The organism is Psychrobacter arcticus 273-4 (assembly GCF_000012305.1).
In the GTDB taxonomy this organism is placed as follows: Bacteria; Pseudomonadota; Gammaproteobacteria; order Pseudomonadales; family Moraxellaceae; genus Psychrobacter; species Psychrobacter arcticus.
Genome location: NC_007204.1, coordinates 922,745 through 980,415, shown reverse-complemented (window position 1 = coordinate 980,415; position 57,671 = coordinate 922,745). Strand labels below are relative to the sequence as shown.

Below are 57,671 nucleotides of genomic sequence, written 5' to 3'. Positions count from 1 at the left end.
CAACCACGTTTGAATGGACAGCCGGTAGCTGGGATTTATCCGATACTCTACTTAATCGCGATATAGCTGGTAGCCATGATAGTGGTACGGGCGGCTTCTTTAAGCATTTGGGCACGCATATTGAAGCAAAATACAATGTCGTTGCTTATGACTTCGGTAGCAAAACCAATATCCTACGTATGCTAGTAGACCGCGGCTGTCATGTAACCGTCGTGCCAGCGCAAACGCCTATCGCAGATGTGCTAGCGATGAATCCAGACGGTATATTCTTATCAAATGGTCCTGGCGACCCTGCTGCTTGTGATTACGCTATCGATGCGGTACGTCATATCATTGAAGAGACAAATATTCCGACCTTTGGTATTTGCTTAGGTCATCAGCTGATTGGTCTTGCCAGCGGTGCAAACACCATAAAAATGAAAACTGGTCATCATGGCGCTAACCATCCCGTCCAAGATTTGGCAACCGGCACCGTCATGATTACCAGTCAGAACCATGGTTTTGCAGTCGATGAAGACACGCTACCAGAGAATGTTAAGTCTACTCATCGCTCATTATTTGATGGTACTAACCAAGGTATCGAGCTGACCAATAAGCCAGTATTTAGCTTCCAAGGTCACCCAGAAGCCAGCCCTGGCCCGCATGATGCCGCGCCATTATTTGATAAGTTTGCAGACATGCTAGCAGCAGCTAAAGCTTAATGTATTAAGCATCAACCATTGTCGATAAATAACAATTTATTATAAAGCTTAAATCACTGACGGTGGTTTAAGCTGATCCACCCAAAATATGATAGTAACTATTCAAATATAGATTTCATAAGATACAGCTTTGCTCAAATACCGTTTTATTCAAATATAAACCAATAAAATATCACCCAAACGAAGGTAGCCCTAACTATGCCAAAACGTACCGACATAAAAAGCATTCTTATCATTGGCGCAGGTCCTATCGTCATCGGGCAAGCGTGCGAGTTTGATTATTCAGGCGCACAGGCGTGTAAAGCGTTAAAAGAAGAAGGCTACCGCGTCATCTTGGTCAATTCAAATCCTGCCACTATCATGACTGACCCTGCTATGGCTGATGCGACTTATATCGAGCCTATTACATGGCAGACGGTTGAGCAAATCATTGCTAAAGAGCGTCCTGATGCTATCTTGCCAACGATGGGCGGACAAACCGCTCTAAACTGTGCGTTAGAATTAGATAAGCATGGCGTATTGACCAAATATAATTGCGAATTGATTGGGGCGACTAAAGATTCAATCGAGATGGCAGAAGACCGCAACTTGTTCGATAAAGCGATGAAGCGTATCGGCCTTGAATGTCCACGCGCTGAAACTGCTGAGACGATGGAAGAAGCCTTTGCAACCCAAGAAAAAATGGGCTATCCCTGTATCATTCGCCCCTCGTTTACTATGGGCGGTTCAGGCGGCGGTATCGCATACAACCGCGACGAATTTATCGAGATTTGTGAGCGTGGTTTTGACTTATCACCAAACCATCAGCTACTTATCGATGAGTCATTGATTGGTTGGAAAGAATATGAGATGGAAGTGGTTCGCGACAAAAACGACAACTGCATCATCATCTGCGCCATCGAAAACTTTGATCCGATGGGTGTACATACGGGCGACTCAATCACGGTTGCGCCAGCACAAACGCTGACCGACAAAGAATATCAAATCATGCGCAATGCTTCATTAGCAGTACTGCGTGAGATTGGCGTGGAAACAGGCGGCTCAAACGTGCAGTTCGGTATCAACCCAGATACCGGTCGTATGGTCGTCATCGAGATGAATCCACGCGTATCACGCTCATCAGCATTAGCATCAAAAGCCACGGGCTTCCCGATTGCAAAAATCGCGGCAAAATTAGCGATTGGTTATACGCTAGATGAATTGCAAAATGACATCACTGGTGGCAAAACGCCAGCAAGCTTCGAACCTGCACTTGATTATGTGGTTACAAAGATACCTCGTTTTAACTTTGAAAAATTCCCACAAGCGGATAACGTGTTATCAACCCAGATGAAATCAGTTGGTGAAGTGATGGCTATCGGCCGTAACTTCCAAGAATCCATGCAAAAAGCACTGCGTGGTATGGAAACCGGCAATGATGGTTTTGATGAGCAAATCGATTTATCAAAAGTCAGCATTGAAAAGGCACGCAGCGAGATTACCAATCGTCTGACCATTCCAACACCTGAACGCATTTATTATATTGCTGATGCTTTCCGTATTGGCATGAGCGTCGATGACGTTTTCAAACTAACCAAAATCGACCCATGGTTCTTGGTACAAATCGAAGATATCGTCAAAACCGAAGCACAAGTTAAAGCGTTAGGTTTTGGTGGTTTAACCGAAAAGAACTTACGCAGCTTTAAGCGTAAAGGCTTATCAGACTTACGTTTGGCGAAGTTGCTTGGCGTCTCACAAAAGCAGCTACGTACCAAGCGTTGGGACCTAAATATCTATCCAGTTTATAAGCGCGTCGATACCTGCGCGGCAGAATTTGCTACCAGTACTGCTTATATGTACTCAACGTATGATAGCGAATGTGAAGCAAATCCAACGAATAACAAAAAAATTATGGTTATCGGTGGCGGTCCTAACCGTATCGGTCAAGGTATCGAGTTTGACTATTGCTGTGTACACGCAGCCCTTGCGATGCGCGAAGACGGTTATGAGACCATCATGGTCAACTGTAACCCTGAAACCGTTTCAACCGATTATGACACCTCTGATCGTCTCTACTTTGAGCCAATCACCTTAGAAGACGTGCTAGAGATCGTTCGTATCGAAAATCCTGATGGCGTGATTGTACAGTTCGGTGGTCAAACGCCATTGAAGCTAGCCCGTGCGCTTGAAGCCGCTGGCGTCAAAATCATTGGCACTAGCCCTGATGCGATTGACCGTGCTGAAGATCGCGAACGCTTTCAACATATGATTCAGCAATTGAACCTTGTTCAACCAACCAATGCCTTAGCCACTAGCTTAGAAGATGGTTTGGTCAAAGCAAAAGACGTTGGCTATCCATTAGTAGTACGTCCATCATATGTACTCGGTGGTCGTGCGATGGAGATTGTCTATAACGAAGATGAACTAAGACATTATCTGCGTACTGCGGTACAAGCGTCAAACGAAGCGCCGGTACTATTAGACCGTTTCTTAGACGACGCTATCGAAGTCGATGTCGATTGTGTTAGCGACGGTACTGACGTGGTGATTGGCGGTATCATGCAGCATATCGAACAAGCTGGCGTACACTCTGGTGACTCAGCCTGTTCATTACCACCTTACTCGCTCTCAAAAGAGTTATGTGATGTGATGCGCGCACAAACCGTCGCCATGGCTAAAGAGCTTGGTGTTGTGGGTTTGATGAACGTACAGTTTGCGGTAAAAGGTGAAACGGTTTACATCCTTGAGGTCAATCCTCGTGCAGCGCGTACGGTGCCGTTTGTCTCTAAATGTATCGGTACTTCTCTAGCGCAAATCGCAGCGCGTTGTATGGCTGGCACCTCGCTAAAAGACCAAGGCTTTACGAAAGAAATCGTTCCTGCATTTTTTGCAGTCAAAGAAGCGGTCTTCCCGTTTGCTAAGTTCCCTGGTGTTGATCCAATCTTGAGCCCTGAGATGAAATCAACTGGTGAAGTGATGGGCGTTGGCAAAACCTTTGGCGAAGCTTTCTATAAAGCCGTCATCGGTAGTAATGAGCGTCTGCCCGGTCTACCAACTGAAGGTGAAACCAAAACGGTCTTTATCTCTGTACGTGATAGTGATAAAGAACAAGTTGCCCCTATCGCTCGTCAGCTGATTGACTTTGGCTTTAATATTGTGGCGACTACTGGTACGCAAAAGGTACTTAGCGACAATGGTATTGAATGTAAACAAATCAACAAAGTCACCGAAGGTCGCCCGCATATCGTTGATGCCTTGAAAAATGGCAACATTGATATGATTATCAACACGACCGAAGGCAAGCAGGCACAAGAGGATTCATTCTCTATCCGTCGTAGTGCACTACAAGGCAAAGTGTTCTACGTCACCACTTTAGGTGCGGCAGATGCGGTCTGTAAATCTTATGCCATTGACCTACCTTTTGAGGTGTATAAATTGCAAGATTTGCATGAGCAAGCAAAGTCTATTGTTTAGCTCTATTGACTTGGCTGAATAATTTCAGTAGATTAAGCATAACCGTTAGGCTTGCCTAAGAGCTTATTTGAGTATGATTTCCTGTTGAACACAGCAAACCATGTTTGAAATACAATTTAAATGATAAACCTAAAAAGCATAGTGGCTAAACTGCGACTATGCTTTTTATTACGTAAGCTTAAACACCCAGATTATTGAATTGATATCAATGAATGATAGCGACCTGACTGGTTACGCCGTCTGAATCATTATTCTTTTTTTATTTTATACCCATTGCAACAACCCTGACACCATCTCCCTATGAGATGGTGCCCGTGTTATTGGTTTAAGGAAAAAACATGCAACGTTACCCCATGACTCCGCAAGGACATGCCGCTCTAGAAGCCGAATTAAAACAGTTAAAAAGTATCGACCGTCCACGTATTACCGCCTCTATCGCTGAAGCGCGCGAACACGGCGATTTAAAAGAAAATGCTGAATATCATGCTGCTCGTGAACAGCAAGGTTTCTGTGAAGCACGTATCCGTGATATCGAAGCCAAACTTGGCGGTGCCCAAATCATCGATCCTGCGACGTTACCAAAAGATGGTCGCGTGATATTCGGCGTGAGCGTGGTTATCGAAAACATGGACACTGAAGAAGAAAAACAATACAAAATCGTTGGTGACGACGAAGCGGATTTTAAAGCAGGTAAAATCTCTGTCAATTCACCGATTGCGCGGGGTTTAATTGGTAAGTCTGAAGGCGATGAAGCCCGTATTGAAACCCCTAAAGGTGTGGTCGAATACGAAATCATGAAAGTCATTTACGATTAGTCTAGCTGGCTTTTATAGTGAGTAAAATAGCGGTCTGCTTAAGAAGCAAATAAAGCAAACCGCACAAATTGCCATTGTTTATAGGAGAGCCGTTACACAACGCTGCTTTTCTACTCAATTTGTTTTAGCGCATAATTGTTGAGTTGAGATTACTGAGCCGGTTACTTGGCGGTTGCTTAAGATAATGACGGATATATCGATGGATGGATAGTTGGCTGTCCATTATCAGTACTGCTACCCTCGTTATTTGACCTGCTCTGTAGAGTCAATTAACGGGGGTTTTCTTATCTAAGCGTTCTTCATTCTTGTTTTACTTACTATAATTTTAAAGGACTTTATTATGACCACCACTATTGATCACTCATCAGTTGTGATGCAAAAAACAGCCACATTCACAGCAGTATCAGCACTTTTGGCAGGTACTGTCATGGCTATGTCTTCTGCCAATGCGGCTACTGAGGTGACAGTTCTACCCTCTACGGGCGGCAGTACCACCGTGGTCGAGCAGTATTCTGATGGTAAAACGGCTGTCATCACCGCCACTCCTAATAGCATTGGCATGCAAGATGGCATGCCGTTTGCGGTGGTGCAGGTTACCAACGTACCCCACTACGTGGTTCGCCAAGGTGCTATTAATACTGTTGTCACTCAAGGTAGTGCGACCGTCACTAGCGTACCTGTGACCAATCATATTACCAATCAAAGCAGTCGTGTTGATGTCATCGCGGTGCCGACCAGTACCGTCACCCAAGTACTACCAACGACTCAAATACTACCAACGACTCAAATACTACCAACGACTCAAATACTGCCTGTTATCACAGCGACTCAGCTGCCAGTAATCAACACGTCAGTGATGAATGCACCCGTGATCACTACCCCTGTGACAACCATTACCTCTATAGATGCTTTACAGCTAAAACCAACTTTTAGTACGCCTGATGTGGTCAACGCTCAAACCAAGGTCATGAAAATCCTTAAAAATAGCGATGGACGTGAGGTTGCAGTACCGGCTAACCATATCGCGCCTGGTGATGTCATTGAGTATCATACCGTTTATACCAATACCACAGCGCAGCCGGTGACTGATATCAATGCCATGGTTTCCTTGCCAAATGGCGTCAGAATAGTGTCATTGAACAGTCCACTGCCAACGCTTGCGACCACTGGTGGCGATAGCTATCAAACCATTCAGCAAGTTGGCAATACAGTCGTCGTTAAAGAAAATTACTCTGGTCTTAAATGGAACTTGGTAAATCTTAGTCCGAATGCCGCACAAACTGTCGTCATACGTGCCAAGGTACAATAAATACAACAATCAACACAACAATCAACACAACAATCAACACAACAATCAACACAACAATCAACACAACAATCAACACAACAATCAACACAACAATCAACACAACAATCAACACAACAATCAACACAACAAACCAGATGAATAGCACTCAAGAAATGACAGGCTAAGTATAGCTTAGCCTAAAATAACTGTACTAATTGATGACACGCCCTAGTTGCTATCATTTAAATGGTCCATAGTTATTCACCACAAATACTAGCCCCTATCTCACCCCATCTTTTTGTTTTGGTGGTTGAGTTTTAGCCGCTTTTCACTGACAATAGCAGCTTGATATCCTCAAATAGTGACCCACGCCATTATGAAAGTTATGCGTTTACTGTCGTCTTTGAAGCATGATGAATCCGAGCGCGGTATTTTTCATCTTGGGCGCGCTTTGGTCAAAAATGAGCATACTTCAATCATTATCTCTAGTGCTAATGAAGACAATGACTTGGTCAGACGCTTAAAGCGTGATGGCAACCATTATCACCAGTTATATATGAACAAAAAATCTTGGCTGTCCTTATTACAGGTCGCTCCGCTGCGACGTCTGATTGAAAAATATGACCCTGATATCATTCATGTACATTCGCGTACACCGGCATGGATACTGCATTTAGCGCTGCGCCGTGCACGGGTAAAACGTCGACCAAAACTGGTCTCGACTATGTATGGTTTTTATCCTATCAATAAATACTCACAAGCCTTGCTTGATGTTCATACCATTATCACCGTGTCTGATAGTGTGACCGATTATCTAAAAAAAGGGCTGCGCCGTGAAAAGCTAGACCCCAGAGTCATTAAGCGTATTTATCGCGGCGTTGATACGCGTCGTTATCCTTATCGGCACAATCCATCAGTATATTGGCTACGCCATACCTTTGCCGAATACCCTGAGCTTGAGAATAAAAAATGGCTGGTATTTCCGACCATCATTGGTAAGGAATATGGTCAAGAATGGCTGATTGATATCTTGGGTAATCTGCAAGAGCAGTTCCCTAATATCCACGCCATTATTATGGATGAAGATTACCGCGCAGGCGATGTCTCGCATGAAGATTTTCGCCAGCGTAGCAATACTTTGGGACTTGCCGATCGCATTACTTATGTCGGCAGTAAACGTAATGATATGCGCGAGTGGTTGTCAGCGGCCAATGTTGTCATGGCACTTGCCAATCAGCCTGAATCTATCGGTATCAATACTTTACAAGCCATTCATTTGGGTACGCCTGTGATCGGTTGGGATCAAGCAGCATTTAGTGAAATCCTGCGCCCACTTTATCCGCAAGGCTTAGTCAGAAAATACAATGCCAATGCATTGTGTAAAGCAGTGCGCAACCAGTTAGAAAGTGTGACTCGCCCTGAGATGACCACCAAATTTACCATGCGTGAGATGATCGATGAGACGTTAGGGGTCTATAAAAATCTGCATGAGCAAGCATTGGCAGAAGAGAAAGCCGCCGCAGATGCTTTAGCGGTAAGAAGACACAAAAAAGTCTTCGGCATTACTACTGAGCCCATCATCCATAAAAAACAGTCAATAAAATAAGATCAGTCAAAGACAAACCTAAAACATCGTATAGCACCAAAGTAACAGAAGAGCCAAACGATGCTTAACTGGCGTCATATCTGCTTTGGCTGCTTTCCTATTATTAATTTTCCTCTTATCAGCTGTGCTAAATTAGTTGACTACTACACTTTTTCGTAAACTTATTTCAGGACGGGACAATGTAAAAAAGCCAGATACGCACGGTATCTGGCTTAGCAAAAAACTATCAATCTATCTTAGGACGGGACAGATTAAATGTCTTACTTCTTAGTTGAATTATCCTTTAACCACAGCTGATTGACAATCTTTAATTCACGTAGCTCTTCTGCCATAATCGATTCACTAATGCCTGGATATTTCACCCTTGCATAACCGTATAACACGATACCTAACATGGTCCAACCAAAGAAAATCCACCATTCGACGGCAGTCAGTGCTGATGGCATACCTGGCATATATAACATTAATAAACCAACACTAAGTACAATCGTTACCATACCGACAAGCTTACCTGCTGGTATCTTAAATGGACGTACCATATCAGGCTCACGGTAGCGTAGTACTAAGAATGAAATAGCGACACAGGTATAAGCAATAACGATACCAAAACCACCGGCATCAACGATCCAAACCAACATTTTACGACCAAACAATGGTGCTAGCGTCGCTAAACCACCAATCAATAAAATCGCATTTGAAGGGGTTTTATATTTTGGATGTAACTTACCTAAAAAGGCTGGCAACATACGCGCTTTGGACATCGCATACAGCAGACGACTACCACCAATTAAGAACGCATTCCAGCTTGATAAAATACCCAGTACACCGCCGATAACCAACAGAATACCCGCCCATTTGCCTTGCCAAGCATTGGTCATGGCATCAGCAGTGGCTAAGGTCGAGCTCTCTGCTTGTACAAGCGGCAAAGTCGTCCCAACACTCCAAGCAATACCCACATACCACATCACCGCAACGACGATAGAGATAATCAAAAACTTACCAATATTAGGACGAGTTAAATCAATCTCTTCTGCCGCTTGTGGAATAACGTCAAAACCCACGAACATAAAGGGCACCATGACAATAACGGCCATCATGCCACCGACACCACCAATGAAGGCTGGCGATTGTATTGCTGTAGAGGTGTCAGGGTTATAAAGTACTGCACCAATAAATAGCAAAGTCCCGACGAATAGAATACCCAGTACTGCGGTTTTTTGGAACCATGCGCTGACTTCCATACCGCGGATATTTAGCCATGTTACAATGACGGAACCTAGCATCCCAACCCCGACCCATGTAGCGTAGACATCCCACCCAGCGATGGTCCAGAGATACCCTTGATTATAATTGGGAATAAAATACTCTACGACTGTCGGTAATGCGACTGCCTCAAAAGCGACCACGGAGAAATAACCAAATAAAATACTCCATGAGCAGATAAAGGAGACGTTTACTCCTAGCGCGCGATGCGTATACGTATGCTCACCACCAGTGATTGGCATTGATGCAGCAAGCTCAGCATAAGTCACACCAATCAGTATCACTGCCAAACCGCCTATAAAGAATGCTAGCATCGCACCCCAAGTACCAGCGGATAAAATCCAACCACCAGCCAAGACGACCCAGCCCCAACCTACCATAGCGCCAAACGCTAAAGCGATAACATCCAGCGTCCCTAACGATTTTTTTAATTCAGACATAACTTGCTCCTTGTCCGTGCTTCATCCGTGTGAATATTTTTTTATTACACTTAGAGTAATACTATATTTTATGTAACAGAGCGTTACCCATCATGTTTATCTTTTCATACTTCTCGGTCAAGAAGCTTGATAGTATTTTTAATATCTCGATAGCGGTGGTTTGACAACGGCGTCTTGACTTGCAAGGCGCCGTTGTCAAACCACCGCTCAAAGCAGGACTAAAAAAATCCTAACCTTAAGCATTCATTACTTTAAATCGTAATGCTTTTAAGCCGTTAAAATACCTTTGATGATATCTAAGCCTTCTTGTAGCACTTCATCTTCGACAGTCAGTGGTACCATCACACGAATGGCATTGCCATACATACCGCAAGACGCTAGTAGCAAACCTTGCTCGAACGATTTTGCTTTTAAGTTAGTAGTCGCCTCAACGTCTGGCTTGCCTTCGTTATCGATTAATTCAAAGGCTAACATGGCGCCTTTATGACGAATATGACCAATACTGCTTAGATTTAAATCTTTTAAAAACGACTCGATTTTATCGCCAATCTCAATACTACGCTCAAGCAGATTCTCTTCTTCAATCACTTCCATCACCGCTAATGCAGCGACACAAGCCAGTGGGTTACCAGAATAAGTACCACCCAAACCGCCTATTTGCGGCGCATCCATGATATCGGCGCGACCGATAACTGCAGAGATAGGATAACCACCTGCCAAACTCTTGGCACTGGTCATCAGATCAGGCTCAACGCCCAATTGCTCACAGGCAAACAACGTACCAGTACGAGCAAAACCACACTGTACCTCATCAAAAATCAGCACAATGCCATACTCATCACAGATATCGCGTAGAGACTTAGCAAACGATGGCGTGACTTGATGGAAACCACCTTCGCCTTGTACTGGCTCAATAATTATTGCCGCCACTTCACTAGGATCGATATCCGCTTGGAAGATCATTTCAAGGCTGTGCAATGCTTGTTCTTCAGTAACATTTAACTCTTCAGCCGGGAACAGCGCATGGAACACAGGACCCGGCATAGGACCAAAGTTCTTTTTATATGGCAATACTTTACCTGTTAAGCTCATGCACATAAGTGTGCGACCATGCCAACCACCAACGAAAGAGATGACGCCCGGGCGACCAGTTTTTGCACGAGCAATTTTGATACAGTTTTCAACCGCTTCTGCACCTGTGGTCAAAAAGAACGCTTTTGTGTCGCCACTGATAGGCGCTTTTTCACAAAGTTTTTCAGCAAGATCCACATAGCATTCATAGTTAATCATTTGCGCCGCAGTATGGGTAAATTTGTCTAGCTGCTCATGGACACGCTGGGTGATTTTTGGATGGCTGTGACCGGTGTTTAGTACTGAGATACCACCGACAAAATCGATATAGCGATTGCCTTCAACATCCCACACTTCTGAATTTTTTGCTTTTTCTGCAAAAATAGGAAAAGCCACACCCAGACCTGTTGGTAGGATGGCTTTACGGCGCGCAAGTAATGATTGATTGGTAGTCATAAGAATGTCCTTTTCTTTCTTTTTACGTAGATGCCAGTGAAGTTATGGCGGTTTATAGAGTAAGGTCTAGTTATAGTGGGGATTCATGGTGCTGAATCCCGTTTCATGCTGTGTGACAATTAAAATAGAACATAGAAATCAAAAGCTTAGCTAACATCAGAACACCAGTATTTGGTCACAACATATTCTTCGATGCCGTATTTTGAGCCTTCACGACCAAAGCCAGATTGTTTGACCCCGCCAAATGGTGCTACTTCTGTTGAGAGCATGCCAGTATTGTGTCCGACCATGCCATACTCAAGACCTTCGGTCACACGCCAAGCACGCGCATAGTCGCTGCTATAAAAATAAGCCGCTAGACCGTAGATAGTGTCGTTGGCGGCGCGAATGACTTCTTCTTCCGATGAGAAGGTAAAGACTGGGGCGATAGGACCAAATATCTCCTCGCTGGCAATGTCCATATCAGCGCTGATATCGGTGATGACGGTCGGATTGTAAGCAAGGGCTGAAGCATTATTCGTACTACCGCCAGCAATCAGGGTAGCGCCTTTATCTAGCGCGTCTTTTAATAGCGCTTGTACTTTTTGTAGGGCTTTTTCATTAATCAATGGACCAACATTGACCCCTTCTTCCATGCCATTACCGACTTTCAACTCAGCGACTTTTTTGATGAAAATACCTAAGAATTCATCTTTAATGCTGTCTTGAACATAGACACGGTTGGCACATACACAGGTTTGACCCGCGTTACGATATTTGGAAGCGATAAGACCATCCGCCGCCTTTTCCAAATCGGCATCATCAAAAACGATAAACGGTGCATTGCCGCCAAGCTCTAATGATAGCTTTTTAATCGTTGGGGCACACTGCGCCATCAAGGTACGACCGACTTCGGTAGAGCCTGTAAACGAGAGTTTATGAATGCGCGCATCGCCCGTTAGGATATCGCCGATAGTTGATGATTTACCGGTCACGACTTGGATAACGCCTGCAGGAATACCCGCTTGCTCAGCCAATGCACCGAGTGCTAAGGCAGAAAATGGCGTTTCGGTCGCAGGTTTGATAATGATGGTACAGCCTGCTGCCAGTGCAGGAGCTGCTTTACGAGTGATCATCGCCGCTGGAAAGTTCCAAGGCGTGATAGCAGCACAAACACCAACTGGCTGTTTTAATACCACATAGCGTAATTGTGAGTTGGTTGCTGGAATGACATCACCATAGACACGCTTGCCTTCTTCTGCAAACCAGCGAATAAAACTATTGGCATAACCAATCTCGCCACGTGATTCAGCCAAAGGCTTGCCCTGCTCAGCGGTCATAATAATAGCCAAATCTTCTTTGTTGGCATCGATAAGATCTGCCCATTTTTGCAGCAGCTGTGCGCGTTCTTGTGGGGTTTTGGCGGCCCAAGTGATTTGCGCTTCATGAGAGTAAGTAACGGCGTCATTGACATCAGCGGTCGTCAAGCTTGGCACCGTACCGATAACATCGCCGTTAAATGGATTGCTTACTTCAATAGTGGCTTCATCATTGGCAGCATACCAACCGTCTTTGATAAGACACTGCTGTTTGATCAAATCTGGGTTAGAGAGATTTAGGGTAGTCTTTAGCATCGTAACACTCCATGTTTGTCACTAGTAGTTGTTTATTATTTATATAGTAAGCCCAGTATAAAAACGATACAGCGGGACTGGAATGAATTTTTTGCAGCCTCTGTCTGCGCAGGCACAGCACGCCAGAAAAATTTATACCAGTGCCGCGTCAAAACATGATGTATCTACTTTATTTGGAATCGACTATAGAGCTATCTAACGTTGGCATAAGCTTGCCTTTTTAAACAGCCATAAAACCAATGAAAAATTGGCATAACCAGTTAATAATAATGATTGATAATATATAGAACGTTCAGTATACTGAACAACTATTCCATATATGAGACATCATTATAAGAACGATGGGATACTCTTTGCAACCGTTATTTTGATAGTTCTCAACCATATTTTTTATTTTTACTTTTTAACTGACTTTTTAATAGGCATCTTATGAGTAACAGCGCCGTTCCTGCTCTAGACAAAACCTTTCAAATTCTGGACTTAATCACGGCAAGCCAGCAGCCCTTGACGGCAGCTCATATTTCAAAAGAATTAAAGCTGCCACGTAGCTCAACGCATAATATTTTGCATAGCCTGCTTAGCAAACATGTTATCTATAAGGATAGCGAAGGACGCTTTCATTTAGGCTCTTACTTGCTGTATTGGGCGGGTAAATACGAGCAGCAGCAAGGGGTGGTACAATTATTTAAAGACCTCATCATGCAATATCCTATACTGTTACAACACACCGTCACCTTATCCAAAATGGATTTGGGCGAAGTGGTTTTTTTGGCTTGTCATGAAGCACCAGCCCCACTTGGCTTTACTTTCCGTGCCGGCGTACGTGTGCCTGCCGTGTTTTCTGCAACCGGCAAAGCCATGCTTTCAACCTTGTCCATGCATAGCATCAAATCGCTGTATGAAGGCATCTTTCCAGAGCCAATGACGCCAAACGGAGTCAGCAACTTTGAGACTTTAGCGGATGAAATTGCTGCTATAGAACAGAGCCGCATCTCACTGGATGATGGGCAATTGCGCGAGGGTATGTACTGCTTAGGGACTTATATTCGCAATGCGTCGGGTAATGCTGTTGCTGGTATGGCGGTCAGCTTTTTACAAGCAGAGTATGAGCCCAAGCGTGCTGAGGTCAGTGCCGTACTGATTGAATTGGCGGAGCAAATTGAACAGCGTTTAGGGTTTATTGATTAGCAATAAACCCTAAACGCTGTTGCCGCTTGAGTGTTGTCAGTTGTTTTGATTGTCTCAGTTATTTTAAAGATCATTGTCACCACTGAATAAAAATTAACATTCGTTTGTTTGACATTGATTGGTTTAAAAGCTGTTTTGTTTAATACCTTTCTGTGTAAAACACTCTGTTTTTTAACTTTTATTTCGAGTACTGAGCATTGCAGATATTGATACTGCACACACTTATATTTAATCAAACAATTCCATCAGCTTTCAGCTTGGCGATCATCTCACTGTCATAGCCTAAATCAGTAAGCGTGCTATCAGTATGCTCGCTCAAGCGTGGCGGTGGTGTGCGATACGTAACAGGCGAGCCTGAGAGTTTAATGGGGCTGCCAAGTGCTTTAACCGGACTGCCTTGTTCGGCAAAACTAACAATCATCTCGCGCGCCAGCACTTGCGGCATAGCCAAGGCTTCTGCAATATTATGAATAGGACCACAAGGAATACCCGCCTCATGCAAGCGCGTAAGCCAATATGCACGTGGATGCTCGGCAAATGCTTTTATGAGCCACTCACAAATTAGCTCACGATGGGCTACCCGTGCTGGATTGGTCGCAAAACGACTGTCGGTATACCACGCTACTGATAGCATCTGGCATAACCTAGCAAATTGCCCGTCATTACCGCAGGCTAAAATGAAATGCTCCTCCCCTGCACCGGCAAACACTTGATAGGGAACAATATTAGGGTGACCATTGCCCAGTCTTGGTGGCACCTCGCCAGATGCCAAGTGATTCATACCGACATTGGCGAGCATTGCCAGCGCACTGTCTAGTAGCGCGACATCGACATGTTGACCAAGTCCGGTATGCTGACGCGCTATTAACGCCGCTTGAATACCTATGGTCAGCTGCAAGCCTGCAAATAAATCTACCACTGCCACGCCAACTTTATGTGGTTCGCCATCAGTAGGTCCGGTGATGCTCATCAGCCCAGATAAGCCTTGAATGATATAGTCATAGCCCGGAAGCGCAGCATCGGGACCTGTTTGCCCAAAGCCAGTTAACGAGGCATAAATCAGACGTGGATTGCTTTGCTTTAAACTCTCATAGTCCAAACCGTATTTTTTCAGACCGCCAACTTTAAAGTTTTCTACCACAATATCGCTTGTTTCAGCGAGCTGCTTAATGATGGTTTGTCCAGCAGGCGTCGTGATATCTACGGTGAGGGATTTTTTATTGCGATTAATGGTGGCGTAATAAGCGGATGTGTCATCGCTGAATTTTGGCGGCGCCCAATGACGCGTCTCATCACCGATATGTGGACGCTCAACTTTGATAACGTCGGCACCAAGGTCGGCGAGTACCTGAGTGCAAGAAGGACCGGCCAATACCCGAGACAAATCCAGCACCTTAATCCCGTGTAATGCGCCTTTTGCGACAGCATCAGTCACGATATTTGCAGTAGCATTGTCAATAACATTTGCTTGCTCAGGCCTTTGTGTCGTTGTGGTGACAGTCATAATAACCCCTTATTGATAACATATTTTTATAGTGATAAGACAGTGCTTAGTCATCATTCATCTAACTCTTTGAAGCTACTGATAAACCAGATATAAATCAGGACTAATAACTGAAAAAACGTACGCTACTGCTTGTTAAGTGCTTCATAAAAAGCGCAACAGTAACGTACGTCTAGGGTCTGAAAACCAGCTAGCACTTATTAGCTAACCACACTTAATAAAATGCCTGAATACCAGTCTGCGCGCGACCTAGAATAAGGGCATGAATATCATGTGTGCCCTCATAAGTATTGACCGCTTCTAAATTCATAACATGACGAATGATATGGAACTCATCAGAGATACCATTACCGCCATGCATATCACGTGCAATACGTGCAATCTCTAGTGCTTTACCACAGTTATTACGCTTAATTAGTGAGATCATTTCAGGAGCGGCGTTATCCTCATCCATCAAACGACCAACACGCAATGCAGCTTGCAGACCTAGTGTGATTTCCGTTTGCATATTGGCAAGCTTTAGCTGTACCAACTGCGTTGCCGCTAGCGGACGGCCAAATTGTTTACGGTCAAGGGTGTACTGACGTGATGCTTTCCAGCAGAATTCAGCGGCGCCCATTGAACCCCAAGCGATACCGTAACGGGCTTTGTTTAAGCAACCAAATGGACCTTTTAGACCACGAATATCTGGGAAAGCATTGGCTTCAGGGACAAACACTTTGTCCATGACAATCTCACCCGTGACAGACGCACGCAATGAGAACTTGCCTTCGATTTTCGGTGCGGACAGTCCTTTCATACCTTTATCTAAGATAAAGCCACGAATATCGCCGGCATCATCTTTTGCCCAAACGACAAACACATCAGAAATCGGACTATTGGTAATCCACATTTTATTACCAGTCAGCTCATAACCACCTGCCACTGCGCGTGCACGCGTTAACATTGATGAGGGATCTGAACCCGAATCTGGCTCTGTCAAACCAAAACAGCCGACATATTCGCCAGTCGCCAGCTTCGGCAGATATTTTTCTTTTTGCTCTTCTGTACCATAGGCATGTATCGGATGCATCACCAAGCTTGACTGCACGCTCATCGCCGAACGATAACCTGAATCCACCGCTTCAACTTCTTTAGCAATCAAGCCATAAGCCACGCTCGACATGCCAGCACAACCATAACCGTCTATCGTCACACCAAGAAGACCCATCTCGCCCATCTGACGCATAATATTGCGATCGAAGTGCTCATTGCGGTTGGCCTGAATGATGCCAGGCATTAGCTCTTTTTGAAAAAACTGACGCGCACTGTCCGTTACCATGCGCTCTTCATCTGTAAGCTGGTCACGTAATAAAAATGGATCTTCCCAATCAAAACGTGGGCTGCTAGAAGTTGCCATGTGCTGCTCCTTGTTGTCAGTCATCCTGACCGACGATTAATGGTTAATATGATACTTTAGCTAAGTTTACTATTGACTTCAATATTCCGCTGTGCGAAACTAAGTTTCATAATATAAACTATTTAAGCAAAATTTTAGCGTCCTGTAAACCCTTATTCATTCAGATGGTCATAAAATGAGAAAAAACTTGTCGGTAGCTGTACCATTATTGGATCGATTAAATAGTGCCCTTACTCAAGGTAAAGAAGATAACGATAGGCAATTTGTCACCGCCCTTGGGCGTGGCTTAGTGATATTGGCAGCTTTTGAGCATGAGGAGGCGCTTAGCCATCAGAAATTATGCCAGATGACAACACTGCCAAAAGCGACGATTACTCGCCTGATTCATACCTTGATGACGCTTGGATTTTTGCGTACCACTGAACATGGACAGTATCAATTGGGCAGTAGTGCGGTGCGATTAAGTGCAACGGCTTGGAGTCGTCACGATATGGTTTCTTCAGCTGAACCATTACTGCGGCAGTTTGCAAGTAGTAATGAGGTGTCGGTGAATTTGGCAACCGAAGTCGAAGGGGAAATGCGCTATCACGCCTGCTGTCGTAGCCCTGCTCGCCTATCGGTCAATTTGCAAGTTGGCTCTGCAGTACCCGTCGCACGCACTGCTATTGGACGTGCCTTTTATGCAGCTAGCTCGCAAGCAAGACAGGCTGTTATTCTTAGCAATTTACAAGAGCTTCTATCTACAGAGGATTATAACCTCGCGCAGTCTGCTCTGTCTGAAGCAACAGAACATTATAGATTACATGGTTATACCATATCGGATGGGGAGTTTTCTACGGACATATTGGCTGTAGCCGTTGGTGTCTATGATGTTGCCACTGGGCAGTATACCTATTCGCTCAATGCCAGTGTCCCAAGTGCCAACTGGAAAAGCGACGACTATGCAGCGATGATAGTACCTAAATTGCAAGCGTTGGCTGAAAAAATCGGCAGTGGTGTTTAGAGTAATTGATTAATCGGATAAGATTTAGCGTAGTTTGCTGATGATACGAGCATTTTGATGAGATTTTATCTGTGCATAACGACATTGATGAAGTGATGCAAGTACAAAGTGATTTGGTAGAAGTGATGCATACTTTGCAGTAAGTGGTTTATATTAAAGGATAAGAAGCGTTAAAATTTAATGTAAACATCAATAATCATAAAAGTATTGGAGTAAACAATAAAACTGAGCCTTTCCCAAACTCTGTGTCACTGCTTATAACCCACCAACCGCAGAAACGGCTGCGCTTTATGATTATGTTTGATGACCGTATCAGCAGGCATTTAATCTAAAGGGCAGTTACACAGAATCTGGGATGGTCTATTTAAAACCAATATAGAGCTACCTCGCCATATAATTGGTCATATCTTCCACGCCATGTAACGTCATCGGATACATCTTATTATCAAACAGTTTTTTAATCTCAACGATGGTTTGAGTATATTGCCAATACGTTGGATTCTCAGGGTTGAGCCAAGCGACTTTATCAAAATGCGCTAGCACTCTTTTTAACCAGACAATACCTGCTTCATTATTCATATACTCAACGCTACCACCAACCGTCATCAGCTCATAAGGCGACATCGACGCATCACCCACAAAGATAACACGATACTCTCGCCCGTATTTATTGAGCAGCTCGAAGGTTGGCATCGGTGCGCTATGACGACGGTTATTATCCTTCCAAACATAATCATACAGACAGTTATGAAAGTAAAAAAACTCTAGGGTTTTAAATTCATTTTTCGCCGCAGAAAACAGCTTTTCTAGTGCCTCGATATGGACATCCATACTACCGCCTACATCAAACAGCATCAGTACTTTGACACGGTTGCGACGCTCCGCTTGCATATGGATATCAAGCATGCCTTTTTTGGCGGTGCGCTTAATAGTCTCATGAATATCAAGCTCATCAGCGCTGCCTGTACGTGCAAATTGGCGTAGATTGCGTAGTGCCATCTGAATCTGGCGCGTTCCTAACTGATTATCATCATCAAGATTTCGATACTTTCGCTGCTCCCAGACTTTGGCAGCGCTGCGTTTACGCGATTCACCGCCGACGCGCACGCCTTCTGGGTGATCACCATAGGCACCAAACGGTGAAGTGCCACCGGTGCCTACCCATTTATTGCCACCTTGATGACGCTCTTTTTGCTCTTTAAGACGCTCTTCAAGTGCTTTCATCAACTCTTCAAGTGAGCCGTATTTTTTCAGTAAGCGGCGCTGCTCATCGGTCAGGTTTTTTGGGTCAAGCTTAAGATCGAGCCACTCTTTAGGAATGTCCGTTAGCTTAGACAATAGCTCATCCATATCAAGACTATCAACGCCTTCAAAGTAATCAGCCATTGCCCGATCAAACTTATCAAAATGGCGCTCATCTTTGACCATACAAAGTCGAATCAGCCGATACATATCCTCACGACTAGCAAAAGTAGACCGTTCTGAATCTTCAGGATGAGGCTGCATCATCAGACCTTGGTCTAGCGCAGCATTGAGGTCAAGCAGCTCACGTGTGCTAACAGGCACACCGTAAGTACGTAAGGTATAGAATAGTTTGATAAACATAAGATACGCATCACTTGTTGGCTGATGTGGTTATGATTTAGGCACTTGGCGTGATTTTTATCCTGACATCACTGTGCTTAACGACGCATTATATTGGCAAAGCGCTGAAGCAGACTCACATCAGCTTCATTTTTAAGCAGCGCACCATATAACGGCGGAATAGACTTCTCACCGCGCAAGTTTTCTTCTAACTCTGCTTGTGCCATGTCATCCGCCAACAATAGCGTCAACCAATCGACCAATTCTGAGGTTGATGGTGGCTTTTTAAGCCCTTGAATATTACGCAGTTTATAAAAGATATCAAGCGCATCATTGACCAGATTTTCTTGAATATTAGGGAAATGCACCTCAATAATTTGGCGCATGGTTTCTTCTTCAGGGAAATCAATATAATGAAAGAAGCAACGACGCAAAAACGCATCCGGCAGCTCTTTTTCATTGTTTGAGGTAATAATTACCACAGGGCGCTGCTCAGCAGTAATGGTTTCACCCGTCTCATAAACATAAAAAGACATCTTATCAAGCTCATGCAACAAGTCATTTGGAAACTCGATATCCGCTTTATCGATCTCGTCAATCAATAGCACACTACGCTCTTTACTGGTAAAGGCATCCCACAATTTACCCGGCTTGATATAGTTGCCAATCTCATAAACCTTGTCGTCACCCATTTGCGAATCACGCAGACGCGATACCGCATCATACTCGTATAAACCCTGCTCCGCCTTAGTGGTCGACTTAATATGCCACGTAATCAGCGGCATACCTAAACTCTCGGCAACTTCCTCCGCCAGCAAGGTCTTGCCCGTACCCGGCTCGCCTTTGATAAGCAGCGGCTTTTGTAGCATCATCGCTGCATTGACTGCCAATTGTAAATCGTCGGTAGCAATATAGCTTTGCGTGCCCGTAAATTTGATTTTTTTATCGGTCATAATAAAATCTCAGTTATTGTTATCGTTAAAAGGTTTTAAGAGCGTTAATAAATCTTCATTTAGATTAGCACAGCCATGTTGATTGCCAAAATATAGTCGGTGAAAAGTAATATCGATACAACACCCACTACTGGTGCAAATTTTTCTTGCTTGCTGTGCCTACGCAGACAGAGGCTGCAAAAAATTTACACCAGTAGTACTGTAGCGACTTTAAAGTATTTCAACTATACTCATGCGTTCGCAGATATTTATTACGTAAAAAAAGACACGCATGGTGTCTTTTATAATCATGAAAAAAATGCGTGAATCAAAAATCAATGGTATGCACTAGAAAGCAAAGACCTTGAAAGGTTACAACGTTAAAGTAATAGCATTCAGGCTAATCATTATTCTTAGATACAGTCGTATCTTTTTTTAGATTAATTGGTGAATTAATGTCTTCAACTGGCACTACTTCATCAGATTCTGTCGCCAAATAATTGCCAGAAGCTAGTTGCATATTTGCTTGGGCATATTGTGCGGTACGACTACGAGCCTTGTCTAAGCTTGACTCAAATGCACCGCGAATAAGCTGCCAAACAAAACCAACGAATAAACCGACAAATAAAACCACCATGATGGGCAGCATATTGGCAATTGCGCCAGTGGTATCCTTCATCATAATCGCATAGATCACACTGATGCTAGCAGGTGCAATCACGCTTGGATCGTCCAATGCTGTGCCTGGCGCTAACAATACAGCAAACAATATCATCCAACTCATGCCGCCTAGTGGACGTGGTAGTATCCGCGCGACCAGTAGCCAAAGTACCAACACGATAATGACACCACCTAGATAGGCATACATTGGCAAGTCTGCTACCGGTACATCTTTTACCAGCTGCCCCCACCAAATAGCAATCTCACCGAGAATATCGCTGATGGCCTCTAATGGTAAGCTATGTAAGATATTTTTTAACCAGTCCATGCGTGTTTTATTACCTGCGTTCGTAAATAGTGCGCGATAGTGATTGTATTAACAAATTTAATGAGCTGCTAGTTTATCACGACTACTGGCCAAAATGCATGACAGCGAATGTCTCATCTCCTTGTATCTGCCCTTTTTAAGAAAGCAAATTAAGAAAGCAAATGTGATAAGACCAGTTTCAGGCTATTCTTCGTGGAACCTCTTTTTATAACTATTACGTATTATAAATACTGTCTTGGGATTCTCGGGCATGCAACTCTGCTTGGCGGCGCATGACATCTTGCGGTGGTAACTGCACAAAATATCCTTGCGACGCTAGCTTTGCCAGCACTTCTTCTTTGTCCACCCTAGCAAGTGCGGGCGTTGTAGCCAAATCTAGATGCATGACGAACTTGCTACGACCTAAGCCTGCACGAAAGTCTTTGGGCAACACACCCAGCCAATCCTTAATCTCATCCGTATCATTCGGATAATCAGGACGGGCAATATAGATGTACATATCATCATGTTTAAGGAATTTATAAATATCGCAATGCATAAAAACAACCTATCAGAAACTATCGTCATAGATTAGCATATTTCAGGCAATTATCAGTAGTGGCTTTACGTTCAGATATAGTAAAGTATCTTAAACACTCTCGCCAGTTGGCTTGAGAGAAAGTAAGGAGCACTTGATACAAATATCTTGCATCCTTTGTACTATAAGGCATGAAGCTCACCGATAAATTTTATATCTTTAAATTTTTATCATTAATGTGTCCGTCTTATCTGCTATTAATATAGTGCAATTTTATAGAAACATCATCATTTTATCTTGCTGTTTTTTACGGCATTACCCTCATAAAAAATCGTTATAGCTAAGATTATTCACTTTAATCCATCTGATGGGTTGTAAAAAAGATGAGAACCTTTCATAATAAAAGCGTTTTTCAGGAGAGAGTCTTTAGCCTAAAGTTAGTGATACTCATATTAATGAGCTGACAGCCGCTATATGACCACCGAAGGCGCATCCACCCTGCTAATCGCTCAGGTAAAAGGACTGAAAAACACATGTCACCATGGTTTATTTGTATCGCGCTGCTAAGCGTATTGCGCTCTAAACCTTAGGCATAACAAATCTGGAGAGCGGTAAGGACGGACGACGCCTTATCCACCGAAGGGGAGAAAACGCGATATTATAGGCTTGTTAAAAAAGACAATAATATCGTGTTGAAAATCTCAGGTTACAGGACAGATAGGGCTTTTACCCAAATCGACGTTTAGCGTTTGTTTGGTGCATTGCTTTATATTTTTTCTGTACCACCCTTGGTTGCAATACTTGCACCCTGCAATATTGCTTCTCGCTACTATGATCATGCGCATCAGCTGGTTACTTTTATTAAGTACCTTTGATGTACATTTAAGGATTTGTTATGACCGATACTCAAAATACCAACAGCCAAGCCCCTCAACGCACGCCCCTTTATCAGTCTCATGTCGATAGTGATGGAAAGCTGGTGGACTTTTCTGGCTGGGAGCTGCCGATTCATTATGGCTCACAAATCGAAGAGCATGAAGCGGTGCGTACCGACGCCGGTATGTTTGATGTCTCTCACATGGTTATTGTCGATATTAAAGGCTTGGATGCCAAAGCATGGCTACAAAAACTATTGGCTAATGACGTCGATAAACTCAAAACAATTGGTAAAGCTCTTTATTCACCTATGTTGAATGAAGAAGGCGGCATTATCGATGACTTAATCGTTTATTTATCGAATAGCGAAGAAACTGAATACCGTATCGTATCAAATGCCGGAACGCGTGATAAAGATATGGCACAGTTTGAAAAAGTAGCGAAAGACTTTGATGTTACCTTAACTGAGCGTACAGACCTTGCTATGCTTGCCGTTCAAGGACCTAATGCCGTTGAAAAATTGGCAAAAATTAAACCCAGTTGGGCTGATACCTTAGCGGCGCTAAAACCTTTTGTCGGTGCTGACTTAACCGATATCGAAGGCAAAGATTGGTTCGTCGCTCGTACTGGCTACACTGGTGAAGATGGCGTTGAAGTCATTATGCATGGCGATGATGCGCCGGCGTTCTTTGAGCAATTAAAAGCCAATGGCATAAAGCCTGCCGGTCTTGGCGCTCGTGATACCTTGCGTATGGAAGCGGGTATGAACCTTTATGGTCATGACATGAATGAAGATGTCAGCCCTTATGAATGCAACATGGGCTGGACATTGGCGCTAAAAGACGAGCGTGACTTTGTTGGTCGCAAAGCTATGGTCAGCAAACGCAAGCAGTCAAAAGATGACAATACCGCTATGAAGCAAGTGGGCTTATTGCTAACCACACGTGGTGTGTTACGTGAAGGTATGAGCGTCACCATCAATCAAGGCACCGACAATGAGCAAACTGGTATCATTACCAGTGGCACATTCTCCCCTAGTCTAAAAAATTCAATCGCTATCGCTCGTGTTCCTGACAGCGTGTCAGCTGAAGACAATGTACAAGTAGATTTGCGCGGTAAAGGCAAATTCGTCGATGTGCGCGTACTTAAGCTACCTTTTGTCCGCAATGGCAAGCAGCAGTTTGACTCATAGGCTTTATAAATTCTATTATTAGCTTCCTTTTTTATTAATTAACCTCTATCACCTAGGAGAGAGACCATGAGTAATATCCCAGCAGAACTAAAATACATTGCCAGCCATGAGTGGTTACGCTTAGAAGACGACGGTACTATCACTGTTGGTATCACTGACCATGCTCAAGACCTATTAGGTGACGTGGTATTTGTTGAATTGCCAGACGTGGGTGACATCATCGCTGTTGATGACGAAATCTCAGTGGTTGAATCAGTAAAAGCAGCTTCTGACGTTTATGCGCCTATCTCAGGTGAAGTCGTTGCCATCAACGAAGCGCTAGAAGATGACCCGGAAATCATCAACTCTGACCCATATGGCGAAGGTTGGTTCTTCAGAATGAAGCCTGACAATATCGCTGACTACGAAGCACTTCTGACTGCTGATGAGTACGAAAACGAGCTGTAATATCAGTCTTACGCTCTCTTAAAAGCAGCATTTGATTTAAATATTGCTTTTAATATTTTCATTGATAAGATCATTAATTATTAACAGAATCAATCCGACGGATACTGGCAAGCGCTGGTATCTGTGCTCTTTATTTTTAAGACAATAATGGCAAGACAATAATGGCAAGACAATATTTTCAAGACAATCAGCACTCAATTTATGACGCCCAACTGCTATCTGATTTATTCGTATTAATCACTTGTCCGACGCTATTGAAGATATGCAATCGATAATGCCTGAAGCTGATTACTCATTCCTCAGCATGGACCCTACTATGAATGCTAATACTGGCAATAAAGACAGTCTTGCGACGCCTAGTCACACCCCGCAGCTGCAAGCGTTTTGTGACGTGGTAGAGTCACGCCGTTCAGTACGCCGATTTACAGATGCGCCGATACCTGACGATGTGTTAGCAGACTGTCTGCGTTTGGCGATGCTTGCACCAAACTCAAGCAATCTTCAGCCATGGGAGTTTTATGTGATTGATGATGCTGACAAGCGCAAGCGCGCGGTCAAAAACTGCATGAATCAAAACGCAGCAAAAACCTCAGCGCGCTTAATCGCTGTCGTTGCTCGTACTGACGTTTGGCATGACCACGCCAAAAAAATCCTACGTGAATACCCTGATATGCCGGTGCCAAAAAAAGTCAAAGACTACTACAACAAAGTCGTTGCCTTAGATTTTTTGCGTGGACCTGCTAACGTAGTATCAGTAGCTAAGTGGAGCGCCATTCAAGTAGTTAGACGAATAAAAGGTCCTATTAAGTCGCCTTACTATACCTTTGAAGATACCAAAAACTGGGCAACCAATAACACCGCCTTAGCGGCTGGAAACCTGATGCTTGCACTGCGTGCGCATGGCTTTGATAGCTGTCCGATGGGCGGTTTCGATGAGCCTGCGATGAAGCGCTTATTAAAGCTGAGTAATCATCATCATATCGTTATGATGATTGGTGCTGGCGAGCGTGCTGATAATGGTGTCTACAATACCCAGTTCCGCTTTGAGCAAGATCAATTTGTACATTACGTATAACCTGTTAAATCCCTATTTTCATTATAGCCACCTCCTTTATTACTCTTTTTACCAAGGATTGTCATGACTATCTCTCAAAACCCAACGCTTGATACATTTAAAGGCTTATTCAACGAAGCTGAATTTGTTTATCGTCATCTTGGCTCCAATGATGCCAAACAAGCTGACTTGCTCAGTGCCATTGGATATAAAGACATGGCAACGTTTATCAACGATACCGTGCCCGAACCAGTACGCCTGCATAAAGAATTAGATTTGCCAGTGGCAATGAGTGAGCACGCCGCACTTGCTAAATTGCGTACGATGGCTGACGACATCACGGTTAATAAAAGCTATATCGGTCAAGGGTATTCGCCTGTGCGTATGCCTGCAGTCATTCAGCGTAATGTGCTTGAAAATCCAGGTTGGTATACTGCTTACACGCCTTATCAAGCGGAAATCGCTCAAGGTCGCCTAGAAGCGCTGCTAAACTTCCAACAAGTTTGTATTGATCTGACTGGTCTTGAACTTGCTGGTGCTTCATTGCTAGATGAAGCAACGGCTGCTGCTGAAGCCATGGCAATGTCGAAGCGTGTGAGCAAAAGCAAATCTATGCAGTTTTTCGTTGATGACCGCGTGTATTCACAAACGCTAGACGTTATCAATACCCGTGCTAAATACTTTGGTTGGGAAGTGGTTGTTGGTGATTTTGAACTAGCTAAATCAGGCGACTATTTTGGTGCATTGTTCCAATATGTCGGTGTTGAAGGCGATGTCAAAGACCTAACCGACGTTATCGCTGCCGTTAAGAAAAACAAAACTTATGTAAATGTCGTCAGTGACATCATGAGCTTGGTGTTATTAAAATCACCAGCTGATATGGGTGCGGACGTGGCTTTAGGTAGCACGCAGCGCTTTGGTATTCCAATGGGTTTTGGTGGTCCACATGCCGCCTACTTTGCGTTCTCTGATAAAGCCAAACGCTCAGCGCCTGGTCGTATCATCGGAGTCTCAAAAGACTCACAAGGCAATACTGCACTACGTATGGCACTGCAAACCCGTGAGCAGCATATCCGCCGCGAAAAAGCCAACTCAAACATCTGTACCTCACAAGTACTATTGGCAAACCTAGCCGGTATGTATGCCGTTTATCATGGTCCAGGTGGCGTGAAGCGTATCGCTACTCGTATTCATGCATTTGCTACTGCCTTTGCTGATGTCATCAAAAATGCCAACGACAGCAATTTGAACGTGGTACATGACCAATTCTTTGACAGCGTCGTCATTGATTGCGGCTCAGAAAAACTTGCTACCCAAATCTTTGAAAATGCTGACAATGTTGGTTATAACTTATGGCGTCTTGGTGACAGCAAATTAAGCGTAGCGTTTAGTGAAACCAGTGATCAGGAAGACTTTAAGATCCTCACTCAACTGTTCGTTACTAAAGCACATGACCTACCAGAAGATGCTCGCATCTCTCTTGATAGCACTCATTTGCGTACCGATGATATCTTGACGCATCCAGTATTTAACTCGCATCATACTGAGCATGAAATGCTGCGCTATTTAAAGTCGCTTGAAGACAAAGATTTGGCGATGAACCGCAGTATGATTTCACTTGGTAGCTGTACCATGAAATTGAATGCCACCAGTGAGATGCTACCGATTACTTGGCCTGAATTTGCCAATGTACATCCTTTTGCACCACGCGATCAAGTCACAGGCTACGTTGCCATGATTGATAGCTTGCAAGAGCAACTAAAAGCCATCACCGGTTTTGATGATGTCTCTATGCAGCCAAACTCTGGCGCTTCAGGGGAATATGCTGGTTTGCTAGCGATTCGCCGTTATCATGAATCACTTGGTGAGACTGACCGCGATGTTTGCTTGATTCCTATGTCAGCGCATGGCACCAACCCTGCGACTGCGATGATGATGGGCATGAAAGTGGTTGTGGTCAAAACTGATGACAATGGCAACGTTGATATCGATGACCTAACTGCCAAATCTGAAGAACATAGCGCCCGTCTAGGTGCATTGATGATCACTTACCCATCGACGCATGGCGTGTTTGAAGAAGGTATCCGTAAAATCTGTGACCTCATCCATAAACATGGCGGTCAAGTTTATATGGATGGTGCCAATATGAATGCGCAGGTTGGCATGATGCAGCCGGCTGACGTTGGTGCTGATGTACTGCACATGAACTTGCATAAAACCTTCTGTATTCCGCATGGCGGCGGTGGTCCTGGTATGGGTCCTATCGGTATGAAGTCACACTTGGCACCATTTATGGCCAACCATACCTTAAGCCCTGTACACAATGCGCAAAAAGACTGCTCAGCAGTATCAGCAGCCCCTTATGGCTCAGCAAGCATCTTACCAATTTCATGGATGTACATTGCCATGATGGGCCGTGATGGTTTATTAAAAGCGACTGAGCTGGCGCTACTGAACGCCAACTATGTCGCTGCTGAATTAAAAGACTATTACCCTGTGCTATATACAGGTAAAAACGGCCGCGTTGCTCACGAATGTATCATCGATATTCGTCCTTTAAAAGAAGAGACGGGCATCAGTGAAAGCGATATCGCGAAACGTTTAATGGATTATGGTTTCCACTCACCAACCATGAGTTTCCCAGTAGCAGGCACCTTGATGATAGAGCCGACAGAATCTGAGTCGAAAGAAGAGCTTGATCGCTTTATCAGTGCCCTAAAATCTATCAAAGCGGAAGCGATGAAAGCCAAAGCTGGTGAAGACAACTGGACGTTAGAGAACAACCCATTGGTCAATGCTCCGCATACAGCTGCCATGGTAATTGATGGCGAATGGACATATCCATACAGCCGTGAGACAGCAGCATTCCCACTGCCTTATATCCGTACCAATAAGTTCTGGCCAAGTGTGGCACGTGTCGATGATGCTTATGGTGATAAGAACCTAATGTGTTCTTGCCCAAGTATCGAAAACTATATGTAATCTCAGTTTTATGTAGTCCCAGTTTTATATAGTCCCAGTTTTTGATACTTTATAAAAGATAAAAACAAACCTCCAAGTCAGTAGCTGATTTGGAGGTTTTTATTTTGCTGATACTATCGTTGAAATACTTTAAAGTCGCTACCGTATTGCTGGTGTAAATTTTTTGCAGCCTCTGTCTGCGTAGGCACAGCAAGCAAGAAAAATTTGCACCAGTAGTACGTGTTGTATCGATATTACTTTTCACCGACTATAACATCGCTAAACAGACAGGATATTTTTTACAGTATGCTAAATTTGAACGTGAGTAAGTGTCAAGCGTTAAACCTTGATACCCATGCCCTGCTGTAGCTCAGTTTTATGCGCTTCAATGACAGGGATAAAAGTTTGCATAACCCAGTCGTTACGCCAACCTTTTAATCCTTGCGGCAACTCGCTCATATCTTTATCAAACGCAATCACTTCATATAATTGCCCAAGCCATTTTTTACGCATTAAGACATTGGCAGGTACGCCGGTAGCTTTCGCTTGATCATCTATCGCTTGTTGCACTGCTTTTGACAGTACTTTGTTTTTTGAGCGATACGGCGGTAATAGGCAATCGGGGTACTCAGCAGGATGAAGGTTTTTCGCCTCCTTTATCACTTTGAGTAGCTCTTCACCATACAGTCGCAACATACTACGGTGCATGGTGGTTTTATGTGCAAGCTCACGCATACTGTTTGGTTTTTCAGTGATAATCTCACGCACGGCTTGTTTTTTTATCACAAAAGTACGCGGTTGATTGGTCGCGCGCGCCAGCTCCTCACGCCACGTCGCCACCGCTTGTAGTATCGCCATTTGCTCAGAAGTATAACGATAATCTGCCATGGTCAGATACATTGCTTCATCTGCAACATTCTGCGCATCATATAAATCGCTGGCATAAAGCCGACAATCTTCCCAGACATAACCATAGAGACCTTGAGATTTTAGAGCATATTCAAGGCTTAAATAAAGCGCTGGCAAAAAGCGCACGTCATCAATCGCATATTGCTCTTGCTCATCCGATAAAGGACGCTGCAACCAATCTGATTGGCTTTGTTCTTTATCAATGTGCATATCGAGCTGCTCATCAAGTGCCTGCTGATAGCCCATCTGTAATTGCCCAGTCAAATACGACAGCGCAATTTGCGTATCAAATATATTGGTCAGCGGCGGGCAGCCGGACAACAGATAAAATATACCCAAATCTTCACCGCAAGCATGCCAGATAGCCACATCAACCTTAATAAGCGCCTGCCATAGCTCACTCAATTGCAACTGCGGCGCATCTAATAAATACACATGATTGCCGGTATTAAGCTGTACCAGCGCCAAGCGTGGATAATAGGTATCGCGCTTGATAAATTCAGTATCTAATGCCACACGCCCGCAAGTGGCCAATGCCTCAATCACTTCATCCAACTGGCTTTGCTTACGCACCCAAGTGATGTCAACCTCATCAGCGATATCTAATAACGCGTCGATATCCGGCTCTACTGGCAGGTCTGCTAATTCGGCAGTATTAGTTGGCTGCTGTATTGCGTCAACAGCAAGTGTATTTTGAGGGTTTGATTCGGTTAGAGCAGTGTTAGACACGGGCAGATACCTGCATTGATAAGAGAAAATAAAACGCTAAATCACGTCTTAATAGAATTAAAAGAGAAAATCATAAAAGCAATTATAACCACATCATCGAATAAAATGCGCAAGATTTTAATGCGATAAAGACAAAATTGCTATAAAAAGGAGCGGTTTTGCATCGCTTGTCCAAGGGTCATGCTATCAAGATATTCAAGCTCGCCGCCCATGGGGACACCTTGCGCCAAACGCGTTACTTTATTAACATGACGACTGACTGCCTCATTGATAAAATGCGCGGTCGTTTGCCCTTCGACCGTAGTGCCGGTCGCCAATATCAACTCCTCAACAGGCTCTTGCTTGACGCGCCAGACCAGTTGCTCAATATTTAAATCATCCGCGCTAATTCCGTCAATCGGTGACAGGTGACCACCCAACACAAAATAACGCCCACGGTAACCTGCAGTTTGCTCTATCGCCATGACATCCGCTGCCGTCTCAACCACACACAATAATGCGTCATCACGCCTAGGATCTTGGCATAACGGACAAACGGCATCATCGCTAAAGCTATGGCAGCGCTGACATTCTACAATATCACGCATTGCCTCATCAAGTGCTTGAGCGAGCGCCATGCCTTGTGGGCGTTTTTTGGTGAGCAAATGCAGCGCCATACGTTGGGCGCTTTTTTGACCAACGCCCGGCAAAATACGCAGCTGTTTGACCAGCTGATCAAATTTGGCTGTCAGCAAAGTGATGTCCTTTGTTTATAAATCATATCTCTGAAAATGGGGTCGTATCGTATCGATAACAACCCCATTTTTTCTTTAATATACTGCCTTTAGCGTTTAAAAACTAACGACTTAGAACATACCTTGCATACCTGGTGGTAGACCCATACCTGAAGTTGCACCCGCCATGGTCGTTTCGTATAGCTCGTCCGCTTGACGTACCGCATCATTGATTGCCGCGGCGATAAGGTCTTCAATCATATCCGGCTCATCTTCTAATAAGCTTGGATCGATAGTTAAACGCTTAACCACATGACGACCAGTCATGGTCACTTTGACCAGACCACTGCCCGCTTCTGCATGCACTTCTTTGTTAGCAAGATCTTTTTTAGCATTTTCAACATTTGCTTCAACTTTCTTTTGCATGGTTTGTGCTTGTTGCATCAATGCTTGAATATTCATAGCTGCCTCTTTGTTTTTTAATAAAAAAATTATTTTATAAAAGGATAGAAAATAAAATGCTAATAGCAATTATACCGTTATCTTTACAAACTGTCTAAACCACGCGCCAAATCTTTGATGATATCTTCAACATCTTCTAAACCAACTGACAGACGAATAAGACCGTCTTTTACACCTGCTTCTGCCCGCTCTTGGGCGCTCAGACGGAAATGCGTGGTGGTTGCAGGATGGGTAATGGTGGTTTTGGCATCACCCAAATTGTTGGTAATAGAGACCATTTGGGTTGAATCAATCACATGCCAAGCGGCAGATTTTGGATCGTGCGTCCCTTTAGCTTTCACCTCAAAACCCATGATCGCCCCAAAGCCATCTTTCATATGATGCTGACGCTTGGTTAATTCATGAGACGGATGATCGCTCAAGCCTGAAAAATGCACGGTGCTGACATTGGGATGATTGACCAAAAACTCTGCCACTTGATTGGCATTACTACAATGCGCCTGCATACGCAGTTTAAGCGTCTCCAGTCCCTTGGTAAATACCCAGGCATTAAAAGGGCTCATGCTGATGCCACCTGAACGTATGACCGTAAATGCCTCTTGCATCAGCTTATCACTACCGACCAATGCGCCGCCAAGTACTCGACCTTGACCGTCTAGGTACTTGGTTGCAGAATGAATCACCACATCTGCACCCAAATCAAGCGGACGCTGCAAAGCTGGGGTGGCAAAACAGTTGTCAACGACAAGGAGTATGTCATTGGCTTTACATAGCTGACTTAAATAACCGATATCACAAATCTGTGCCAATGGATTACTGGGGCTTTCGCAATAAATAACCTTGGTATTGGGCTGTACGGCATTCGCCCATGCGTCATTGTCGAAGCAATCAACGTAACTGACCTCAACGCCAAACTTTGCCATATAGTTATTAAACAAACCAATAGAGGAGCCAAACAACTGATTAGCAGCCAGCAAGTGATCGCCTGCTTTTAGGTAAGCCAAACACATGGTCAAAATCGCGCCCATGCCAGAGGCTGTCGCCACTGCACGCTCACCGTTCTCAAGCGCTGCCAAACGGCGCTCAAAGGTACGTACGCTTGGATTGGTATGGCGTGAATAGACATTGCCTGTTTTCGTGCCATCAAAATGACCAGCAGCATCAACCGCTGAGCGATACACATAAGAGCTGGTAGTAAAAATAGCTTCTGAGTGCTCGCCCTCATCAGTACGATGCTGACCTGCACGTACTGCAATGGTCTGCATGCCATAATTGAGTTCTAAATCGAGCGCATCGTCGCGCCAGTTTGCATCCAAGCTATGTATATTGTCTTTATTTTGCACTTGCGATTGACTCATAAGTTTTCCATTGCCCTAATTATTATTTACAATACCGTTTATTGTTGATTATAAACATCACGCATTCGCGTTATCATATCATGATAACTTATTCCAAGCAGCAGCTTCAAAGCAGTAGATTTCAGAGGCTGCCTGTCCATTATTTTGCCTAACGCATAACTTATTAGAAAGGCAAGGTAAAAAATTATGCTGTCAACATCCAATAAGGACAGCATTTAATACGGGTAATATTTAATACGGGCAATATTTAATAAAAGTAACGTATTTATAATAGGCACAGATGCCGACACCTGCTAAGCTTAGCGGCGCTTTAGACTTTGCCTTAGGTGATATCATTATATGCCTTATAATCAGTGTTATCATCTGCAAAACTACCAAAAAATCCATACGCATTTTTTGGTATATTCTCCATTATACAAAGGCTCACTAAGGTAATTTTTTTATGTCGATGTTCAGTATAGAACCCAGCAACTTATCGTTGAGCCTGACACTCGGTCTCACCTTAGGTCTTAGTGGATGCCAAAGCTTACCAAAGCAGCCGCACTTGCCTGAAAGCCAAGCACTATCAGCAAGGGTTAATGCTTTATACCAATCAGACATTAGCAAACAAGATAACATAGAAAAAGACGTCCAAAAAGATGGCGATTCTATAGATACCACGAAAGATACCACGAATGTCAGCACAGACACTGTCACCCCAAATACGGATAGCCTTGATTTGGTAGCCGCCATCAGTCAACAAAGTAAGATTCACCCTGATTTGTCAGGCTACCATCCGATTGTAACTGGTGCCAATGCTTTTGCCTCACGCAGTATATTGACAGGTATGGCCACACGCAATATCGATGCCCAGTACTATATTTGGCACGATGATCAGGCCGGTCAGCTGATGCTCAAAGACTTATGGGATGCTGCGGAGCGTGGCGTTATTGTGCGCTTATTGCTTGATGATTTTAATAATAATGCTAAATTTGATCAGCATTTATTACGTTTTGCCAGTCACCCTAATGTCGCTGTGCGTATTATTAATCCACTCATATACCGTAAATTTAAAAGCTTAAACTTTTTAACCGGACTGCCGCGTATCAATAGACGCATGCATAATAAAAGCATGATTTTTGATAAGCAAATCACCATCATTGGTGGCCGTAATATCGGTGATGGATACTTAAGTAATGATAAAAACAGCCAGTTCGCAGACTTAGATGTACTACTGATTGGTAAAGTCGTGGCAGATATTGATAATAGCTTTGCCAGCTACTGGTCAGCGCCAATATCATTTGATATTCAAACCTTAGCGACTCTTGATAAAGGAGAGACGACTGATTTTGTAAAAGGGCTCGATAAGTTAAAAACAGATGAGAAGAGTAGTAGTAATGGCAGTTTGTCGATTTATAAAGCAGCCATTGAAGACTCCTCTATCGATACTGATTTGATTAACAAACGAGTGCCGTTTCGCTGGACGGACATGCAGTTTTTAAGTGATGATGTCGGCAAGCTAACCAAAACCGTGCCAGCAGACACCAATTTAGTGCATCAACTGCGCACTTTGCTTGGCAGTCCATCAAAGAAACTCACTATTATCTCATCTTACTTTGTACCGACTAAAGACGGTGTTAATACGTTGAACGCATTGGCAGAATCTGGTATCGAAATCAAAATTCTAACCAATTCATTTGATGCCACCGATGTAACGGCGGTACATTCTGGCTATAGCCAATGGCGTCCTAGTTTGCTGCGCGCGGGCGTAAAAATTTATGAGCTAAAATCAACCGCTTCTGAAGAAAAGCGCGAAAACAAACTTTGGAAAGGTCGTAGTCAATCCTCAACTAGCTTACATGCTAAAGCTTTTGCCGTTGATGACTACCAAGTTTTCATTGGCTCATATAATGTTGACCCACGCTCGGCTAATATCAATACCGAGATGGGCGTGATTATCAATGATGATGAGCTTGCTACTCAGTTGCATGATGCACTAAGCGATGACTTATTAAACCAAGCGTATGAAGTGAAGTTACTAGAAAACGGTAACTTACAATGGCATACCATGGAAAAAGATAAGAAAGTCATCTATGATTCAGAGCCGCGCGTCGCTGTCAGTGACCATGTTTGGCTGACTATCATGTCATGGCTACCTATTGATTGGCTGTTATAGTCCACTCAATATAAAAGAAGCAGAAATTGAATGGTGTTTGAGTACTCTTGGCTCAATTCTTTTTCATGTAACCATATTTGACACAAACGTCTTTATTTTTACGATAAATCATTAGCAATGATGATTTATCGTTTTTTATTATAGGCAATTATTTAGATAATGACTGTCTTAACGAATACCTTAATATCTGGATGCGTGACCTAATATGCCTTCTCGTTCTCAATATGCACTGATGTCTTCTAAAGATAGAAATACGGTAATATTTACCTGCTATAGCAGCGCAGTGGCATTTTTTGACTTTTTAATATACCTGTATCTTTCAGATATGTTGGCAGCGACTTTATTTCCTGTTAGCTCAGACCCCAATCTCATGAAGATACAGGGGCTATCACTGTTTGCGATTGGTTATGTGGCACGCCCACTTGGCGGCGTTATCTTTGGACGTTATGGTGATATCAAAGGTCGTAAACCTTTATTGCTGATCAGCATCTTGGTCACAGCAGCAAGCTTATTGGTGATGGGCTGTCTGCCTACTTATGCACAATGGGGTTTGGCGGCGCCTGCGCTGTTTATTATATTGCGACTGATACACGGGATGGCCTATGGTCTTTATGTGCCACTTTCTTGGGTGTTCGTTGCAGAGCACGTGCCGCGCCAATATCTTTCAGTAAGCTGTAGCTATGTGACTGCCAGTTTTTTTGTGGGCGTTTTATTCTCTAATGCTTTTTTTCTCTGGTTAAATAACATTTTAACCACTGAGCAATTGGCAGATTATGGCTGGCGTTTACCCTTCTTTATCGCCGCTATCCTGACGGTTTTACCACTCCTTGCCTGGCGATGGATAGAGGAAACACCGTTTTTCACTCAGATGAAAAAATCAAGACCCAATGATTATGTTGCTAAGCCTTTTACAATCCTACTTAAGCATTGCAAGCATGCCATCTTTATTGGTCTGGTTCTTACTTTGATTATCTCAAGTATTACGACTGTCGTTGTACTTTTACTGCCTGACTTGATCGAATTACGCTTTACACTCGATACTGATTTATTTGGGTTCTCGCACAATCTTGGCATCGTCTTTATGATTTTTGGCTGTATTTTTTATGGCATCATCTCTAACCATCAAAATTTCGGCAAAATTTTGGCGATAGGCTCTATCATATTGATCGCTCAAATGCTTGCTTTCTTCTATCACTTAGAGGCAAGCGGCGACTATATCCTTATTATGTATGCGCTTTTAGGCTTTTGTTCAGGTATTGTCGGCATGATACCCGCCATCTTGATTCAGCTTTTTCCAACCAATATACGACTCACTGGAATGGCTTTTTGCTATAATATTACCTACGGTATTGTCGGGGTATTGGTACCGTTTGGGCTTGGCTACGCCACTTTATATGTGAGTTTTTCACCTGCACTCTACATCACTTTCATCGGTTTTATTGCTATCATAATGGGGATTTATTTTTATAATATGCCTGAATTCAAAAAAATCAATCAGATCATTTAGTGATCTTTTATCCAAATAGGCTGATCTTTTATCAGCCTATTGATTATAGAGTCGGTGAAAAGTAATATCGATACAACACGTACTACTGGTACAAATTTTTCTTGCTTGCTGTGCCTACGCAGATAGAGGCTGCAAAAAATTTACACCAGCAATACGGTAGCGACTTTAAAGTATTTCAACGATAGAGTCACAATCCATTACAAGTGATGCGCAAATTGGCATATACACCATCAGCATTTAAGATATGCATCTTTAAAAAATTTCTGAAAAATTAAGGCTGAACCACTATGGTTGATATGACCAACAAACGTCTTTCGGTTGCCCCTATGATCGATTGGACAACAACAGATTATCGTTATTTTGCCCGTCTTTTTAATCCACATGTCTATTTGTATACCGAGATGATTAGTACAGGCGCGCTGATACATGGCAATCGCGCACGGCATCTGCGCTTTGATGCCCTTGAGCACCCGCTGGTACTGCAACTTGGCGGTGCAGATATGACTGAGATGACGCAGTGTGCAGAATTCGCCCAGCAGCATGGTTATGATGAGGTCAATATTAATGTGGGCTGCCCCTCCGATCGTGTACAGCACAATAAAATCGGTGCCTGCCTGATGGCTGAACCCAATACCGTTGCAGATTTGGTCAAGCATATGCAAGCGGCTGTCGATATCCCAGTAACGGTCAAGCATCGTATCGGCATTGATGACTTTGACAGTTATGAATTTATGGCGGATTTTGTACAGAAGGTAGCAGCTGGTGGTTGTACGCGCTTTATCGTCCATGCTCGTACAGCATGGCTACAAGGCTTGAGTCCAAAGCAAAATCGTGAGATACCACCACTGCGTTATGAAGATGTGTATCGTTTAAAACAAGATTTTCCTGCACTTGATATTGAGATTAATGGTGGGATTGAGACCGTCGCTGATATTGAGGCACACCTTGAGCATATCGATGGGGTTATGATAGGACGTGCCTTTTATCATAACCCGTATCTGCTAGCCGAAGCCAATAGCCTGTGGGGCACCCCTGTCCCGAAGCGTTCAGATATTTTGGCGCAGCTGTATCCTTATCTAGAAGAGCAAATCGCTAAAGGTGAAGCACTTCCAACGATGACTCGGCATTATTTAGGGTTATTCCAAGGATTGGTGGGTGCACGAAAATGGCGTCAAGCGTTGAGTGGCAAGCCTCATTTGACGATAGATGATATCAAATATGCAGCGACTGAAGTATTAGCCCTTAACCCTGACGCCTGACTTCTTAGCCCTGATAAAACCTATTATTAAATAACAGTGAATACGGCGTAAATATTCACTGTTACCTCCTACGCCACTTGCACCAGATACTGCCACATAGCCGCGCCGTTATTTATAATATGTAATAGCATGGGCAATATCAGCGAGCCTGATTTGATACGCGCATAGCAAAATATCAATGCCAGCACCACGATGGTACTGATCTCATAAATACCATATTGCAAATGAATGACCGCAAATATTAAACTGGTCACCAGACTTGCTACGATTGCCCCGCGATACTCTGTATCAGATGACGCAGCAAATTGCTCTGCAAGCGCCGACCACAATATACCTCGAAATATGAGCTCTTCATAAATGGGCGCGACGATGACCATCGCAAAAACAAGTAACCATACTGAGCTGACAGACTGATATAAAGGGTCTACAAACGCCAGCGGTGATTTATCAAGCAAATACGTCAATGCCTGACTGCCAATCATAAATATCAACAGCAGCCCTATCATGCCCATACCAACCGCCAATGAGAACGGTGTTAATGCTAAATACTGCTTTAAATTGCCCCCTCTCATGCGAATAATTAACGAACTGATTGCCACTAATAGCACGCAGCCTATCATGATAGAAATACTGACAACCGTCCCATCATTGCTGCCAAAAAAGAAAATATCGCCTACCGTTGCGCTTTCGGCAGTTGGTAATATCAGTTTGCCGGCGATGTAAATCCCAATCAATTGACTGATAAAAAAAACAACCACCATGCCTACAATAAGCAGCAAAGTACCTAAGCGTGTGAATAAAGGCTGAGAGGATATGACAACTGTATTGTTTTCAGCGGCGCGCTTATTTGGCATTCGCATTGACATAATAGGTTCACTCGAAACGGTACTAAAGCATTGCTTAAAAACTGCTCAAAAGGACAGTCTGTTTAGCGTCAGAAAATTGATTGAAAACAAAGACTGTCATTATTTGGCAAATAACTGTTTTTCAATTAATGCTAATACCTGTTGAGACACAGACTCTGGATGCTCAAGTGGAAACATATGACCGCCCGCATGAGTGATATAAGGAATGCGTAAGCGCGACTTTATTTGTTGGGGGAATCGACGTTTTAAAAATATACTGTCCTCACCGATAATCAAGGTAACTGGCACTTTAGGGGCACGATTTGGGGTCAACCAATACCAAGAAGGATTAGTACGAAAGACGGCAACTTCACTGGCTTTTGGAATCGCCAAGGTCACTTTACCATCGGCACGCTTATGCAGACCATGCTCAATATAACCTTGAAAACTGCGCTCAGTAAAGTTTTTAAAAAAGCCTTTATGTCGTAGCTTATCATACGCATCTTCTCGGCTGTCCCAAACGTCACGACGATGCTTAGATACGCCAGCTGGCGATAGCTTATCCATCAATCGATTATTCATCAGTGGCAATCGGTCTACTGTCTTGGCAAGATGCCATAGCAAGCTGACTTTGCCATAAATCCATGGTGGATCCATGAGTACTGCTTGCGAAAAGTACTCGGGTGCACGGTACAACGCTTGCAATGTACACATGGCGCCAAGCGAATGCCCAACGGCTATGACTTGCTTAACGCCATGTTTTTTACAGGTATCTTTGACGCTATTGACAATCTGCTGCGTGAGACTGCGCCATTGGTTATCGACTGGATAATCAGGCGTATCACCAAGCATCGAGATATATTCAATGGTGAAAAATTCAGCCAACTTTTCAAAAAATGGCTCATACACAGGACTCGGCATCCCGTTGGCATGAGCAAAATGAATAACGGGTTTTTGGGTTATTGTCGATATAGGTAAGGACGCAAAAGACTGCAAATTGACTTCACTCATGACACATTCTCATTAGTTTGTATTTATGGTGTTAAATGCTAAATAGCGACATATAAATAAGGCTGAGCGTAATCATACGCTCAGCCTTAACAATCATACACGGTAACTCTAAAAATTAAAGTCAATTAACGCATCTGCGCGTTGCCTTCTTCTTGTGGCAAGAGATCAAGATTAATGCTTGAACCCACACCTGCGCCCAATTTGACGGCAAAGCGATCCATAAACAATTGGAACGGATCACTCGGCGTATAATTGACCACGTTATTTAGCTTAAGCTGCTTCTCTAAGCTTGAGATACTGCCTTTCTTATCAGCCAAGCCAAGCTCAATAGATTGCTCTCCTGTCCAAAATAGTCCTGAAAACAGCTTATTTTGTTCAGGATTTTTTAGACGATCACCACGACCTTCTTTTACAGCATTGATAAAATGCTTATGAGTATTGTCCAACACTTTTTCGACATGCTGTTCTTCATAATCCGTTAATGGACGTGACAGACTCAAGATATCTTTATACTCACCCGCCGTAATGGTGCGATCTTCTACACCAACCTTATCCATTAAGCCTTTTACATTGTAGCTTGGCATAATAACGCCAATCGAACCAACGAGGCTTGATGGGTTGACATAAATCTCATCAGCCGCTGATGCAATATAATACGCGCCTGAAGCGCCCATATCGCCAATCACCGCATAAAGCTTTTTATCCGGATATTGTTTACGTAAATCCATCATGGTTTGCCAGATTTCATCCGACTGTACTGGCGAGCCACCCGGTGAGTTGATATCTAGAGCTACTGCCTTTGAGTTACTATTTTCAAAGGCGCGTGTTAGCGCATCATTGACGTCATAAGCGTTGGCGACATCACCACTGCTAATAGTTCCTTGAATCTCAACCACTGCTAAATGTGGCTTATTGGTGTCGATACCGTCAAGAGCAGTTGGTGCTTCAGTGCTGCAACTACGACCAATCGTCAAAAATATCAATAGAATATAGCCGAAGGTCAATAGCTTAAAGAAGATACTCCAGCGACGGGCACGGCGTTGCTCAACCACGCTGGCTAATAAAGTATTTTCAATCAGTCGCCATTCTTGCCCGCTCGGCTGGTTTGATTGCTGCATCGGCGCTGGCTGATTTGCCGAATTATCAGGACGTTTGTTAGGGTCTGGCGGCCAGTTGGGCATATAATTTCCTAAGTCAGAAACAATGTAAAACGATAAAAGACAGATTATATAAACTTACTACCGAAAAATTCGATATGCTTACTGTTTAATTTTTCTGTATGAATAGGTTATTAAGTATGGTGCCATTTTACTCATGGTTCAATAGCGTCTCTGTGAAATACCTATATTTTATAAATGTGATATCACAAATATAGTTGAAATACTTTAAAGTCGCTACCGTATTGCTGGTGTAAATTTTTTGCAGCCTCTGTCTGCGTAGGCACAGCAAGCAAGAAAAATTTGCACCAGCAATACGTGTTGTATCGATATTACTTTTCACCGACTATAAAATATTAGGGCGCATTAATACTATCCACAATACTATTAACATTTAATATTGGGGCAGTTATTAATCGCCCTCTCTGATTAGCGCATCAGAAGATAAAGCCACTTCTAACGGTTTATTATCGTAGGTGGTTACCTCATCTATTTGTTGTTGGCTGATTACCTCACTCGATATATGCGAGGTGCTGTGACCCAACCATGTCGTACGATTCATTGTTATATTGCTATTGGTTGACTCAACCGAGCAGAGCAACGACCACATTTGCCAAGCTCGCTCATGCGTATCTGCATTCAAAATTAGGCGTGATTGCGACGTATTTGCTTGGTCAATCGGTTGTTGGCTGTTTGACGTGAGTGTTTGTGAAGTGACGGGTAATGACTTGAGAGGATCGTTTGCTTGATACTTGAGCACCCTTATAGGTTTGCTGCTATCAATAGCAATTGTACAATCCCAAACACTGGCATCATCTATCTTGCTCCAGCCTGTGATTGCTTGCAGCGTTAAGTGACCATTTGGCAGCTGCCATATTTTACCGGATTCGCAGCGTTGGGCACTGATGGTCGCAGTCTTTTGAGAATCCGTAGTGATTTTATAAGCTTGCTGCAGCGCAGACCAACGCTCACTACGCCCTGCTTGCCAGTATTGGCTCACAGGCAATCGCTGACTGAGCTGAGCGACCACCATGGGTAAAATCTCTGAATCATTAGGGTTCACTGCGCCGCTCGTCTTATCATAAACGCGTGAATCAGTCACGCCACTACTACTGCTTTGTACTACGATGCCCTCTAGCTTATTGACTGCTAAGCTACCCAATTGCTGCTTTAATGTGGCAGAGAATTTATCTGCCGTCAGGTTGCTGGGCGTGGTCTTGGTGCTACTTGGTCTATGATCCGTCAAGAACAGCCAGCTACTGTTTTTGGCATCCTTGTCACTTAAAACAGGATACTGTAATAAAGTGGCACTTATATATTGATCGCCGGTTGGCAATATATATAAGGTGGGTGTCTTAGTCAGTGACTGCTGATTGGCATATACCGTCATTACCAAAAGGCTGAGCGGTGGTAATACTAGCCAGCGGCTGATCAGACCGCGGGGAAGCAACCAAGGTAAGATGGCTAATAATGCCATGAGCAAAATAGCAGCATTGACAGGGGTATAAAGCCACGCATCTGACAGCACAGGCATTGCCGTTAGCCATGATATTAGTTCGTGTAAGTTAGTTACAATCGCAGTGACTAATGTCCAAATAATATTGGCTATAGCCGGCAATATAAGATAGCAAAGCCCAGCCAATAAATTCAGCGGTACAATAATCCAACCAAATAAGCCAATGGCAAAGAGATTGACGACCAATCCCCATAATGATGCTTTGCCAAATAGCAACAAAGTCACAGGCAGTAGAGCGAGGAATAGCCAACACTGCAACTTAAATAAGCGCTTAAAGTTTAGCCATAGATGTCTGAGTAATTTATGATGGGAAGTAGAGGGTTGGTTTGATTCTAATGGCTGCTTTTGTGAGGTATCTTCATATTTAAGCAATAACGCCACGGCAATAAAGGACAGCCAATAACCTGCTTGCCATAATACATAAGGATCATGCCACGCCATCAACACTGCCAAGGCAAATAATATGCGCATGGTACTGACGGGCAATAAAGTCAGCCTTGTTAGACCGATTGCCAATAACATCCATGCGGTACGTGCAGCAGGCACATCAAACCCTGTAAATAATGCATAGATAAAAGCGGCGCTAATCATCAGCCACCAACGTACGTGCCAACGCGGAATATAGCGATATAGGGCTGGATACAGACGATTAATGAATAGTATGACTATGCCAGCCAGCACTATTGCTAAAAACAAAACATGCGTACCCGATATTGCCAATAAGTGTGAAATTCCAGCCAGCTGATATAAATCTTTGGTTTCACGATTAACTAAACTGCGATCGCCTGTCAGCAAGCTTAACGTGACCGCTTTTGCTTGTTGCCCTGCAGCAGTATTTGCTACCCAATTTTGATAAAAGTGCTGACGTAACTGCCAACGCCCTTTGTCAATAGCAGTACGCAAACGCGTTAAATAAGAATCAGAAGCTAGTGAATGTGACTGTGGATGACTGGATGGCAAAATCGAGCTACTGGTAGCAAGTATATTGGCAACACCATCAATATGCCGACCACGTAACCAGCGATAACTATCAAACCCTGATGGATTATTCAGTGCTTGCTTAGAAGTAGCAAGCGGTGCAAGCGTCAAGGTCATAAATAACCTATCACCCGGCTGCAAATGATTTAAGTCAGCAATCTGATTTTGTTTTTCTGATTTTTCGGATTTTTTCTTAGAGCCAGTCTTAGATGACTGTTTAGCTGGCTTTTTTGGATAAGCGTTGAGTAGTACGCGGTATACGTTACCTTGGACAGCACTTTCAGCTAGTGTGTCTTGATGTGAAGATTGAGAGTTTGAAAATTCATATTTAACATTATTACTGCTTAGGCTATTATTTATTTCTGCCCAATACTCCGTTGCAACTTTATCTAAGTCTTGCGCTGTCAGCTCAGAAACCAATGGCGATATTTGACTGATGGTCGCAACTTGCCGATAGCCCGTATCAATACCGGCATCATACACACTATCGCTTATTCCCTCTATATGAACCAAAGCCTGAATACGCATAGGCTCAGTTATTTTTTGAGTGTCTGCTTGTTGGTGACTCATCAGTGCTTGTAGACCACTACCGATAATCAGAGCAATTGCCAGTAAAGCGATTAATACGAAAGAGAGAACGCGACAAGCATACGTAGAGTGATGAGACACACTTTTTACAGGGTTGATAGTATTAGCTGCCGGTATACTAAACTGGCTAACCACCATCAAAATAAGGGTAAGAAACACAAGCGAGAAAGTCAGAACAGGAGTGCTAGCGCTATCCATAAATAGTGAAACGATTGGCATCGACGTACTATCAGCAACGGCCAAAACGCCCATCATAGCAATGATGATAAAGCTACCTATTAACCAATACACCAGCGCTCCTTGCTTGATATAGTCGGTGAAAAGTAATATCGATACAACACGTACTACTGGTGCAAATTTTTCTTGCTTGCTGTGCCTACGCAGACAGAGGCTGCAAAAAATTTACACCAGCAATACGGTAGCGACTTTAAAGTATTTCAACTATATTTGAAATGATAAATAGCGTTCACTAAAAAATTGCGATATGCTTTTTACATTACCTTGTCGCTAAATACTGCCACATCAAGCCATGGTATTTATCCTGATATTATCCTATACTAATTACACACACCAGGATGGTGATTACCTAACGTTCTTTTTGCGTTTTTCTGATAGAATTCTTATCTATATTTTTATCAATAACATGACTGCCTACCAAGCTATTATTATGATTGAGCGGGCGGCGGACAATGAGTAAAGGCAATTCTGTGCCAAAAAAACGTCTAAAAGACCTATTACCTACCCCCGAAAAAGTGTTAGAAAGTCGCACATTAAAACTGTTTGCGCCGCAACTTTCTGACCCGCGCTTGTGGCATTTTAATCGCCATAGCTTAAATAAAGCCGTCTATATCGGTGTGCTGAGTGCCTTTTTTCCCTTGCCGGGACAGATGTTGTTGGCATTGATTGGTGCACTTATTTTTCGTGCCAATGTTCCTATGGCACTTGGTTTGACATGGATTACCAATCCGCTCACTACCCTACCTGTATTTTACACCGGTTACTATATCGGTGCCAAAATCCTCGATCTGCCGATGATTAGCTTGCGCACTATTGGCAGGATGATCTCTGACTTAAGTTTATGGATCATATCTAACGGTGCCAATCCCTTTATTACTTATAAAGGCACCGTGTCCTTAACTGCATTTTGCTTAGGTCTGACTATCTTAGCCATTATCACAAGCATCGTATGCGGCTTAGGGTTTAAAACTATCTGGCGTTATAAGGCTGTCACCAGTTGGCAAAAAAGGCAGCTTAGCTCTTCAAATAAGCCGCCCAAACTTTAATCAAGACTATTAATCATCGTCTTTATTGTCTTCAATAGCATTAAGAATATTGTCAGTCAGCTTATTATCCATCACAAAAACTTCAACCACCTCTTCGTTTTTGAGCAATACATAACGCTTACCTGTCGCACTGTCTTGAGCCTTTAAATCAAAATCAACACCTGCCAAAGTAATATGATCGAAAATGGGCGTCAGTAAATCTATTTGCTCCTGTTTATCGAGCGTATCAAATAACGCAGTATCCATATAAGATTTTAATGGCTCATCGCCTTCTTCAATGCTGCCAAAAGCGGCAATCGGGTCGTCATCTTTATCCATTATATTCATCCTCATTCAATAAACAGGCTGCTATTTTGCAGCCTGTTTTCTTTTATATTTTAATAATTTTCCCAATGACCATTGCGTAATAACAGCTGACGATCAGCAAGCGCTGCTAGATTGCGATCATGGGTGACCATCAATAGTGCTGTTTGCATGGTGCTTTGTAGCTCTGATAATAATCCAAACACGCTTTGCGCATTGTCATAATCTAGGTTACCCGTTGGCTCATCTGCCAAAATAAGCGACGGCTTAGTGACCAAAGCACGCGCAATCGCCACACGCTGACGCTCACCACCTGACAGCTCACCAGGTCTATGTGCCAAACGATGCTCAAGACCAACACTGTTTAAAATATCGATGGCTTGTTGACGCGCTTCAGCCGTCGATACTTCTGAGCGCATCAATAATGGCATGGCAACGTTTTCAACGGCAGTAAATTCAGCCAACAGATGATGGAACTGATAAATAAATCCCAAATGCTTATTACGCATCGCACCGCGTTCGGTCTCATTCATACTGTTTAATAACTGACCATGCAACCAAACCTCACCACTGGTTGGCGTATCAAGCCCACCAAGCAGATGAAGCAAGGTACTCTTTCCTGACCCACTGGTGCCAACGATAGCAATACGCTCACCGGCATTGACAGTCAAATCCAAACCAGTCAAAACTTGGGTACTCACGGCGCCTTCATCGTATATCTTATTAATATTGGTCGCTTTTAAGATAGCAGACATAATGCTTCCTTTATTTTATTTATCACGGCATTGACGCCTATAAATTACTCGTAACGCAGCGTTTGTGCAGGCTGAATTTTAGCCGCTCGGCGTGCTGGATAAACGGTTGCCAAAAAGCTCAACACAAATGACGCACTGGTAATCAGTACCACATCTACCAAACGTAGCTGCGATGGCAAATAGTTCACAAAATAGGCATCAAATAAATTTAGATCAAAGCTTTGATTGATAAAGCCTAAAATATCACTGACCGTCAATGCAAATATCACGCCCAATATCGTCCCTGCAATCGTACCAATAAAACCGATGACCACACCTTGCACCATGAAGACTTGAGTAATCAGACGCGGTGAGGCACCAAAGGTTTTTAAAATAGCAATATCCGCTTTTTTATCAGTCACCAACATGACCAAACTTGAGACAATATTAAAAGCTGCCACGAGTATGATTAAGAACAGCAGCAATCCTACCATGGCTTTTTCCATTTGGATGGCACCAAATAAGTTGCCATGCGTTTGGGTCCAATCACTAGGATATAATTGCTCAGGCGCTATCGCAGCCGCTTTTTGCGCCGCCATTGGCGCTGTAAAGATATCATTAAGCTTCATACGGATACCTTGCGCGCCCTCTGGTAAACGTAATAGCTTGGCGGCGTCGCCCATTGGAATAAATGCCATGAGACTGTCGACTTCTGGACTGATAGAGAATATACCGGTCAAGGTAAAGCGCTTAAAGCGTGGTATCACGCCAGCAGGTGAGGGCGACGCTTCTGGCAGCACTAGAGTGACTTTGTCGCCCAATTGCAGTCCTAGTGATTGCACCATACCTTCACCAAGCACAATACCAAACTCGCCATTTTTTAGCGTATCAATATTGCCTTCCACCATATGCTCATTGATGATTGAAACGTTTTTCTCATACTCAGGATCAACACCTGTCACCATGATACCGGCTACCTGACCATTTGACGTCAACATACCTTGCAACTGGATAAAAGGCGCAACCGCAACCACTTCTGGATCTTCTTTAATTTTGTCCGCGAGTTGTTTCCAATCACCGATAATCTCGGTTGATGTGACGGTCGCTTGCGGCACCATACCCAAAATACGAGTCTTTAGCTCACGATCAAAGCCGTTCATGACCGACAGCACCGTAATCAATACCGCCACGCCAAGCGTCAGACCAATCATTGAGATCAGCGATATAAAAGAGATAAAACCATTACTACGTTCTGCTCGGGTGTACCGTAAGCCGATAAATAACGCTAAAGGACGAAACATATTCAAACTCTTTATCTTATCTACGTGCGACTTTATGTAGGTTACAAAACAAATAGCGGCAATTGCATCACACTTTTGCAGCTGCCACAAAAACATATCAATCGAACACAAAAACAGGGGGTAAGACAAGCAAAATGCGGCTGTCATAAAGGGAGTTAGTTTGACACAATTTGGCTAACAGGTGCCAGTCATTACCGAAAACTGCCCAAATTTTATAATAAAAAATGGGATTTTATTATTATTTTTTATGAGAGACTTGCTATTCTCTGTGTCTATACCTATATATTGTATGCTAAGGACAATTATCATTAACCCCTAATTGTTGTTTGTTGCCTCTTTACTGACGGCATTGCTGACCATCATAAACCCCTCTTTTAAAACGGTAAATGGTACTCAGCGATCACAGTTTCAGACCCAAACCTCATTGCCGACTTAAGTTTGAGTATCTTCATGACTATTAATTATCAATATAAAAACATCCAGTCTCCTACCAAAATCATCTTAACTGATGAACAATCAGCTGGTCACGGCGACCATTGGCGTATTCTGACTGATGACATGAGTCATGATGTACCTGAATGGTTACAAAAGATGATTGAACAAGCAGCAATGCCTAAAGGACTTAATACCAGTGTCAGTGCCAAAGACAGCTGTTTATTGCTATCTGAGAACCAGCCTTGTCATATCAATCAAGTACTGGCGATGAAGAATGGCAAGCCTGAATGCTTTATCAATGCTTACCCTTGTGTCGATAGCCCATACGGATTAAGCTGTAAAATTGAGCGTATGATTGTCAATGACAACTCGCACGATGCGGTATTACGCTTACGCACCACTGATGGCAGCATCATCTACGCTTTTGATCAGTTATATACTGCCAATCGTCATATATATCAACGTGATACAGCCTATTTTGTTAACTTTAGCGCATGGGCACATGAGATTAAGCTTAGTGAACAAAATGAGGTCATTAAGGTAGAAGATCAAGACGCGATACGCTACCACCGTGCTTTCAATGATATCGTCGCGGCAAACGATGGAAAAATGCCGGATGACTTACAAGAACAAATCAAAGCATGGCAGCCAGAAACCAAAGAACAAATGGCACCAGTTGAGATTAATTTGGGTCATATGTGTGCCTACCTGTTTGGGGATACGTTAGGACAAGAAGACGAAGCCTGGTGTCAAGGTCAAGTGCTTGGCAAGCAAGAAACCTTATTTAATGGCAAGACGATTATTCTGTTTGATGTGGTGGTACTGCGTGAGCAAGATGCTGACCCGTTCGTGATGCGTATTGGTGCGCTTAAAACACCAGATACCGCCTCTATTAACGTTCATGATTATGTGCAAGCGAACGTTTGGCTACAAGCAGCTATTTATAAAGAAAACCAGCAAGTAGCACAGTCAAAAGCAAGCTAGTGAGAATTAGTTTATTTCATACAAATAAAAAGCCCCATAAGTTGTGTTCAACTTATGGGGTGTCTGTTCAGATTAGGGGCTTTTTATTTGTATAAAATACGATTAAGGCGATAACAACCTTAAGCCATCGTAGTCATTGATTTGATGCGGCTATAAAGCTCTTTTTGCTCAGTACTTGGACGAGCCGTCTGTACCGCCATCAACTGTGACATGTCGCCCTCGACACGAATTTTACCACCCATAAAGGCACCCATGATTTCATTGGTATCGAAATCAGTGATGATGGATTGTAAGATACTGCGGTCAAGCAATAATGTTGTCGTCGCTGCATCGTTTAAGCCGCGATGCAATAAACCGTTTGCAAAGTTTGCTTCGATGTCTTGCTCAGCGTCAGATACTTTTAGATTAACGATCATATTCGCAAGTGCTGGTGGTAAATTAAGCTCACCGGCTTCTTGACCCATTTTCTCAACTTGCTCAAACCACTCATCTGTCAAAAAAACTGCCATATTATTATCCTTAATGCCTATTATTGTTGATCAGTGCTAGGTCAGCACCTTTCGTGCTCCAACCTAACAGCCAGTTAAATGATAAAAAAACTTACTACTACAAGGTGATTATTTTATATAATAAGCACTTTATTATCGATACTGCTCAGTTGCATTATAAGATGCGAATTTATAATAAGTAAAACCTATTTGTAGAGCAAATACTACAATTGTTACAAAACCTTTTTAATAATTTGTTTGTACAAACTTGTTAATACTATCTTTTTTCATCTATAGAATAGTCGTGAAATTGGGTATAAAATAAGTGGATAACGCAGCAGTAATAAGTTACTTGCTAAAATTTTTACCAAAGAGTTTGTATTTTGGCGCATAGTTCTGATGATATTTGATTAGGTTTGCGTTACAATACCCTTAAACAGAGTCGGGAGTTTTAACTAAACATTACGTAAATATGTTTTTTTGTCAGCTATCGCTAGCATACATTGACGGTCGATACCTTCTTATCACCGGTTGAACATTAGTATCTATCTTGGTTTGTACGGCTTTTAGCGGTGACAATTAAGATAAATACTCCGGCTCAATAGATGTTTGATGCTCGAGAACGGCACATTTTCTTATTAAATCTGACAATATATTAACAATCCTACTATGCAACCAGCTGTGCTTGCAGTGCGTTTTAGTACTGCTTTCTACCCATCAGCAATCACTGATATCTAGACCATGCTTAGCTTGATAGTTAATACCGTCAGCCTAATAAGACGAGTGAAAAACAGCATTTACCAAAGCCATTGTCTGGTTATGATAGTTATCATGATCCAGATGACGCGGCGTGTTAGTTAATTCTGTTGATAATTCGGGCTGTAAAGGAATCATCCAATGAGTTTACAAAACACAGCACTCACCCCCATTGACCGTGAGTACGAAATCACTATCGTACGATTTTTTACGATCATGGCCATAGTATGGGGCATAATCGGCATGAGCCTTGGTGTGTTCATTGCTTCAGAGTTGGTTTGGCCAGCTCTCAACGCTGACATTCCATGGATAACATTTAGTCGTTTAAGACCACTGCACACCAATGCAGTTATTTTTGCGTTCGGTGGCTCAGCCTTGTTCGCAACGTCTTATTACATCGTTCAGCGTACCTGTAAAACAAGATTATTTGCGCCATATCTGGCTTGGTTTACCTTTTGGGGGTGGCAGGCAGTGATCGTATCTGCCGTGATTACCCTTCCACTAGGTTTAACCTCGACCAAAGAATATGCTGAGCTTGAATGGCCGATCGATATTCTGATTGCCTTGGTATGGATCTCTTATGCTATTGTTTTCTTCGGCACGCTCATTAAACGTAAAACCTCTCATATCTACGTGGCTAACTGGTTCTTTGCTGCCTTCATTATTACGATTGCACTACTGCATATTGTAAACAGTATGGCGATTCCTGTTAGTGCATTTAAGTCTTACTCGCTATTTGGCGGTGCAACCGATGCCATGGTGCAATGGTGGTACGGGCATAATGCGGTAGGCTTCTATTTGACCGCTGCCTTCTTAGGCATGATGTATTACTTTGTGCCAGTACAGATTGGTCGCCCTATTTACTCTTACCGTTTGTCTATCGTTCACTTTTGGGCATTGATTGCTTCATATATGTGGGCTGGTGGTCACCATTTGCATTATTCAGCGCTTCCAGATTGGACGCAGTCTTTAGCAATGGTGTTCTCAATCATTCTATTCGCACCGTCTTGGGGTGGTATGATTAACGGTGTACTAACGCTATCAGGTAGTTGGGATAAACTGCGTACGGATCCTATCATTCGCTTTATGATTGTGGCATTGTCGTTCTATGCGATGTCAACGTTCGAAGGCCCAATGATGGCTATTAAGACGGTCAATGCCCTATCGCATAACACCGACTGGACAGTAGGTCACGTACACTCAGGTGCGCTTGGCTGGGTGGGTATGATTACTATTGGTTCGCTATACGTACTGTTACCGCGTATTTATAATAAGCCAAAAATGTATTCTATTAGCCTTATCACCACGCATTTCTGGCTAGCAACAGCGGGTACTATCTTCTATATCGTATCTATGTGGATTTCAGGTATTGGCCAAGGCATGATGTGGCTTGCGACTAACCCTGATGGTACTTTGATATACAGCTTTGTTGATACCGTTGAGTTCTCGCATTTCCCATATATGGGTCGTGCGTTTGGTGGTCTTCTCTATGTATCTGGTATGTTTGTGATGGCTTATAATGTCTATAAAACAATCAAGATGCCAGAAGGTAAGCCAGTAGATATTGCTGATCCGACTGATCATGAACCTAGTGTCGATCAAATCTCGACAGCTAAAGTATAAGGAGCGATCATGGCTGGTACACCGCATGAAATTATTGAAAAAAATACAGGCTTGTTGGTCATCGGTATCGTTATCGCTATTAGCTTTGCAACGCTCGTTGAGATTGTACCGCTGATATACGATTATAAAGGTGCTGAAGAAGGTGGTGTGAACACTCCCCTACCTTCTATGGAGCCTTGGACTGCACTTGAATTTGAAGGTCGTGACATCTACATTCGTGAAGGTTGTCACGTCTGCCATACCCAAATGGTGCGTCCATTACGTGCCGAAGTTGAACGTTATGGACCATACTCACGTGCTGCTGAATCAACGTGGGATCACCCTTTTCTTTGGGGCTCGAAACGTACTGGTCCTGATTTAGCACGTGTTGGTGGACGCTATTCTGAAGATTGGCAAAGACAACATCTGATTGATCCACGTTCATTAGTACCTGAGTCAGTCATGCCTGGTTTCCCATGGCTTGCGACCAATGAAGTTAATGGCTCTAATGTTCAAGCCAAAATGCGTCTATTCCGTGATCGCTTCGGTGTGCCTTATACTGAAGAAGATATCGAAGGCGCTCCAGATGCTGTGCTTGGTGCTACTGAGCTTGATGCCTTGGTTGCCTACCTACAGCAGTTAGGTACCGCAATGGAAGGACAGCGCTAATGGGTATTGGTGAATTACAAACCATTGCGACCGTTTCTGCCTTTATTGCCTTCGTAGGTGTTGCATGGTGGGCGTATTCGCCAAAAAACAAAAAACGCTTCGACGAAGATGCACAACTTGCGCTTGATGATGAGGATATAAAATCTCTGTCTGACGAGCAGCACGATAAGGATAAATGATGACATTCTTTTGGAGTTCTTGGATAACTATACTAAGTATCATGTGTTGGGCGTCTATCCTCGGTATTTTACTAATGGTATTGAAATACAAACCAGAAGTAGAAGACGACGGTACCACAGGGCATGAATATGATGGTATCCGAGAATATGATAAAGCGCTGCCTAAATGGTGGCTAGTAATATTTTTTGGATCAATCATTTGGGGTGTTGCTTACTGGGTGTTCTTTCCAGGTATTTTTCCATCAAAATGGGAAGGCATCACAACGGTAGAAGTCGATGGCAAAACTTTGCCATGGACCTCTCACAATGAGCTAAACAGTGAGCTTGAAAGCAATAACAAAGTATTTACGGATAACTTTGAGAAAAACATTTTGGCGAAAGCAGATGCCAGCGGTGCCACTAAGACCCTAGCAACGCTATCTGAGATGCAAGCTACTATGCGTCGCAGTGAAGCGCCACCTGCAGATCTGCAATCTCAGATTGATGAAAAAATTGCAGAACTATCGCCTTATGTAGAAAAGCTATCTGAAAATCCAAATGCGTTAAAAGTCGGTAGTCGCTTGTTCTTACAGAACTGTGCGGTCTGTCATGGCTCAAACGCTAAAGGTGCTACAGGTTATCCAAATCTAACCGATAATGATTGGTTATATGGCGGCGAAGCGTCAAACATCTTGACGACGTTACATAACGGTCGAGTCGGCGGTATGGCTGCATGGCGTGATAAACTTGGTGAAGATGGTATTCGTGCTGTTTCTGAATATGTGTTGTCACTATCTGGTAACCAACCCGGTTATGAGCTTGATAAAGCCAAAGTCGCGCAAGGTGAAGCTATCTTTAAAGAACCTACCAACTGTGTGCTTTGTCATGGTCCAGATGGTAAAGGTATGCTTTCAGCTGGTGCGCCGAACTTAACGGATAATATCTGGTTATATGGTGGCGATCGCGAGACTATTCGAGAAACTTTACGTTATGGTCGTGCAGGTGTAATGCCTGAGTGGGAAACCAAGCTAGGTAATGAGCGTATTATGTTACTTGCTGCCTACGTATATTCGTTATCAGATAGAACTGCTCAACCTGCTGCTATGCCAAAACAAGTGGCAAGTACAGAGAAGACTGTTAACTAATACGGTTAGCACTTTCAGTTAACTGCGGTTACTTGATCAGCAGCCATCTCATTGATGAGTAGATTTATATAAAGGGAGGTCTGTCATTACAGTCCTCCCTTTTTTTAAAATTAAATATGATATTTTTGAAAATTAAAGTCATATCGATATTTAGTGAGCTCAGGCAAACATTTAAAGTACATTGTCAAAAGCTCGAACATTCCATTGAAAATATTTAAGCTTTATCATCAATTATGGCTTTTAGCAGGACTACGATTTATAGCGTAATAGCCCTCATATAGATGTTGCTTTTTAGCACTCTCACCCCATTTATAGTAGGGAGAATGTTAAAATAGTTAAACCATAAAACATTGGTGACAGAGCCATTTCAGCTTTTTTGCCAATTATTGATAATTCCTCATTTATAGTAGGCGAGTTAGTAGCGTTTTAATTTTGATATCTCTCTCTACTTACTGACATTGATAACACCGCACATCCACCTATCTTATTTTTATAATAGATGTTTGTTACCCATGCCAGCAGACTGATTCTTTTTTTAAAGAGGCACGTTTATGTCAGCACCACAATCCAATAAAATCCCTGTACAGCAAGTAGATCTTGATGCCACAAAGCATCGTGTCCATCCACGATTTGTGACTGGTTTTTATCAAAACATTCGTGTTATTACGATGTATGCACTTTTGGCAGCGTTTTTGCTGTTGCCGTGGTTGCGTTACAATGGACGACAAGCTATTTGGTTGGATGTGCCATCGCAGCATTATTATATTTTTGGCATGACATTTTTGACGCAGGATTTTTATTTTATTGCGGCCTTTGCTATCATTGCAGCCTTCACCTTATTTATGGTGACAGTATATGCAGGGCGGGTTTGGTGTGGCTATGCTTGTCCTCAAACAATTTGGACTCACTTATTTCAATATGTAGAAAAATGGGTGATTGGCGATCGCAATAAACGCATCAAGTTTGACAAAGAGCCGATGAGTGCAACCAAAGTGTTTAAACGCTTTTTGATATATTTTATTTGGTTTGTGTTTTCTATGATTACCGCCACGACCTTTGTAAGTTATGTATCGGGTACAGATGCTCTATACAATAGCTGGCAGATGATTGGTTTTATCCCCTTCCCTGATTGGGCGACGTGGATTTGGGTGTCAATATTTATCTTTGCGTTTTCGACCTATGTCAATGCAGGTTATATGCGCGAGCAGATGTGTATCCAAATCTGTCCTTATGGTCGCTTTCAAAGCGTGATGTTTGATAAAGATACATTGGTTGTCTCATATGATTATGAGCGCGGCGAGCCTCGCGGTGCTCGCAAAAAAGGCACCAACCCTGAGAACTTAGGCGACTGTATCGAGTGCCAAATGTGTGTACAGGTCTGCCCTACTGGGATTGATATTCGTGATGGATTACAAGTTGCTTGTATTCAGTGCGCCGCCTGTGTCGATGCTTGTAATGAGATTATGGATAAAGTGGGCTATCCACGCGGACTTATCCGCTATACAACAGAGCGTCAACTGGCTGAAAAAGAGAAAAGCCGTGTCTTTCGCCCCCGTTTCTTTGCTTACTTAATACTTTTAACCATACTTTGTGGTGGTGTCTTATACGCTTTAAATGACCGTGTGCCATTAGAGATTGATATACGCCGTGACCGCAATCAGCTGTCTTCATTGAATCAGCAAGGCATGATTGAAAACAGTTATATCGTTAAGCTGACCAATAAAACCCAAGATGCCCATACTTACAAAATAACGCTAGCGCCGCAAGAGGGCTTGAGCTTAGAAATTCGCTTTAAAGATGTGCCGTTAGATGCCGGTGAAAGCTTTGATATGCCAGTTAGTATCTATGGCGACCCTGATGTGATTGAGTTTGGTCAAACACCAGTGACTTTGAATGTCAGTAGTGAAGACGGCAAATATCATGTTAGTAAACAGAATGTTTTTACCACTCAAGGGCAGTGAGTATAAATATTCATTATTAAATGATACCTACCAGTGAGTTAGCGCTTGGTAGCTCACTGGTTATTGAGTTACCTTACCTTGGCAGCCTTTAGCTGTCAGCTTTATCCGTTGATACGGTTACTAGATATCTGATTAATAGGTATGTTATGTCCAGTCCAACCCCAAATTTTAAGCATCAAGACAGCCAGCCATGGTATAAAAACTATATGGTGGTTATCTTTGTCATTGGTATGCCAGCTTTCGTCGTCATTGCTTGCATCTGGTTTGTTTATTACTCTTATCAGATTCGTGATAGCGTGGTACGCGACGACTGGTATATGGATGGTAAAACCCTTTATCATGATGTCTCGCGTGACAAGTTGACATATGATTTAGACCTACATGGGCAAATGCAATTTGCAAATAATGGCGATGTTGTGTTTTATCTGAACTATCCTGAGCAAAGTTTGCAGTCAGGTAAATTGATTAATGGCAGTCCGCTTAACTATCCTGAAACATTGGATTTATCTATATCTCATGCCACTGACATCAAAAAAGACCATGATGTGGTACTAAAGCATTTAGAAGGCAATAAATACAGTGCGCAAGTGGATATCGATCCTCTTAAAGCCAAATATTATTTACAAGTGAGCCATGAAGGTAAAGACGATTGGCGCATGCAGGATGTTGCCAAGTTACCACGCTCAGAGGTTAGCTTTGATCCTCTACCGGTATTTGGTGAAAGTTAAATTCTGCAAAGCATTATTAAAAATGAAAAACCAGCTCATGATAAGTTCATGGCTGGTTTTTTTGTTTAAAAGTCCTAAACGGCATTCAATCATTAAGTCATTAAATCACTGGATTAATCGTTGGGATCTTTTTGGGGGTGTGGCTGCCCTTTTCTGTATCAACAAAGTTTGGATTAAATATCTGCGTTGCGGGCGCGACCGGTAAACCAATCTCAGCCAGACTCTCTATTTGTCCCGCTTGGATATTATCACCTTCAAACAAACGCTCGTTGTCATCACGCTCAAGGCTCAAGGTTTCAAAATCAAACAGCTCTCTATCTGCCAATTGCGAAGGAGCCACATTTTGCATCGCTTTAAAAATAGATGCTAAGCGCTGAGGATGGGCGTCGTCCCATTCACGTAGCATGTCATTAATAATGGCACGTTGCAGATTGGTTTGGCTGCCACATAAGTTACAGGGAATAATTGGGAATTCTTTTAGGCGAGCATATTCAATGATGTCTTTTTCTTCCACATAAGCCAGTGGACGGATAAGCATATTTTGCTTGTCATCACTGAGTAACTTAGGCGGCATCGATTTAAGCGCGCCGCCATGAAACAAGTTTAAAAAGAAAGTCGCTAACATATCGTCGCGATGGTGCCCAAGCGCAATCTTGGTCGCACCGATTTGTTTGGCGAAACCATAAAGTGAGCCACGGCGTAAGCGTGAGCATGCCGAACAATAGGTCTTGCCTTCTGGCACCACGCTTTTGACAATACTATAAGTATCTTTTTCCAGAATATAATGAGCAATGCCCTGCTCGTTTAGATAGGCTGGTAACACCTCTTCAGGATAGCCTGGCTGCTTTTGGTCAAGATTGACGGCGACGATATCAAAATGAATCGGGGCAATACGTTTTAATAACAGCAATATATCGAGCAACGTATAGCTGTCTTTACCACCTGATACGCAGACCATTACCACATCGCCATCTTCAATCATATTGAAATCACGAATCGCCCATGATACTTGACGGCGCAGCTTCTTTTGCAATTTACGAAAGTAAGCCGATTCGGTCAATGATTGAGTGTCAGCCAATATTTTATCCGCTTGCTCATCCATAAAATCATCATTTCTGTCATCGCTATCATCATATAACATCGCCTCGATGGCAGTTGTTTTAGCATGATGATTCACGTCAGTATCGATAGAAGCCTTATCAAACTGAGGCGTGGTTTGTTGTGTAAATAAGGTTGCTGCAGTCATAAGTTACTCAATATCTTGACAAGAATGTCTTTACTTCAAAAGAGGTAATCAATCGATCTATTAAAAAGGCTGCAATAAAAGCTATCTGCATATGGCTAACAATGATGCTTAGTAAAGTAACGCTTCAAACAGTGCTTTAAAACAGCAGCGATTATAACAAAATTTGCTAACAGATTGAAAAGAGGATCTTAAATTATCCTCTTAAATGCAACTATGTATCTAAAGCCTCACTTTTCATTCACAAATGCTAATACTTTATTACCAATTTTCCTAAACTTCATCCTATTACTTACATGATTTTTTAATGCTGCTTTCAAGGTTCTGTAATGGTGGGATTTTT

Annotated in this window: 44 protein-coding genes and 2 riboswitches (1 of these 46 cut by a window edge); of the genes, 22 read left to right on the top strand and 22 right to left on the bottom strand. The window is 43.1% G+C overall.

Features of this window, described 5'->3' with window-relative positions; translation table 11 throughout:
* From carA to PSYC_RS04230, 5 genes are all read left to right on the top strand, one after another.
* Positions 1-701, top strand: partial view of a glutamine-hydrolyzing carbamoyl-phosphate synthase small subunit gene (gene carA, locus PSYC_RS04250; protein WP_011280095.1) — the 3' portion only. 532 nt of this gene lie to the left of the window's left edge; only the last 701 of its 1,233 coding nucleotides appear in the window; its start codon lies off the left edge, out of view; the stop codon is at positions 699-701.
* 198 nt (positions 702-899) lie between these two features.
* Positions 900-4,154 carry a carbamoyl-phosphate synthase large subunit gene (gene carB / locus PSYC_RS04245; protein WP_011280094.1) on the top strand — a complete coding sequence of 1,085 codons (3,255 nt, stop codon included), beginning with the start codon at positions 900-902 and terminating at the stop codon, positions 4,152-4,154.
* A gap of 338 nt (positions 4,155-4,492) precedes the next feature.
* On the top strand, positions 4,493-4,969 hold the full coding sequence (gene greA / locus PSYC_RS04240) for a transcription elongation factor GreA (protein WP_011280093.1): 477 nt from the start codon (positions 4,493-4,495) through the stop codon (positions 4,967-4,969).
* A 340-nt stretch (positions 4,970-5,309) separates the two neighbouring features.
* Positions 5,310-6,278: a hypothetical protein gene (locus tag PSYC_RS04235; protein WP_011280092.1), complete on the top strand. Its 969-nt coding sequence runs from the start codon at positions 5,310-5,312 to the stop codon at positions 6,276-6,278.
* Between the two features lie 355 nt (positions 6,279-6,633).
* The gene (locus PSYC_RS04230) at positions 6,634-7,863 is read left to right on the top strand and encodes a glycosyltransferase (RefSeq protein WP_011280091.1); all 1,230 of its coding nucleotides are present in this window, start codon (positions 6,634-6,636) and stop codon (positions 7,861-7,863) included.
* Positions 7,864-8,123: 260 nt separating this feature from the next.
* On the opposite strand, the gene PSYC_RS04225 is transcribed toward PSYC_RS04230, so the two are convergent.
* The 3 genes from PSYC_RS04225 to PSYC_RS04215 form a co-directional block, all read right to left on the bottom strand.
* Positions 8,124-9,566 (bottom strand): APC family permease, encoded by a 1,443-nt coding sequence (locus tag PSYC_RS04225; RefSeq protein ID WP_011280090.1) that lies wholly within the window; start codon positions 9,564-9,566, stop codon positions 8,124-8,126.
* A gap of 267 nt (positions 9,567-9,833) precedes the next feature.
* Positions 9,834-11,093, bottom strand: a complete 1,260-nt coding sequence (gabT, locus tag PSYC_RS04220) for a 4-aminobutyrate--2-oxoglutarate transaminase (protein ID WP_011280089.1) — start codon at positions 11,091-11,093, stop codon at positions 9,834-9,836.
* Between the two features lie 146 nt (positions 11,094-11,239).
* Positions 11,240-12,706, bottom strand: coding sequence for an NAD-dependent succinate-semialdehyde dehydrogenase (locus PSYC_RS04215; protein WP_011280088.1), 1,467 nt, complete (start codon positions 12,704-12,706; stop codon positions 11,240-11,242).
* Between the two features lie 429 nt (positions 12,707-13,135).
* Here PSYC_RS04215 and PSYC_RS04210 point away from each other — a divergent pair, with 429 nt between their 5' ends.
* Entirely contained in the window at positions 13,136-13,894 is a 759-nt protein-coding gene (locus tag PSYC_RS04210; protein ID WP_011280087.1) for an IclR family transcriptional regulator, read from the top strand.
* A gap of 232 nt (positions 13,895-14,126) precedes the next feature.
* Here PSYC_RS04210 and PSYC_RS04200 read toward each other — a convergent pair whose 3' ends face one another.
* Both PSYC_RS04200 and PSYC_RS04195 read right to left on the bottom strand, forming a co-directional pair.
* Positions 14,127-15,398 carry a CaiB/BaiF CoA transferase family protein gene (locus PSYC_RS04200; protein WP_011280086.1) on the bottom strand — a complete coding sequence of 424 codons (1,272 nt, stop codon included), beginning with the start codon at positions 15,396-15,398 and terminating at the stop codon, positions 14,127-14,129.
* Positions 15,399-15,612: 214 nt separating this feature from the next.
* A complete protein-coding gene (locus PSYC_RS04195) occupies positions 15,613-16,797 on the bottom strand; it encodes an acyl-CoA dehydrogenase (RefSeq protein WP_011280085.1) in 1,185 nt (394 codons plus the stop codon).
* A 175-nt stretch (positions 16,798-16,972) separates the two neighbouring features.
* Between PSYC_RS04195 and PSYC_RS04190 the strand changes: the two genes are divergently transcribed.
* On the top strand, positions 16,973-17,800 hold the full coding sequence (locus PSYC_RS04190; protein WP_011280084.1) for an IclR family transcriptional regulator: 828 nt from the start codon (positions 16,973-16,975) through the stop codon (positions 17,798-17,800).
* Between the two features lie 381 nt (positions 17,801-18,181).
* Here the strand turns inward: PSYC_RS04190 and PSYC_RS04185 are convergent, their stop codons facing one another.
* From PSYC_RS04185 to PSYC_RS04170, 4 genes are all read right to left on the bottom strand, one after another.
* Positions 18,182-19,405 carry a vWA domain-containing protein gene (locus PSYC_RS04185; RefSeq protein ID WP_011280083.1) on the bottom strand — a complete coding sequence of 408 codons (1,224 nt, stop codon included), beginning with the start codon at positions 19,403-19,405 and terminating at the stop codon, positions 18,182-18,184.
* A 77-nt stretch (positions 19,406-19,482) separates the two neighbouring features.
* Positions 19,483-20,337: an AAA family ATPase gene (locus PSYC_RS04180; protein ID WP_011280082.1), complete on the bottom strand. Its 855-nt coding sequence runs from the start codon at positions 20,335-20,337 to the stop codon at positions 19,483-19,485.
* A gap of 379 nt (positions 20,338-20,716) precedes the next feature.
* Entirely contained in the window at positions 20,717-21,304 is a 588-nt protein-coding gene (locus PSYC_RS04175; protein ID WP_011280081.1) for a hypothetical protein, read from the bottom strand.
* Between the two features lie 214 nt (positions 21,305-21,518).
* The gene (locus PSYC_RS04170; RefSeq protein WP_011280080.1) at positions 21,519-21,842 is read right to left on the bottom strand and encodes a YcgL domain-containing protein; all 324 of its coding nucleotides are present in this window, start codon (positions 21,840-21,842) and stop codon (positions 21,519-21,521) included.
* Positions 21,843-22,224: 382 nt separating this feature from the next.
* Positions 22,225-22,356: riboswitch (glycine riboswitch) on the top strand.
* Between the two features lie 56 nt (positions 22,357-22,412).
* A riboswitch (glycine riboswitch) is annotated at positions 22,413-22,548 on the top strand.
* Between the two features lie 168 nt (positions 22,549-22,716).
* Here PSYC_RS04170 and gcvT point away from each other — a divergent pair.
* The 4 genes from gcvT to gcvP all read left to right on the top strand — a co-directional run bounded on the left by gcvT (position 22,717) and on the right by gcvP (position 28,372).
* Positions 22,717-23,889 carry a glycine cleavage system aminomethyltransferase GcvT gene (gene gcvT / locus PSYC_RS04165; protein WP_011280079.1) on the top strand — a complete coding sequence of 391 codons (1,173 nt, stop codon included), beginning with the start codon at positions 22,717-22,719 and terminating at the stop codon, positions 23,887-23,889.
* Positions 23,890-23,955: 66 nt separating this feature from the next.
* On the top strand, positions 23,956-24,336 hold the full coding sequence (gene gcvH / locus PSYC_RS04160) for a glycine cleavage system protein GcvH (protein WP_011280078.1): 381 nt from the start codon (positions 23,956-23,958) through the stop codon (positions 24,334-24,336).
* A gap of 316 nt (positions 24,337-24,652) precedes the next feature.
* Entirely contained in the window at positions 24,653-25,411 is a 759-nt protein-coding gene (locus tag PSYC_RS04155; protein ID WP_227500356.1) for a nitroreductase family protein, read from the top strand.
* A 63-nt stretch (positions 25,412-25,474) separates the two neighbouring features.
* On the top strand, positions 25,475-28,372 hold the full coding sequence (gcvP, locus tag PSYC_RS04150; RefSeq protein ID WP_011280076.1) for an aminomethyl-transferring glycine dehydrogenase: 2,898 nt from the start codon (positions 25,475-25,477) through the stop codon (positions 28,370-28,372).
* A gap of 318 nt (positions 28,373-28,690) precedes the next feature.
* Here the strand turns inward: gcvP and PSYC_RS04145 are convergent, their stop codons facing one another.
* From PSYC_RS04145 to PSYC_RS04130, 4 genes are all read right to left on the bottom strand, one after another.
* Positions 28,691-29,989 (bottom strand): ribonuclease D, encoded by a 1,299-nt coding sequence (locus PSYC_RS04145; RefSeq protein WP_011280075.1) that lies wholly within the window; start codon positions 29,987-29,989, stop codon positions 28,691-28,693.
* 140 nt (positions 29,990-30,129) lie between these two features.
* A complete protein-coding gene (gene recR, locus PSYC_RS04140) occupies positions 30,130-30,723 on the bottom strand; it encodes a recombination mediator RecR (RefSeq protein ID WP_011280074.1) in 594 nt (197 codons plus the stop codon).
* Between the two features lie 111 nt (positions 30,724-30,834).
* On the bottom strand, positions 30,835-31,164 hold the full coding sequence (locus PSYC_RS04135; RefSeq protein WP_011280073.1) for a YbaB/EbfC family nucleoid-associated protein: 330 nt from the start codon (positions 31,162-31,164) through the stop codon (positions 30,835-30,837).
* 83 nt (positions 31,165-31,247) lie between these two features.
* Positions 31,248-32,522: an O-succinylhomoserine sulfhydrylase gene (locus PSYC_RS04130; protein WP_011280072.1), complete on the bottom strand. Its 1,275-nt coding sequence runs from the start codon at positions 32,520-32,522 to the stop codon at positions 31,248-31,250.
* Between the two features lie 442 nt (positions 32,523-32,964).
* Between PSYC_RS04130 and PSYC_RS04125 the strand changes: the two genes are divergently transcribed.
* From PSYC_RS04125 to dusA, 3 genes are all read left to right on the top strand, one after another.
* Positions 32,965-34,677, top strand: a complete 1,713-nt coding sequence (locus PSYC_RS04125; RefSeq protein ID WP_011280071.1) for a phospholipase D family protein — start codon at positions 32,965-32,967, stop codon at positions 34,675-34,677.
* 205 nt (positions 34,678-34,882) lie between these two features.
* Positions 34,883-36,184 carry an MFS transporter gene (locus PSYC_RS04120; protein WP_011280070.1) on the top strand — a complete coding sequence of 434 codons (1,302 nt, stop codon included), beginning with the start codon at positions 34,883-34,885 and terminating at the stop codon, positions 36,182-36,184.
* Between the two features lie 287 nt (positions 36,185-36,471).
* Positions 36,472-37,443 carry a tRNA dihydrouridine(20/20a) synthase DusA gene (dusA, locus tag PSYC_RS04115; protein WP_011280069.1) on the top strand — a complete coding sequence of 324 codons (972 nt, stop codon included), beginning with the start codon at positions 36,472-36,474 and terminating at the stop codon, positions 37,441-37,443.
* Positions 37,444-37,511: 68 nt separating this feature from the next.
* On the opposite strand, the gene PSYC_RS04110 is transcribed toward dusA, so the two are convergent.
* From PSYC_RS04110 to PSYC_RS04095, 4 genes are all read right to left on the bottom strand, one after another.
* Entirely contained in the window at positions 37,512-38,297 is a 786-nt protein-coding gene (locus tag PSYC_RS04110; RefSeq protein ID WP_264622172.1) for a CPBP family intramembrane glutamic endopeptidase, read from the bottom strand.
* 111 nt (positions 38,298-38,408) lie between these two features.
* A complete protein-coding gene (locus PSYC_RS04105) occupies positions 38,409-39,299 on the bottom strand; it encodes an alpha/beta fold hydrolase (RefSeq protein ID WP_011280067.1) in 891 nt (296 codons plus the stop codon).
* Positions 39,300-39,424: 125 nt separating this feature from the next.
* Positions 39,425-40,480, bottom strand: coding sequence for a signal peptide peptidase SppA (gene sppA, locus PSYC_RS04100; RefSeq protein WP_011280066.1), 1,056 nt, complete (start codon positions 40,478-40,480; stop codon positions 39,425-39,427).
* Positions 40,481-40,868: 388 nt separating this feature from the next.
* Positions 40,869-43,829 (bottom strand): ComEC/Rec2 family competence protein, encoded by a 2,961-nt coding sequence (locus tag PSYC_RS04095; protein ID WP_011280065.1) that lies wholly within the window; start codon positions 43,827-43,829, stop codon positions 40,869-40,871.
* 398 nt (positions 43,830-44,227) lie between these two features.
* On the opposite strand from PSYC_RS04095, the gene PSYC_RS04090 reads away from it, so the two are divergent.
* Positions 44,228-44,821 (top strand): DUF2062 domain-containing protein, encoded by a 594-nt coding sequence (locus PSYC_RS04090; RefSeq protein WP_011280064.1) that lies wholly within the window; start codon positions 44,228-44,230, stop codon positions 44,819-44,821.
* Positions 44,822-44,830: 9 nt separating this feature from the next.
* Here PSYC_RS04090 and PSYC_RS04085 read toward each other — a convergent pair whose 3' ends face one another.
* Genes PSYC_RS04085 through PSYC_RS04075 form a run of 3 tightly spaced genes read right to left on the bottom strand, consistent with a single transcriptional unit; the run spans position 44,831 to position 47,159 of the window.
* The gene (locus PSYC_RS04085) at positions 44,831-45,139 is read right to left on the bottom strand and encodes a hypothetical protein (protein ID WP_011280063.1); all 309 of its coding nucleotides are present in this window, start codon (positions 45,137-45,139) and stop codon (positions 44,831-44,833) included.
* A 59-nt stretch (positions 45,140-45,198) separates the two neighbouring features.
* Entirely contained in the window at positions 45,199-45,879 is a 681-nt protein-coding gene (lolD, locus tag PSYC_RS04080) for a lipoprotein-releasing ABC transporter ATP-binding protein LolD (RefSeq protein WP_011280062.1), read from the bottom strand.
* A 44-nt stretch (positions 45,880-45,923) separates the two neighbouring features.
* Positions 45,924-47,159, bottom strand: coding sequence for a lipoprotein-releasing ABC transporter permease subunit (locus PSYC_RS04075; RefSeq protein WP_011280061.1), 1,236 nt, complete (start codon positions 47,157-47,159; stop codon positions 45,924-45,926).
* A gap of 450 nt (positions 47,160-47,609) precedes the next feature.
* On the opposite strand from PSYC_RS04075, the gene PSYC_RS04070 reads away from it, so the two are divergent.
* Positions 47,610-48,578: a hypothetical protein gene (locus PSYC_RS04070; protein WP_011280060.1), complete on the top strand. Its 969-nt coding sequence runs from the start codon at positions 47,610-47,612 to the stop codon at positions 48,576-48,578.
* 119 nt (positions 48,579-48,697) lie between these two features.
* Here PSYC_RS04070 and PSYC_RS04065 read toward each other — a convergent pair whose 3' ends face one another.
* On the bottom strand, positions 48,698-49,087 hold the full coding sequence (locus PSYC_RS04065; protein WP_011280059.1) for a hypothetical protein: 390 nt from the start codon (positions 49,085-49,087) through the stop codon (positions 48,698-48,700).
* 876 nt (positions 49,088-49,963) lie between these two features.
* Between PSYC_RS04065 and ccoN the strand changes: the two genes are divergently transcribed.
* The 6 genes from ccoN (at position 49,964) to PSYC_RS04035 (ending at position 56,085) form a co-directional block, all read left to right on the top strand.
* Positions 49,964-51,445 (top strand): cytochrome-c oxidase, cbb3-type subunit I, encoded by a 1,482-nt coding sequence (gene ccoN / locus PSYC_RS04060; RefSeq protein ID WP_011280058.1) that lies wholly within the window; start codon positions 49,964-49,966, stop codon positions 51,443-51,445.
* Positions 51,446-51,454: 9 nt separating this feature from the next.
* Complete coding sequence (ccoO, locus tag PSYC_RS04055; protein WP_011280057.1) at positions 51,455-52,093, top strand: cytochrome-c oxidase, cbb3-type subunit II; 639 nt, start codon at positions 51,455-51,457, stop codon at positions 52,091-52,093.
* A complete protein-coding gene (locus tag PSYC_RS04050; protein ID WP_011280056.1) occupies positions 52,093-52,272 on the top strand; it encodes a CcoQ/FixQ family Cbb3-type cytochrome c oxidase assembly chaperone in 180 nt (59 codons plus the stop codon). The genes ccoO and PSYC_RS04050 overlap by 1 nt, the downstream gene beginning before the upstream one ends.
* Positions 52,272-53,396, top strand: a complete 1,125-nt coding sequence (gene ccoP / locus PSYC_RS04045) for a cytochrome-c oxidase, cbb3-type subunit III (RefSeq protein ID WP_011280055.1) — start codon at positions 52,272-52,274, stop codon at positions 53,394-53,396. Before PSYC_RS04050 ends, ccoP begins: the two co-directional genes overlap by 1 nt.
* Positions 53,397-53,947: 551 nt before the next feature.
* Complete coding sequence (ccoG, locus tag PSYC_RS04040) at positions 53,948-55,357, top strand: cytochrome c oxidase accessory protein CcoG (protein WP_011280054.1); 1,410 nt, start codon at positions 53,948-53,950, stop codon at positions 55,355-55,357.
* Positions 55,358-55,503: 146 nt separating this feature from the next.
* Positions 55,504-56,085 carry a FixH family protein gene (locus PSYC_RS04035; RefSeq protein WP_011280053.1) on the top strand — a complete coding sequence of 194 codons (582 nt, stop codon included), beginning with the start codon at positions 55,504-55,506 and terminating at the stop codon, positions 56,083-56,085.
* Positions 56,086-56,185: 100 nt separating this feature from the next.
* Here PSYC_RS04035 and ttcA read toward each other — a convergent pair whose 3' ends face one another.
* Complete coding sequence (gene ttcA / locus PSYC_RS04030) at positions 56,186-57,331, bottom strand: tRNA 2-thiocytidine(32) synthetase TtcA (RefSeq protein ID WP_011280052.1); 1,146 nt, start codon at positions 57,329-57,331, stop codon at positions 56,186-56,188.
* Between the last annotated feature and the right edge of the window lie 340 nt (positions 57,332-57,671).

Coding starts and splice junctions, on each gene's coding strand:
- carB (WP_011280094.1), top strand. CDS start 900: ATGCCAAAACGTACCGACATAAAAAGCATTCTTATCATTGGCGCAGGT.
- greA (WP_011280093.1), top strand. CDS start 4,493: ATGCAACGTTACCCCATGACTCCGCAAGGACATGCCGCTCTAGAAGCC.
- PSYC_RS04235 (WP_011280092.1), top strand. CDS start 5,310: ATGACCACCACTATTGATCACTCATCAGTTGTGATGCAAAAAACAGCC.
- PSYC_RS04230 (WP_011280091.1), top strand. CDS start 6,634: ATGAAAGTTATGCGTTTACTGTCGTCTTTGAAGCATGATGAATCCGAG.
- PSYC_RS04225 (WP_011280090.1), bottom strand. CDS start 9,566: ATGTCTGAATTAAAAAAATCGTTAGGGACGCTGGATGTTATCGCTTTA.
- gabT (WP_011280089.1), bottom strand. CDS start 11,093: ATGACTACCAATCAATCATTACTTGCGCGCCGTAAAGCCATCCTACCA.
- PSYC_RS04215 (WP_011280088.1), bottom strand. CDS start 12,706: ATGCTAAAGACTACCCTAAATCTCTCTAACCCAGATTTGATCAAACAG.
- PSYC_RS04210 (WP_011280087.1), top strand. CDS start 13,136: ATGAGTAACAGCGCCGTTCCTGCTCTAGACAAAACCTTTCAAATTCTG.
- PSYC_RS04200 (WP_011280086.1), bottom strand. CDS start 15,398: ATGACTGTCACCACAACGACACAAAGGCCTGAGCAAGCAAATGTTATT.
- PSYC_RS04195 (WP_011280085.1), bottom strand. CDS start 16,797: ATGGCAACTTCTAGCAGCCCACGTTTTGATTGGGAAGATCCATTTTTA.
- PSYC_RS04190 (WP_011280084.1), top strand. CDS start 16,973: ATGAGAAAAAACTTGTCGGTAGCTGTACCATTATTGGATCGATTAAAT.
- PSYC_RS04185 (WP_011280083.1), bottom strand. CDS start 19,405: ATGTTTATCAAACTATTCTATACCTTACGTACTTACGGTGTGCCTGTT.
- PSYC_RS04180 (WP_011280082.1), bottom strand. CDS start 20,337: ATGACCGATAAAAAAATCAAATTTACGGGCACGCAAAGCTATATTGCT.
- PSYC_RS04175 (WP_011280081.1), bottom strand. CDS start 21,304: ATGGACTGGTTAAAAAATATCTTACATAGCTTACCATTAGAGGCCATC.
- PSYC_RS04170 (WP_011280080.1), bottom strand. CDS start 21,842: ATGCATTGCGATATTTATAAATTCCTTAAACATGATGATATGTACATC.
- gcvT (WP_011280079.1), top strand. CDS start 22,717: ATGACCGATACTCAAAATACCAACAGCCAAGCCCCTCAACGCACGCCC.
- gcvH (WP_011280078.1), top strand. CDS start 23,956: ATGAGTAATATCCCAGCAGAACTAAAATACATTGCCAGCCATGAGTGG.
- PSYC_RS04155 (WP_227500356.1), top strand. CDS start 24,653: ATGAATGCTAATACTGGCAATAAAGACAGTCTTGCGACGCCTAGTCAC.
- gcvP (WP_011280076.1), top strand. CDS start 25,475: ATGACTATCTCTCAAAACCCAACGCTTGATACATTTAAAGGCTTATTC.
- PSYC_RS04135 (WP_011280073.1), bottom strand. CDS start 31,164: ATGAATATTCAAGCATTGATGCAACAAGCACAAACCATGCAAAAGAAA.
- PSYC_RS04130 (WP_011280072.1), bottom strand. CDS start 32,522: ATGAGTCAATCGCAAGTGCAAAATAAAGACAATATACATAGCTTGGAT.
- PSYC_RS04125 (WP_011280071.1), top strand. CDS start 32,965: ATGTCGATGTTCAGTATAGAACCCAGCAACTTATCGTTGAGCCTGACA.
- PSYC_RS04120 (WP_011280070.1), top strand. CDS start 34,883: ATGCCTTCTCGTTCTCAATATGCACTGATGTCTTCTAAAGATAGAAAT.
- dusA (WP_011280069.1), top strand. CDS start 36,472: ATGGTTGATATGACCAACAAACGTCTTTCGGTTGCCCCTATGATCGAT.
- PSYC_RS04110 (WP_264622172.1), bottom strand. CDS start 38,297: ATGCCAAATAAGCGCGCCGCTGAAAACAATACAGTTGTCATATCCTCT.
- PSYC_RS04105 (WP_011280067.1), bottom strand. CDS start 39,299: ATGAGTGAAGTCAATTTGCAGTCTTTTGCGTCCTTACCTATATCGACA.
- sppA (WP_011280066.1), bottom strand. CDS start 40,480: ATGCCCAACTGGCCGCCAGACCCTAACAAACGTCCTGATAATTCGGCA.
- PSYC_RS04090 (WP_011280064.1), top strand. CDS start 44,228: ATGAGTAAAGGCAATTCTGTGCCAAAAAAACGTCTAAAAGACCTATTA.
- PSYC_RS04085 (WP_011280063.1), bottom strand. CDS start 45,139: ATGGATAAAGATGACGACCCGATTGCCGCTTTTGGCAGCATTGAAGAA.
- lolD (WP_011280062.1), bottom strand. CDS start 45,879: ATGTCTGCTATCTTAAAAGCGACCAATATTAATAAGATATACGATGAA.
- PSYC_RS04075 (WP_011280061.1), bottom strand. CDS start 47,159: ATGTTTCGTCCTTTAGCGTTATTTATCGGCTTACGGTACACCCGAGCA.
- PSYC_RS04070 (WP_011280060.1), top strand. CDS start 47,610: ATGACTATTAATTATCAATATAAAAACATCCAGTCTCCTACCAAAATC.
- PSYC_RS04065 (WP_011280059.1), bottom strand. CDS start 49,087: ATGGCAGTTTTTTTGACAGATGAGTGGTTTGAGCAAGTTGAGAAAATG.
- ccoN (WP_011280058.1), top strand. CDS start 49,964: ATGAGTTTACAAAACACAGCACTCACCCCCATTGACCGTGAGTACGAA.
- ccoO (WP_011280057.1), top strand. CDS start 51,455: ATGGCTGGTACACCGCATGAAATTATTGAAAAAAATACAGGCTTGTTG.
- PSYC_RS04050 (WP_011280056.1), top strand. CDS start 52,093: ATGGGTATTGGTGAATTACAAACCATTGCGACCGTTTCTGCCTTTATT.
- ccoP (WP_011280055.1), top strand. CDS start 52,272: ATGACATTCTTTTGGAGTTCTTGGATAACTATACTAAGTATCATGTGT.
- ccoG (WP_011280054.1), top strand. CDS start 53,948: ATGTCAGCACCACAATCCAATAAAATCCCTGTACAGCAAGTAGATCTT.
- PSYC_RS04035 (WP_011280053.1), top strand. CDS start 55,504: ATGTCCAGTCCAACCCCAAATTTTAAGCATCAAGACAGCCAGCCATGG.
- ttcA (WP_011280052.1), bottom strand. CDS start 57,331: ATGACTGCAGCAACCTTATTTACACAACAAACCACGCCTCAGTTTGAT.